Below are 57,288 nucleotides of genomic sequence, written 5' to 3' on the forward strand. Positions count from 1 at the left end.
AACCCACCCCCACCCCCCCGCCCCGGGCGGCGGCCGCCCCCGGGCGGCGCGTGCGGGGGGGGGGGCGGGGGGGGTTTGGGGGGCCCCCCCGCCGGGGGGGGCGGCGCGGCCCCGGAAGGAGCCACTCATCTGATCGTGATCGCGCCAGTTCTCCTCACTCGGCAACGGCGAAATCGCTCCCGGCGCAGGTCAGGCCACTCTCACGTGTATCGAGGATCGGTTGCGCGGCGCCGCCGAGGCAGCGCCGCGCCACGACACCACAACTCGAATCGTCCACAGCCGGTCAAGGCCCAGTGCCATGTCGCAATACAGGTACGAGGCCAACAGAGCGCATCGCGCGCAAAATCGCACCATGCGATCAGAACGGACGGTGGCGCTTGGAGCCGCGCCGCCAACGGCAGCGCGGCCCCAACAAGGACAGCCAGCTCGGACGCAACTCCCTTGTCGCGTACGCAAGGCTCTGTCGCGTACGCAAGGGCGAATACGCCCCCGCATCACGCGGGCGCGCGCAGACCAGACGACCTGCTGACGTCCGCCTCAGGAGCGCAGCTCTGCAGAGACCCAGCATCTACGTGGGCGGTACGGGATGTCCGCGGCGCTGTCGAGGCAGCGCCGCGGGACAAAGCCGAAGAACCTAGTCGTAGGTTCACAGAAATCGGCGCAGGCACCGGATTCACCGCCGCCCTGCTCAGGGACCGTGTGGGGCCGTCGGGGCGCGTAGTGAGCATCGAGGTGGACCCAAGCCTTGCTGCCACAGCCCGGAAGCGCCTCAAGGATGCCGGTGTCGACGCCGAAGTCATCGCTGCGGACGGTCTGAAGCCATCCGTGCTCGACGGTCCCTTCGATCGGATCCATGTCACCTGCGCCGTCCGCGGCGCGGTACCCGCCGCCTGGATCCGGCTGTGCCCCACCGGAAAGATCATGATGCCGTGGACTCCGACGTTCACCCACGCCGCCGATTACGTCACCACGCTCGACGTACACGACGGCATCGCCATGGGCAGGTTCCGCTATCCCGTGGCGTTCATGAAGGCCCGCTCACAGCGGCGTACGCCCTGGTCCGAGTGGCCGGAAGGGGGTGAAACACGCGCGTACGAGTCTCGGCTCTCGCCGGGCGAACTCGGGGCCCCGCTCGGGAACGCGGGAGAGTTCGTCGTCGGACTGCTCCTGCCGGGCATGGAGCACTACACGACCGGCGTCCACCCGTCCGACGGGGAACGGGTGTTGTGGCTGCGCCACGGCGACCGGTTCGCGTCACTGGGGTTCGGCGCCGGGATCAGTGTCAACGTGGCAGGCGACGACGGGCTTGTCGCGGACTACATCGCCGCGGTCGAGTGGTGGATGAACCACGGGTGGCCCGACCCGGAGGGCTTCGGCCTGATGGTGCGTGCACGGGACGACTGCTCGGACGCCACGGCGGTGTGGCACGCGACACCTGGGGTCCTGGTGTCCGCCAGGTCGCACTGACCTTTGGACTTTCGCCGGCCACCTGACTTGTGTTCAGGAGCACGAGAATCGACCGATCCAGGCCGTGCAGTTCTGGGCCGATATCGAGGACCTGCCAGGGGACTTCGTCCCGTCGACCCGGTACGCGCTCGACCGCTACCTGGCGGGTGAGCCGACAGAATTGACCGTAGAGGGTTGGGACGGTTCCGCATGAGTGTTCTGGGCTCACCGAGGCCGACTTCGCTCTTGCCGCGCATATCGACTGGATCGCCAAAGGGCACGGCGCAACTCCCGTGTGAGAGGGCTTTCTTCCGTGACCCGCTTGTGGACCGTCACGCGATATGTGGACGCTGCCGGTGTCGGGGGGCAGGTGGATGCGGTTGGGGGCCTCTACGCCGCGGTCTACTCCGAAGAGCCCTACGACGAAGGGCCTGACGACGTGGCGTAGTTCATGGCGCGTGACGTTGCCCCGGCATTCCACGGCCCTGGGCTTCGCGCTGGTTGTTGCGCGTTCGCTTGACGGGGCCGCGGTCGGGATGGCGTACGGGCTTCCGCCAGCGGCCGAGACACGCTGCTGGGCGGGGACGTTCGAGCCGCTGCCCCATACGTCACCGCGGAGGACGGGCACCGCACCTTCGTGGTCTTCGAGTTCGCCATCCTGCCCGCGTACCGACGGCTCGGTCTCGGGGGCGAGATGCACGCGGCGCTTGTCGGCCCCTGGACGGGCGAGCGGACGACGGTCACCGCGCGGCCGGAAGCGCAAGGAGCCATCGCGTTCTGGCGGGCCGAAGGGTACGAACCGCTGGGCCACACCCGCCCCTGGGACACCGCACCCGTCCATCTGATGATGGTCCGCAACCAGCCGAAGCAGGCCTAGTCTCCGTCGCCCGCGGTCGGGATGCGGGCGGCGATGCCGTTGACCAGAACATCCAGGGTGAAGACGAACTGGGCGTCCGGGGGCGTGGGTTCGAGTTCGCCGAGGCGGCCCAGGTATGGGAGTTCGAGGTCCGCTTCCGGCTGCAGCCAGGGCGGCGGGAACTGCTCCAAGACCGCCGGGTCGAGGTCGGGCGGCGGGCGGTCGTACGGCCCGTCCTGCAACTCCACGAACCCCACGACCGCCCGAATCGTCTCCATGCACGCGCGGTACGCGTCCCCGAGCGGCAACCCGACCCTCACAAAGAACCCGATCAGCGCGTCCACGTTCCGCAGCATCGTGGGGTGCCGGGCCATCGTGACGTTCTCGCGCAGCGCCAACGTGGTCATGCCCGGGTGGCGCCGGTAGTGCGCGCGGAGGTCGTCGCAGTACGCGCGCAAGCCGCCTCGCCAGGCCTCCGGTGCGGCGTCCAACTCCGGCGGACACCAGTCGGCCTCGAACAGCTCAACGGCCAGGGTGATCAGGTCGCGCCGATCCTCGACGTAGTTGTAGACCGCGCGGGGTGACACGCCCAGGTCGGCCGCGAGCGAGCGCATCGTCAGCTCGGCCGGCCCGCGGCGGCCCAGGAACTCCAGTGCGGCGCGCCCGACCGACTCGCGCGTGAGCGTGCTGCGGCCCTTGCGGTGGGTCGGCCGCCGCCGGGCCGGAGTGTCGCTGCTCATCGGGGCACGAGGCTAGCAGCGCTTGAACTTCACACATGTTGACTTTAAGCCGCGGCATCGCCACAGTTGCGCGGGTAAGGCTTGCCTCACCTCGTCAGGAGTCGCCCATGCCTCGGGGCCGTTTCGCCATGGACCTCTCCCCGCTGCGCGACAGCCGCGACTTCCGGCTGCTGTTCGCCGGGTTCCTCGGCGCGTTGATCGGCACGCTCATGACCAGCGTCGCCGTGGCATGGCAGGTGTACGACCTCACCGGATCCGCCGCACAGGTCGGCCTCGTCAGCCTCGCCCGCGCGCTCCCCCTGGTGGTCGGCGTCCTGGTCGGCGGCGTTCTCGCCGACCGCTTCGACCGGCGGCTGCTGATGCTCGCCACCCGCCTCCCGCTGACCCTCGTCGCGGTCGCGCTGATGGTCAACGCGCTGCTGCCCGAGCCGCACCTGTGGCCCATCTACGTGGCCACCGGCCTGACCGGCTTGTTCGCGGGCCTCGGCGGACCCGCCATGCTGGCGGCCATCCCCTCCCTCGTCGGCACCGAACGCCTCGCCGCCGCCGGCGCCCTGACCGCCTCCTCCGCCCAGTTCGCGGCCCTGCTCGGCCCGGCCCTCGGTGGCGTTCTGGTCGCGGGCCCGGGCCTGGCCGCCTGCTTCGCGATCGACGCGGCCGGCTTCCTGGTGTTCTCGCTGGCCCTGCTGTTCGTACGCCCACTGCCGCCCACCGCACCCGAGACCGCCAAAGGCGTCCGGCAGGCCTTCGCCGCCGTGGCGGTCGGCATGCGCTACGTACGGGGCCACCGCCTCATCGTCGGCCTGCTGCTCATCGACGCCGCCGCGATGGTCTTCACCATGCCGCAGGCGCTCTACCCGGTGCTCGCCGACCAGCAGTTCGACGGCGGCCCCGGCGTGGTCGGCCTGCTGTACGCCGCGCCCGCGCTCGGCGCCCTCGTCGGCGCGGCAACCAGCGGTTGGACGGGCCGCGCCGGCGGCCACGCCCTCATCGGCGCGGTCCTCCTGTGGGGCCTGTCGCTGACCGGCTTCGGCCTGACCTCTCTGCTGCCACTCGCGCTGGTCCTGCTGGCCCTCGCCGGGCTGGGCGACCTGATCTCCGAAACCCTGCGCTCGGCACTCCTCCAGCACGGCACACCCGACGAACTCCGCGGACGCGTCAGCAGCCTGTGGATGGTCCAGGCGTCCGTCTCGCCCGCCCTGGGCAACGCCGGACTCGGCTTCCTCGCCGAATTGACCAGTGCGCGCACGGCGGTGTTCACCGGCGGGCTGGTCTGCGTGGTGTCCACGCTCGCGGTCGCCGCCGCGTTCCCGGCGCTGCGCCGCGCGAGCCTGGCGGCGCCGGACGACCGGCTGCCCGGGCCTCGCCGCACTGACGACCAGGGCGTACCGGCTCGGCAGGCGGAGCGGAGCGGTCCGCCGCCGCGCTGAGGAGATCCGTACGTCAGCACCGAAGTCCGGCCGAAACTGCGTGGACTGCGCCCCGAACGGTGCCGGACAATAGGAGGCATGCCGACAGATCTCGATATCCGCGGCTCGGTTGTGCCCGCGGCCGAGCTGTCCTGGCGTTTCTCCCGGTCGTCCGGGCCCGGCGGGCAATCGGTCAACACGACGGACAGCCGTGCCGAGGTGTCGTTCGACCTGGCCGCGACGTCCGCGCTGCCCGAGCCGTTGAAGGCGCGGGCCCTGCGGAACCTCGCCGACCGGCTGGTCGACGGCGTGCTCACGGTGGCCGCGTCGGAGCAGCGGTCACAGTTGATGAACCGGCAGGCGGCGCGACGGCGGCTCGCCGAGCTGCTGGTCGAGGCCACCGCCCCGCCCCCGCCGCCGCGTCGGCCGACACGCCCGAGTCGCGGCTCAAAGGAACGCCGTCTCGCGGGCAAGGCTCATCGCAGCGAGGTCAAACGGCTGCGCCGCACGCCGGGCGGCGACTAGGCCGTGTCCGAGGGACGACCCGGCAGGCTCGCGTACGCCGACCGCCCCACTTCGTAACGTCGGCCGCACCCGTCCACCACAGTCCGCGGCTCCACCAAATGGACGGCCTGGCTGCGGTCTGACTGCGTGTTAAATGTCGCATTAGTCCAATTTCCTGGCGACAATCAGGCATGGCCAGCACCTCGGGTTCCTCGGACACGCCTGACACGCCTGACGCACCGAAAGCACCGAAAGCGCCCGACTCCCCCGCCGCGCCGAGTGCATCGAACGCGCCGGAGGCACCGCGCTCCCTTGATGCGCCCGGCACCCCGGACCCGGCAGCCGGCGAGCGGGAAGCCGCGGCAGGCACACCCAAGGCGCCCTCGGCCGAGAAGCCGCTCTCCGACGACGAGCGCGCCGAACTGGACCGACTGCGGAAGCGTACGTCCGGACGCGTGAAGCGCCGCGTCCGCACCGCCGGGTCGGTGGTCGCGCTCACGCTCGCGTGCCTGCTGGCACTGCTCTCCGTGGTCGCCGTCTGGGCCGACGACGTCATCGAGGACACCGACACCTACGTCGCGACGGTCGCCCCGCTCGCCCACGACCCGGCCGTCCAGAACGCCGTCACCAACCGCATCACCACCGCACTGAGCAGCCGCATCGACATGGACCAGGTCACCGACGCGCTCGCGGACACGCTGTCGGACAACGGCCTCCCGTCGGGCATCGCCGACCAGTTGCGCCGCCTGTCAGGGCCGCTGGAGAGCGGCGTGGAGAGTTTCGTACGCGACCAGGTCGAGGCCGTCGTGCAGAGCGACGCCTTCGCGGACCTGTGGACCACCGCGAACCGCGACGCGCACGCCGCGATGGTCAAGGCCCTCACCGGCCAGGGCAACGACGCGATCAACATCGACGGCGGCACCGTGACGCTGCAGCTCGGACCGATCATCGCGCAGGCCCAACAGCGCCTGGTGGACCGCGGGTTCAGCCTCGCCGAGGCCATCCCCGAGGTGGACAAGTCGATCGTGCTCGTGCAGTCCGACCAACTCGACGAGGTCCGGACGTACGTCCGCATCCTGCACGCCGTCGGCTGGTGGCTCCCCCTCATCGCCCTCGCCGTCGCCGCGCTCGGCCTGTGGATCGCCCCGAACAGCCGCCGCGCGTTCATCGGCCTCGGGTTCGGCGTGCTCGCCGCGATGCTGCTGCTCGTGCTGGCCCTGCTGATCGGCCGCCGCATCTACCTGGACCGGCTGCCCTCCAACGTCGAACAGGACGCCGCGAAGGCGGTGTTCGACGCGCTGGTCAAGTTCCTCCGCCACTCGGCCTGGACCCTGGCGGTCATCGGCGCCGTCACCGCCCTCACCGCGTTCCTGTTCGGTCCGTCCCGCCCCGCCCGGACGATCCGCCGCGGTCTCACCGCAGGCCTCGGCGCCGCCGGACGCACCGCCTCCGACGCGGGGGTACGCACCGGCGCGGCCGGGTCGTGGATCGCCGGCCACCGCCACCCGCTCTACCTCGGCGTCATCGCCCTCGGCGGCCTGTGGCTCTTCCTGTGGAACGACCCGACGGTGGGATCGGTCCTGCTGGTCGCGGTGCTGGTCGCGCTCGTGCTGGCCGTCCTGGAGACCGTCTCCGCCGCATCCGCCGCAGAGACCGCGGCGACGACAGCGACGGCAAAGGACGACGAGGACAAGGCTCCGCGCCCCGACGACGACGGCGGCGCGACCACCTGGGAAGCCGAAGACACCAAGTCGCGCACGCCCGGCGGCCGCACACCCTGACACCCTGACGCCCTGACGCCCTGACGCCCTGACGCCCTGACGCCCTGACGCCCGGCAGGCTCCCGCCCAAACTCCGCCCGAATCCCGCCCAAATCCCGTCTGCTTCTCGCCCGGGGGTCCCCCCTGAAGCCCGCCCGGTCCCCGCCGAACTCCCGTGGGCGAGCCCGGCCGCACGCCCGTCCGCACTCCCGCACATCCGCCTGCCCACCCGTCACGATGTGTTCACACCTGGACACGGCACGGCGTCGGCCATCAATATGCAGATACGGGCAAACCTGACCGGCAAAACATCATGTCCGATGTCATTCCGGATCACAGGCGGAAAACCATGGATGCTTCATCACGGGGCGCTCCACACTGGCCATCCAAGCCACTCCGCACATTTGAGGATCCAGGGATGCGCCATCCCTCAGTGGACGCGTGCCGCCCCCCGGCGTTGACTTCCCGTCAGCCCGCCGCCCGGCCGCGCACCATCCCCCGCCCCCTTCCGTCCACACCCCAGGGGAACCGCCACAGGCATCGCACCTCGTACGCCACGCACACACCCGGCAGCCTCGCCGCACCGCTCGCCCCCGCCTTGCGGCGCCCTCGGCCACCCGGTCCGAACCACGTCAGAGAGCACGACCACTGCCGACCACGGGGCCGCACATGACTGTGCCAGGACGGCCCGGCTCACGCCGGGCCGCACATCGTGAGAGCGCCGAGGCGCGCGTACGCCGGTCCCTGGAGACCGCCGTGGGCGGCGGCCCCGCGGATCTCGGCCCCACACCCGCGGACCCCGGCTCCGGGTACGGCTCCGGACACTCCCCCGGCCCCGTGCTGGTCCGCTGGACACTGCCGCCGGTGGTCGCCGCGGTACCCGAGGTACGGCACCGCCTGCGCGATGTCTTACGGGGTTGGCGTATTCACCACGACCTCGAGGACACCCTCTTACTCGTCGCGACCGAACTCGTGTCCAACGCCGTCCGACACGCTGCGGTTTTGACCGAGCGGGTACGTGTCACGCTGGCCCTCACCCAGGGCCGGATCAGACTCGACGTCACCGACGACCACCCCTTTCGGCCCCGCGCGCTCATGGACACCGACGAGGAGTCCGAGGACGGCCGCGGCCTGCTGATCGTGAAACTCACCGTCGCCGAGGCGCACGGCGTCATCGACGTCCTGCCGTCCGCCGGGGGCAAGACGATCCGGGTACGCGTCCCCCTGCTCAGAGCAACCCGCTGAACCCCGCCCCGCCGGTCAGGCGGCGGGCACCACGCGCAACGGTACGCTTTCCAGCGTCCGCGAGACATGGCCGAGCCGCCGCCGCGGTTCGCCCGCGAGTTCGATGCGCTCGACCTTCCCCACCAACGCCACCAGCAGCGCTTTCGCCTCCAACCGAGCGAGCGCCTGCCCCGCGCAGCTGTGCGTGCCCGAGCCGAATGCCAGGTGGTCCACGGGATTGCGCCCCACGTCGAAGCGGTCCGGGTCCGCCCACTTGCGCCCGTCGCGGTTCGCCGAGCCGAACAAGAGCATCGCCCGCGCGCCCTCCGGCACCTTGGCACCGTCGACCTCGGTGTCCCGGGTCACCGTGCGGAAGAACGCCTGAACCGGCGCGTCGTACCGGAGCACCTCCTCGAACGCCCCCGGGATCAGCGCGGGGTTCGCGCGCAACGCGGCCCACTGGTCCGGGTGTTCGGCGAGCAGGAGCAGCAGCTGCGCGAGCGCGTCCGAGGTCGTGCCCATCCCGGACACCAGGAACGTCATGACCACCGACAGCGCCTCGACGTCGTTGACCTCGCCGCGGTCCGCCGCCTCGTAGACCTTGGCGCCCATGCCGTCCGGGTCCAGGTTCTCGCGCGTCACCACCTCGCCGACGTAGCGCACGAGTTCGTCGAGCAGCGGCAGCGCCGCGTCGGCGCGCTCGCCGGTCGGGCCGAAGTTGTCGAAGACCGCGGCCGACCACTGCGGCAGCCGCTCGCGGCCCTGCACCGGCAGCCCGACCAGGTCCCCGAGGATCTCCACCGGAAAGGTGCGCCCCCAGTCGGCGACCGCGTCGAAGGACCCGCGCTCCACCAGGTCCTTGACCAGGTCCTCGGCCCGTACCCGGATCATGTCGCCGAGGCGCGGCAGGTGGCGCGGGCCCAACTGGGCGCCCATCAGCCGCCGGTAGCGGTCGTGGTCGGGCGGGTCGACGCTGCTGGGCAGCCCGGCCTCGACCGGGTCGTCCTGCACGCGCAGGCCGATGCCGCCGCGCGACGAGAAGGTGGCGGAGTCGCGCAGCGCCTCGCGCACATCCGCGTACCGGCCGATCGCCCACACGTCGTGGAGCGGTACGTGCACCGCGGCCCCCGCGTCGCGTACGCGCGACCACGCCGGATAGGGGTCCGCCAGCACCTCGTCCGCGAACGGGTCGAACCCGGGGTCGAGCGCGGGACCCGGGGTCGCCGGGACGGGCTGCGCACTCACACGTACCTTCTTCCTCGGCCCTGCACCGGCCGTCGACGCGCCGGCCGGTCCTCGGGACGGCGGGGCCGGAAACGCTGGGAGCAAGGTAGTGCCATTCGCCGGGCACCAGAAGACCCATACCGGACGTAATGCCCGGTTGGGCCAAGGGAGTCCGCAGGCACGGGTGCGGGCACGGGCGTGGTGGTCCGCGTGTCGGACCGCCCGTCCCGCGAGGTCAGCGGAAGGCGTCCAATCCCGTCAGCGCCTTGCCGATCACGAGCGTGTGCATCTCGGACGTGCCCTCGTAGGTCAGCACCGACTCCAGGTTCGTGACATGCCGCATGACCGGGTACTCCAGCGAAATGCCGTTGGCCCCAAGGATCGTGCGCGCGGTCCGGCAGATCTCGATCGCCTCGCGCACGTTGTTGAGCTTGCCGAAGCTGACCTGCTCGGGCCGCAGCGTGCCGGCGTCCTTGCGGCGGCCCAGGTGCAGGGCGAGCAGCAGTCCCTTGTGCAGTTCGAGGGCCATGTCGGCGAACTTGGCCTGGGTGAGCTGGAATCCGGCGATCGGCCTGCCGAACTGCTCGCGGCCGCCCGCGTACCCGAGGGCGGTCTCCAGGCAGGTCCGGGCCGCCCCGATCGAGCCCCACACGATCCCGTAGCGCGCCTCGCCCAGACAGGTCAGCGGCCCGCGCATGCCGACGACGCCCGGCAGCACCGCCGATTCGGGCAGCCGCACGTCGTCGAGCACCAGTTCGCTGGTGACCGAGGCGCGCAGCGACATCTTGTGGCGGATCTCCGGCGCCGAGAACCCCGGGGTGTCGGTCGGCACGACGAACCCGCGTACGCCCTCGTCCGTCTGCGCCCACACCACGGCGACCGCGGCGACCGAGCCGTTGGTGATCCACATCTTCCGGCCGTTCAGGACCCAGTCGCCGCCGTCGCGCTTGGCCCGGGTGCGCATCGACGCCGGATCGGACCCGATGTCCGGCTCGGTGAGCCCGAAGCAGCCGATCGCCTCGCCCGCGGCCATGCGCGGCAGCCACTCGTCCTTCTGCTCCTCGGAGCCGAACCGGTGGATCGCGAACATCGCGAGGGAGCCCTGCACCGACACGAGCGACCGCAGTCCCGAGTCGCAGGCCTCGAACTCCAGGCAGGCCAGCCCGTACTGGACGGCCGACGCACCCGCGCAGCCGTAGCCCTCCAGGTGCATGCCGAAGGCCCCGATGCGGCCCAGTTCGACGGCCAGCTCGCGGACGACCGGCAGCTCGCCGCTCTCGAACCACTCGGCGACATGCGGCGTCACGCGCTCGGCGCAGAACCGCCGCACGGTGTCGCGTACGGCCAACTCCTCGGCGTCGAACAAGTCGTCGATGCCCAGTGGGTCCCGCGGATCGAACGGCGCACGCGCCATGACTGCCTCCCGGTCGATGGACGAAGGCGCGACACGGCCGCGCTTCCTGCGCCTCCCTTGCTACCACTCAGTAAGCGCGTGTGTCTGCCCGCCGGGCCGCCCACGAATCCCCTGGCCCCGACGGGGTGCCCGCGCGGCGGCCTATCGGACCGCGCCCGCCTCCGGGACCGGGTCGTGGCCGCCCGGGTGGCTGCGGTTGCAGCGGGAGAGCCGGCGCAGCGTCATCCGGCCGCCGCGCCAGGCGCCGTGGCGCTGCAAGGAGGTCGCGGCGTACGTCGAGCAACTCGGCGTGTAGCGGCACACCGGCGCGGCCCGGCGCGGGCTGACGTTGAGGCGGTACCAGCGCACCGCACGGAACATCGTGCGGGCGGCCCGGCCGTTCGGCAGCACGCTGTCGACCGTCGACAGCGGCTTCGCGGGCGTGTCCGGGCGTACCGGGCGCTTCCCGACCAGGGCGCGCAGGACCGACCACAGCGCGACGAACGGCAGCGTGAGCACCATCACGATCAGGCAGCCGTCGCATCCGCAGCCGTCGCCCCCGCCTCCGCTGCCACCACCGCGACCGCCTCCGCCACCACCGCGTCCGCCACCGCCGCCCCCCGGCATGCAGCCGCAACCGTCCTTGCCCCCGCCGCCACCGCCCTGACCGCTGCCGCCGCTACCGGTGTTGGGCACCGGGTCACCCGAAGGCCCGTTGTCGTACGGCCGGTTGCCCCCGGCACCGTCGCGGCCCCCGCCACGACCGCCCCCGCTGCCGCCGCCACCGCCGGACATCTCACTGAACGCGTCGACGATCTCGCTGTCACCGTCGTCGTTGCACGGGTTCTGGCACGGATTCCGCAACGGCTCGCGGCAGTCCCGCCGGTGCTGCACCGGCTGCTGACCGCCCGGACCGAAGGGGTTGCCCCCCTGGGGTCCCCCGCCGTACGGGTTGTTCGGATTCGCGTGAGACACGCCTTGCCTCCCCGAGTGTGGTTCTCCGTGCAGATCGCGACCGGGCAGGTCCCATCCAACCCGGTAACCCACCAGAGTTCGCAAGTGGCCGTTCCGGTTCCCGCAGGCGGCCGGGCAGGCACGGCACCGCCGCGGACACGGTAGAGCGGCGGCGGACACGTCCGTCCGCCGCCGCTCACCCCGGCATTCCGCTACGCCGGGCCGACCGCCTCGCCGCCTACTTCTTCGGCGACGGGTTGCGGCGCATCTCCTTGTGGATCACCTTCCACTGCCGCGCCCGCTCCGCCCGCAGGCGGTAGTCGGTACGCGAGGCGATCCAGTCCGCCTCGCGCCGCAGCTTCTGGTAGCTCTCCAGACGGCGGTGCGGCAGCGCCCCGGTCTCCACGGCCTCCAGAACCGCGCACCCGGGCTCGGCGACGTGGCCGCAGTCCGCGAAGCGGCACTCCTCGGCGAACGCCTCCACGTCGGAGAACGCCATGTCGAGGCCGTCGTTGACGTCGAACAGGCCGATACCGCGCAGCCCGGGGGTGTCGACGAGAACGCCCCCGCCCGGCAACGGGATCAGCTCGCGCCACGTCGTGGTGTGCCGGCCCTTGCCGTCCTGGCGTACCTCGCCGGTCGCCAGTCCGGCGCCGGTGAGGGCGTTGGCGAGAGTGGACTTGCCCGCGCCCGAGGTGCCGATGAGCGCGAGCGTCTGCCCCGCCGCGATGGCACCGAGGACCTCGACGCCCTCGCCGGTGACGGCGCTGACCACGATCACGTCCGCGCCGGGCGCGGCCGCCTCGACGTCCGCCCGGACGTCGTCCGCGTCGTCGACCGTGTCGGCCTTGGTGAGGACCACGACCGGCTGGGCGCCGGAGTCCCACGCGACCGTCAGGAGGCGTTCGATGCGGCCCAGGTCGGGTTCGATGTCGAGCGGGACGACGATGAGCACGGCGTCGACGTTCACCGCCAGCACCTGGCCCTCGGAACGCCCCGACGCCGACGACCTGGTCAACGCGGTACGCCGGTCGAGCAGCGCCTCGATGACCGGCTCGTCGTTCGGGGTGCCGACGACGGCGACGGCCGCCCAGTCGCCTGTGCACGGCAGCGGCCCGGAACCGTGGGCGGCCCGCAGCGTGCCGTGGTCGGTGACGATGTCGCACGTCGAGCGGTCGACGCGCGAGACGCGCCCGGCCACCAGACCGCGGTCGGTGTACGGCGCGAACTCGGCCGCACGGTCGGCGTCCAGCCCGAGCGCGGCGAGGACGCCCGGCGTCTCCGGGGAGCCGGGGAACGGGTGGGAGGACTGGTCGGAGAATCGGTCGGAGAACTGGTCGAACTGCGAGAACCGGGAGAGCCCGGAAGGCTCGGAGAACTCGGAAGACAAGAGAGAAGGACCCTTCGATGCGGGTCCCTGATGAAGCCGACGCGGCTGGTTGGCAGCGCTAGGCGGCGGCCGGGACCCGGAGGAATGAGACGGATGCGGGAGGGCCGTCGACACCGACAGCCGTCATCCAGGTGACGTGTGCCATCACGGTCTCCACCTCCTCTTCGTCTCGTCCTCGACAGGTCCAGGGCCCGTGGGCCTCATCGAGTATACGACAGCCGCCCCCCACGAGGCAGTCCCGTTGCGCCGATGGCCGACCGGCCTCGCGGTTGCCCGCTGCTCACCGGGGGTCGTTGCGGAAGTGCTCGTCCGGCGGACCCGACGTGGGCCGTACCGGCGGCCACAGCTGCTCGTCCAGCGAAAGCCCCGGCGGGGTCTGCCCGGTCGGCATCTGCACCGGGGGGGAACCGGCGTCCAGCCGGCGTGTCCCGTTGCGGCCCTCGGGCCGGTTGCCGCGCGGGGGCGCGTAGTTGGCCCAGCGCTCCGGGAACTCCGCGGGCGGCTCGCCGTCGTCCGCGCCCGGATCGGGGGCGATCAGGTCCACGGTGTCGTCGTTGGCGGACGGGTCCCAGTCCTCCGGCAGACCGCGGTGTCGACCGGCCCGGCGTACGGTCGCCATCGCGCTGGCGATCTCCGCCGCCGCGCGCTCCTTCTCCGCCTCGGCACGCGCCTGCGCGGTCTCGTGGCTCGGCCAGACCTGGTCGATCGCGGCGTTCATGGCGGCGCCGATGAGGATCGCCATCGCCGCGAAGTACATCCACACCAGGACCGCGACGGGTGCGGCGAGCGAGCCGTAGACGCTGGGTCCGTCGACCGTGGTCGCCAGGTACACGCGCAGCAGGAAGCTGCCGAGGATGCACAGCAGCAGGGCGACGAGCGCACCCGGGATGTCCTCGCGCCACGGGGTCCGGACCGGGACGGACACGTGGTAGAGCGTGGTGAGGAAGCAGACCGACAGGATGACGAGCACCGGCCAGTACAGGATGTGGACCGTGCCCGCGAAGTGCGGGAACGCCTTGACCACCAGCTCCGGCCCGGCCAGCAGCAGCGGGATCAGGAACATGCCGAGCACCAGGCCGACGACGTACAGGCTGAAGGACAGCAGGCGGGTCTTGACGATGCCGCGCTTGCCGGACAGGCCGTACATGATCGTGATCGTGTCGACGTACACGTTGAGCGCGCGCGAGCCGGACCACAGGGCGATGACGAAGCCGACCGAGATGATGTCCGCGCGGCCCGACGAGAAGACGTCGTTGACGAGCGGGACGACGACTTGGTCGACGCTCTTCTGCGACAGCACGCTGCCGCTGCCGTCGATGATGTCCTCTTTGAGGCCGTCGATGGTGTCCTGGCCGATGGCGCCCTGCAGGTAGCCGATGGTCCCGGCGAGGCCGAGCAGCAACGGGGGCAGCGACAGCAGCATGAAGAAGCCGGCCTCCGCGGCCAGGCCGGTGACCCGGTTCTCGTAACACGAGATGAACGTCTCGCGGACTATCCGCCAGAGTGCGCTCCGCAACCGGATGCGGCCGGGACCGCGGACCGGCGACCGTTCTTTCTTGTCCGCTGCCACGGTTCTAAAGTATCGGGAATGGGCCGTCCTACCCACGTGGTCGCCAACCAGCCGCCCCCGCTGACCGGATATGACGTCTTCGGTTCGGATCGGGTACTGGTCGAGGCCGTACGCAGGCATGCACCGTCCGCCGATGTAGAACGCCTGCACGATTTGGGCGTTCTCGCAGGATCAGAGACCGCGCAGGAGTGGGGCCGGCAGGCCAACACGGTCACTCCCGTGCTGCACACCCACGACCGCTACGGGAACCGGGTCGACGAGGTGGAGTTCCACCCGGCCTGGCACTCGCTGATGCGCACCGCCGTCGGTTTCGGGCTGGCCGGCACCGCGTGGTCCGACCCCGGACCGGAGGCCCACGTGTGGCGGGCCGCCGGCTTCATGACGTGGAGCCAGGCGGAGGGCGGCCACGGCTGCCCGGTGTCGATGACGTACGCCGCCGTCCCGGCGCTGCGCACCGACCCCGCGCTGGCCGCCGAATGGGAGCCGCGCCTCACCTCGACCGTGTACGGGGACCAGCTCCTGCTGCCGCCCGGCACCAAGCCGGGCTGCCTGGCCGGCATGGGCATGACCGAGAAGCAGGGCGGGACCGACGTCCGGGCCAACACCACCGAGGCGGTGCCGCTGGCCGCCGCGGGCGAGTACGAGCTGACCGGGCACAAGTGGTTCTGCTCGGCGCCGATGTGCGACGTGTTCCTGGTGCTCGCGCAGGCCCCCGGCGGGCTGACGTGCTTCCTGGTGCCGCGCGTTCTGCCGGACGGCACCCGCAACGTGTTCCTGCTCCAGCGGCTCAAGGACAAGCTCGGCAACCGCTCGAACGCCTCGTCCGAGGTGGAGTTCGAGCGCACCTGGGCGCGGCGGCTGGGCGACGAGGGCCGCGGCGTGCGCACGATCATCGACATGGTCGCGGCGACGCGGCTGGACTGCACGATCGGCTCGGCGGCGCTGATGCGGCGCGCGGTCGCGGAGGCGACGCACCACGCCGCGTACCGGCACGTGGGCGGCCGGGCGCTGATCGACCAGCCGCTGATGACGAACGTGCTGGCCGACCTGGCGGTGGAGTCCGAGGCGACGACGCTGATGGCGATGCGGCTCGCGGCGGCGTACCGCGCGGAGGACGCGCAGCAGCAGGCGCTGTTCCGCATCGCGGTCGCGGTGTCCAAGTACTGGACGACCAAGCGCGGCATCGCGGTGGCGGCCGAGGCCATGGAGTGCCTGGGCGGCAACGGCTATGTCGAGGAAAGCGGCATGCCGCGCATATATAAGGAAGCGCCCGTCAACGCGATCTGGGAGGGCTCCGGGAACGTCCAGGCGCTGGACGTGCTGCGGGCACTGCGCCGGGCGCCCGAGTGCCTGGACGCCTTCCTGCGCGAGGTGGGCGAGGCGCGCGGCGCGGACCACCGGTTCGACGCGGCGGTCAAGGACTTCCTGGTCGAGCTGTCGGACCTGGACGACATGGAGGTGCGGGCGCGGCGGCTGATCGAGCGCATGGCGCTGTTGTTCTCGGGGTCGTTGGTGCTGCGCTGGTCGCCGCCTGAGGTGGCCGACGCGTTCTGTGCGGGGCGGTTGGGCGGTGAGGGCGGTCTGATGTTCGGGACGCTGCCGCGCGGTGTCGAGGTACGCCAGATCGTGGACCGGGCCCGGCCGCACCCGGTCGGCGGCTGATCCGGGAGGCCGGCCGGTTCCCGCGCGGCGTCAGCGTGCCGGGACGATGACGCCGGTCAGACGGCTGATCACGCGGGCCGCGGTGAGCAGGTCCGCGGCGGGCAGGTCGGCGACGGTGGCTTCCCAGTGCTTGCGGAAGCCGGTGTCGAGTTCGTCGAGGGCGCGCAGTCCGGCGGGGGTGAGGCGGGCGACGGTCCCGCCCCGCCCGCGCCCGGGGCGCACGCCCTCGACCAGGCCCTCGCGCCCGAGCGCCTCCAGGAGTCCGCTGACGTGGGCGAGCGGCATACCGACCACGCTCGCCAGGGTCGCGGGGTCCAGGTCCAGTTCGTCGGCCAGCGTGACGAGGATGCGGTGCCGCTGCACCTGCGGCGAGTCGGATCCGGCGGTACGCGCAAGGCGGTCGGCGCGGACCGCGGACAGGAAGCCGTTCAGGGCGTACCGCAGGGTCTCGACCGAGGTCTCGCGGTGGTCGCGCTCGTCGCCGCGCGCACTGTCATCGCGGTCGTCATGTCGACATTCAGGCCGGTCGAGCAGGTCTCCGGACACGTCAATCAGCTCCTTAGCACCTCCGGTACCGTAACCAAACACTCCGCATTGGCAACTCCGGGCACCTGTCAATCGTGGCAAATCGCCCATCGTCCCGAATAATGAGACTCACTGTCCATATTTTGGGATGAGCGCTCGAATCGCGGACGAAGATGGACGACATGACGACTCCATGCCAACCTTTCCGCATGTCTCGCGCCGGAATCGCCCTCGTTGGTCGACTGCATGTCGACCTCGGACGCATGTCCAGCGCGTTCTGTATGCCGGTCTGACGACCACCGCCCGCTCCACTCACTGCCGGGCGCGGTCGTACCGGCAGCCTGCGTCCATGCGCCGAAACGGTGCGGAGCGGGACCGCCGCGTGCGGCGCGCGTCCACCTGACACCCCGTCAAAGGACGCTGATGGCCACCTCCTCCTCGGCCGCCGGACCCCGCAAGACCTCCCGCCATCGCGGCGAGGGCCAGTGGGCGCTCGGCCACCGCGAGCCGCTCAACGCAAATGAGCAGTTCAAGAAGGACGACGACGGTCTGAACGTCCGCGCCCGGATCGAGAACGTCTACGCGCACCGCGGCTTCGACTCCATCGACGGCAGCGACCTGCGCGGCCGCATGCGCTGGTGGGGCCTGTACACGCAGCGCAAGCCCGGGATCGACGGCGGCAAGACCGGTGTGCTGGAGCCGCACGAGCTCGACGACGAGTACTTCATGCTGCGCGTGCGCATCGACGGCGGGCGCCTCAGCCTCGCTCAACTGCGCGCGGTCGCCGAGGTCTCCGAGCGGTACGCCCGGGGCACCGCCGACATCACCGACCGGCAAAACGTCCAATACCACTGGATCCGCATCGAGGACGTCCCGGCGATCTGGAACATCCTCGAAGGCGTCGGCCTGTCGACCACCGAGGCGTGCGGCGACACCCCGCGCGTCGTCCTCGGCTCCCCGGTCGCCGGCATCTCCGAGGAGGAGATCATCGACGGCACGTGGGCCGTCGACGAGATCAACCGCCGCTACATCGGCAAGCCCGAGTACTCCAACCTGCCGCGCAAGTTCAAGTCGGCGATCTCCGGATCGCCGCTGCTGGACGTGGCGCACGAGATCAACGACATCTCGTTCGTGGGCGTCGAACACCCCGAGCACGGCCCGGGCTTCGACCTGTGGGTCGGCGGCGGGCTGTCGACGAACCCCAAGCTCGCGGTACGCCTCGGCGCCTGGGTGCCGCTGGAGGAGGTCCCGGACGTCTGGGAAGGCGTCATCGGCATCTTCCGCGACTACGGTTACCGCCGCCTGCGCAACCGCGCGCGCCTGAAGTTCCTGGTCGCCGACTGGGGGCCGGAGAAGTTCCGCCAGGTCCTCGAGGACGAGTACCTCGAGCGCAAGCTGGTCGACGGCCCCGCGCCCGCCCAGCCCAGCGGCGTGTGGCGCGACCACGTCGGTGTGCACCGCCAGACCGACGGCAACTTCTACGTCGGCTTCGCCCCGCGCGTCGGCCGCGTCGACGGCGCCACGCTCGGCAAGATCGCCGACCTGGCCGAGGCGCACGGCTCGGACCGGGTACGCACCACCGTCGAGCAGAAGATGCTCGTCCTCGACGTCGCCGAGGACAAGGTCGCCTCGCTCGTCGACGGCCTGGAGGCCCTCGGCCTGCGCGTCAAGCCCAGCCCGTTCCGGCGCGGCACGATGGCCTGCACCGGCATCGAGTTCTGCAAGCTCGCGATCGTCGAGACCAAGGGCCGCGGCCAGACCCTCATCGAGGAACTGGAGCAGCGCCTCCCGGAGTTCGACCAGCCGCTCACCATCAACATCAACGGCTGCCCCAACGCCTGCGCGCGCATCCAGGTCGCCGACATCGGCCTCAAGGGCCAGCTGGTCCTGGACGACGACGGCAACCAGGTCGAGGGCTACCAGGTCCACCTTGGCGGCAGCCTCGGATTCGACCCCGGCTTCGGGCGCAAGGTCCGCGGCCTCAAGGTGACCGCGGCCGGACTGCCGGATTACGTCGAGCGCGTCGTCCGCAGGTTCGAGGAACAGCGCACCGACGGCGAGCGTTTCGCCCAGTGGGCCGCGCGCGCCACGGAGGCGGATCTCTCGTGACGGAACGCGCGGCGCCCTTCTACTGCCCGTACTGCGGCGACGAGGACCTGCGGCCCCACGAAGAGGGCCACGGAGCCTGGCTCTGCGGGGCGTGCCGCCGCGCGTTCACCCTGAAGTACCTCGGCCTGGTCTTCCAGGAGGCCCCGGCCTCCGTGGCCGCACCCGCCGACGGCACCGCCGCCGGCCCGATACCGAATTCAGCGAAGGAGGGGCAGTGACCGCGACCCACACGGACGAGGCGTTGGAGCAGCTCGCCCTGACCGCCGCACGCGAACTCGAGGACGCCACCGCCGAGGAGATCCTCGCCTGGGCCTCGGAGACCTTCGGTCACCGCTGGTGCGTCACCTCGTCCATGGAGGACGCGGTCCTCGCCCACCTCGCCTCGCGCGTGCAGCCGGGCATCGACGTCGTCTTCCTGGACACCGGCTACCACTTCGTCGAGACGATCGGCACACGCGACGCGGTCGCCGCCGTCTACCCCGTCAACGTCATCACCCTGACGCCGCGCCAGACCGTCGCGGAGCAGGACGCCGAGTACGGTCCCAAGCTGCACGATCGCGACCCCGACCGGTGCTGCGCACTGCGCAAGGTCGCGCCGCTGCAGACCAGCCTGGACGGCTACGACGCGTGGGCGACCGGCCTGCGCCGCGACGACTCCCCGGAGCGCGCGGACACGCCGGTCGTCGGCTGGGACGCCAAGAAGCGCAAGGTCAAGATCTCCCCGATCGCGCGCTGGAACCAGGACCAGGTCGACGCGTACATCCTCGAACACGGCGTCCTCACCAACCCGTTGCTGATGGACGGGTACGCCTCGATCGGCTGCGAGCCCTGCACGCGCCGCGTGGCACCCGGCGAGGACCCACGGGCGGGCCGCTGGGCCGGCCGCGCCAAGACCGAGTGCGGGATCCACTGATGCGCGGCCCCCGCACCGACCACCCGACGACCTGCCCTAACCCCTGCTCCACCCCCTGGAGGCGGAAGTGACAACCGCGGTCGAACTCTCCGCGCCCGGCGCGCTCAGCCACCTCGACGCCCTCGAAGCCGAGGCCGTGCACATCTTCCGCGAGGTCGCGGGCGAGTTCGAGCGGCCGGTGATCCTCTTCTCCGGCGGCAAGGACTCGATCGTCATGCTGCACCTGGCCCGCAAGGCGTTCTGGCCGGCGCAGATCCCGTTCGCGCTGCTGCACGTCGACACGGGCCACAACTTCCCCGAGGTCATCGAGTACCGCGACCGCACGGTGGCCGAGCACGGGCTGCGCCTGTACGTGGGCCACGTCCAGGAGTTCATCGACAACGGCCGCCTCAGCGAGCGCCCCGACGGGACGCGCAACCCGCTGCAGACGGTGCCGCTGCTCGACGCGATCGAGAAGAACCGCTTCGACGCCGTCTTCGGCGGCGGACGCCGCGACGAGGAGAAGGCGCGCGCCAAGGAGCGGGTGTTCTCGCTGCGCGACGAGTTCGGCCAGTGGGACCCGCGCCGCCAGCGCCCCGAGCTGTGGAACCTCTACAACGGCCGGCACCGCGTCGGCGAGCACGTCCGCGTCTTCCCGCTGTCCAACTGGACCGAGCTGGACGTGTGGCAGTACATCGAGCGCGAGGAGATCCCGCTCCCGGAGATCTACTTCTCCCACGAGCGCGACGTGTTCCTGCGCAACGGCATGTGGCTCGCCCCGGGCGAGTGGGGCGGCCCGAAGGACGGCGAGACGGTCGAGCGCCGCGTCGTGCGCTACCGCACCGTCGGCGACATGAGCTGTACCGGAGCCGTGGACTCCCCGGCCGCCACGGTGGCCGAGGTGATCGCCGAGATCGCGGTGAGCCGACTGACCGAACGGGGTGCCACGCGCGCGGACGACAAGCTGTCCGAGGCCGCGATGGAAGACCGCAAGCGCGAGGGATATTTCTAAGATGACCAGCCAGAACTCCGGTACGGCCGCCGCGGAGGACACCGTGGACGCGCCCGTCGGCCTGCTGCGCCTGGCCACCGCCGGGTCGGTCGACGACGGCAAGTCCACGCTGGTCGGCCGCCTGCTGCACGATTCCAAGTCGGTGCTCTCCGACCAGTTGGAGGCCGTCGAGCGGGTCAGCCGGGACCGCGGCATGGAGGAGGCCGACCTCGCCCTCCTCACCGACGGGCTGCGCGCCGAGCGCGAGCAGGGCATCACGATCGACGTGGCGTACCGCTACTTCGCCACCGCCAAGCGCCGGTTCATCCTCGCCGACACCCCGGGGCACGTGCAGTACACGCGCAACATGGTGACCGGCGCCTCAACGGCGGAACTCGCCGTCGTGCTGGTGGACGCCCGCAACGGCGTGGTGGAGCAGACGCGCCGGCACGCCGCGGTGGCGGCGCTGCTGCGCGTACCGCACGTGGTCCTCGCCGTGAACAAGATGGACCTGGTCGACTACGACGAGGCGGTCTTCGCCTCGGTCGCCAACGAATTCACCGCGTTCGCCCGCGAGTTGGGCGTGCCGGACGTCGCCACGATCCCGGTCTCGGCGCTGCGGGGCGACAACGTGGTGGACCCGTCGGCGCACATGGACTGGTACGGCGGCCCGACCCTCCTGGAGTTCCTGGAGACCGTCGGGACCGGCGGCCAGGAGGAGCAGGGACCGGCCCGCTTCCCGGTGCAGTTCGTGCTGCGCCCGCAGAGCGACGACGAGTTCCGTGACTACCGCGGCTACGCGGGCCAGGTCGCGTCCGGCGTGTTCCGCACCGGCGACCCCGTCGTCGTGCTGCCGTCCGGTTCGCGCTCCACGATCGAGGGCATCGACCGGCTCGGCGCGACCGTCGACCGCGCGCAGGCGGGCGAGTCGGTCACCATCCGCCTGTCGACGGACGTCGACGTCTCGCGCGGCGACCTGATCGCCCCGGCCGAGGACGCGCCGGTCGCCACGCAGGACATCGAGGCCACGGTGTGCCACGTCGCGGACAAGCCGCTGCGGCCCGGCGACCGCGTACTGCTCAAGCACACGACCCGCACGGTCAAGGCGATCGTGAAGGAGATCCCCTACCGCGTCGACATCCAGACGCTCGAACAGCAGCCCTCCCCGGGCGAGTTGCACCCGAACGACATCGCCCACGTGGTGCTGCGCACGGCTCAGCCGCTCGCGCTCGACCCGTACGCGGCCGGCCGCCGCACGGGTTCCTTCCTGCTCATCGACGAGGCGGACGGCTCGACCCTGACGGCCGGCATGGCCGGTCCGGCGTTCGTGGACTCCGGTCGGCGCGGCGACGCGGACCCCGCTGCGGAGCGATGTCTCTAGCCGATCCCGCCCCGGGATCCGGCAGACGTCCGTAGCTCACGTCCCCTTCACGCCCACCGACTTCCGTGCCCCTGCACGGTCACCCAGGGAAGGTCCCTCATGCCTGCTGCCCGTCTCCAACGCCGCAGATCGGTACGAACCGCGATAGCCGTCGCAATCGTCCCCATGTTCGCCCTGCTGTCCGCCTGCGGCTACGGCTCGGACGACGACAAGAAGACCGACCCCGCGGCCGCCCAGCAGTCCCCGGGCGCCTCCACCGCGGCCAAGTCCAACTCGGCCTCCGAGCTGCGCCTCGGCTTCTTCGCGAACGTCACGCACGCCACGCCGCTGGTCGGTCTCAAGGAGGGCTTCTACACCAAGGAGCTCGGCAACACCAAGATCACCCCGACGGTCTTCAACGCCGGCCCCGCGGCCATCGAGGCGCTGAAGGGCGGCTCGCTGGACGCCACGTACATCGGCCCGAACCCGTCGATCTCCGGCTTCACCTCGACCAACGGCGAGCTGCTGCGCATCGTCGCGGGCACCACGTCCGGCGGCGCCTCGCTGGTCGTGAAGGCGGGCATCAACGGCCCGGCCGACCTCAAGGGCAAGAAGATCGCCTCGCCGCAGCTCGGCGGCACGCAGGACGTCGCGGTCCGCGCCTGGCTCGCGTCCAACGGCCTCAAGACCGATACCCGGGGCGGCGGCGACGTGAGCATCGTGCCGACCGACAACGCCCAGACCCTCGCGCTGTTCAAGAGCGGCGAGCTGGACGGCGGCTGGCTGCCCGAGCCGTGGGCGACCCGCCTCGTGCAGGAGGCCGGCGGCAAGGTGCTGGTCGACGAGCGCACGCTGTGGCCGGAAGGCAAGTTCGTCACCACGAACCTGATCGTCCGCAAGGACTTCCTGGACAAGCACCCCGACACCGTCGAGGCGCTGCTGCGCGGCCAGCTGGCCACCACCGAGTGGATCAACGCGAACGCGGACAAGGCGAAGGCGTCCGTCAACGCGCAGCTCCTGGAGTACACCAAGAAGGAACTGCCGCAGGCCGTCATCGACGCCGCCTGGCCGAACATCGAGGTCACCAACGACCCGCTTGCCGCGTCGCTGCTGAAGCTCAAGGACGACGGCGTCAAGGTCGGCGTGACCAAGGATGCCGACATCAACGGCATCTACGACCTGGCGATCCTCAACAAGCTCCTGACGGCGAGCGGCAAGCCCGCTGTCGCCGACGCGGGCCTCGGCACCAAGAAGTAGCGGGCCGCGGGGACGGGCTCTGGCCGGCCCGTCCCCGCCCCGGGTTCCGAACAGCGGCGAAAACCACCGGGAAGGGTGGACGCGATGTCCCAGACAGTGCACGAGCAGCCGGTCACGGCCGACTCCCCCGCGCCCGGCGCGAGCGGCACCGGGGGCACCGACGCGTACGCCGTCCGCCTGTCCAAGGTGTCCAAGGTCTTCGGCCGCGCGGACGGTCCGCCGGTGCTCGACAACATCGATCTGACCGTGGCACCTGGGGAGTTCGTCTGCCTCCTCGGTGCCTCGGGCTGCGGCAAGTCGACGCTCCTCAACCTCGTCGCGGACCTGGACAAGCCCACGGCGGGCACCATCGACGTGCGCGGTGGCCGCCCGGCGCTGATGTTCCAGGAGCACGCGCTGTTCCCGTGGCTCAAGGCCGGGAAGAACGTCGAGCTCGCGCTGAAGCTGCGCGGCGTGCCGCGCGAGCAGCGGCGCGAGGAGGCGCAGAAGCTGCTGGCGCTGGTGCGCCTGGAGACGGCGTACGACAAGCGCGTGCACGAACTCTCCGGCGGCATGCGGCAGCGCGTCGCGCTGGCCCGCGCCCTTGCGCAGTCGGGCGACGTGCTGCTGATGGACGAGCCGTTCGCGGCGCTGGACGCCATCACGCGCGACGTGCTGCACGACGAGCTCACCCGCATCTGGGCCGCCGGGCAGTCGGGCGACTCCGTCGCGGGCGGCCGCTCCGTCATCTTCGTCACGCACAACGTGCGCGAGGCGGTACGCCTGGCGCAGCGCGTCGTCCTGATGTCCTCCCGCCCCGGGCGCATCGCCCGCGAGTGGACCATCGACATCCCGCAGCCCCGGCGCATCGAGTCGCCGGACGTCTCGGCGCTGTCGATCGAGATCACCGAAGAGCTCCGAGGGGAGATCCGCCGCCATGGCAAGCACTGACCTGACGAAGTCGGTCGGGGAGGAAGCGCGCCCCGGCCCCGCGACCTCGGACGACGTGGCCGGCCTGGAGGCGGGCCTCGACGCGCTGGAGACGTACGAGAAGGACCGCACCCCGCTGTGGCGCACCGCGCTCGGCAAGGTCGGCCCGCCGATCCTGGCCATCGCGTTCCTGCTGCTCGTGTGGCAGATCGCCTACTGGGCCGAGGTCAAGCCGCGCTACGCGCTGCCGAGTCCCAAGGACGTCTGGGACGCCTTCATGGTGCAGTGGAACGCCGGCGAGGTGCACTCGATCCTGTGGGTGAGCCTCAAGCGCGCGTTCCTCGGGTTCCTGATGGCCATCGCGATCGGCACGCCGCTCGGCCTGCTGGTGGCCCGGGTGCGCTGGATCCGGGCGGCGATCGGCCCGCTGCTGTCCGGCCTCCAGTCGCTGCCTTCGGTCGCCTGGGTCCCCCCGGCGGTCATCTGGTTCGGCCTCAACAACAGCGCGATCTACGCGGTCGTGCTGCTGGGCGCGGTGCCGTCGATCGCGCAGGGCATCATCTCGGGCGTCGACCAGGTGCCACCGCTGTTCATCCGGGCGGGCCGGGTGCTCGGCGCGACCGGGCTGCTGGGCGTGTGGCACGTGCTGCTCCCCGCGTCGCTGCCCGGCTACCTCGCGGGCCTCAAGCAGGGCTGGGCGTTCAGCTGGCGCTCGCTGATGGCCGCCGAGCTGATCGCGGCGTCCCCGGACCTCGGGTACGGCCTCGGGCAGTTGATGAACCAGGGCCGGGATCTGGGCGACATGCCGATGATGCTCACGGCCGTGTTCCTGATCCTGCTGGTCGGCATCGGCATCGAGTTGCTGTTCTTCTCTCCGCTGGAGAAGCTCGTGCTGCGTCAGCGGGGTCTGCTGGTCGGCAAGTAGGCCCGCTCCCCGGGACCGACGCCCGCACACCACGCACGCCAACCACGAATCACGGACCACGAATCACGAATCACCACCACCGACCACCGACCACGAACGAGACGCAGGACATGAACCGCACCACCGCCACCGCCGCACCGGCGCTGCTCGCGATCGCGCACGGCAGCCGGGACGCGCGCCACGCCGCGTCCGTCGAGGCTCTGGTGGCGCGCGTCCGGCGGGCGCGTCCCAAGGTGCGCGTGGCGGCGGCGTACCTGGACCACTGCGGTCCGCGGGTGCCGGAGGCGCTCGCGGACCTGGCGGCGGAGGGCGTACGCGAGGCGGTCGCGGTGCCGCTGCTGCTGTCGTCGGCGTACCACGCGAAGCACGATGTGCCGGCCATGCTCGCGGCGGGACGGCAACTGCGCCTCGACGTGCGGGCCGCGGCACCGCTGGGGCCGCACCCGCTGCTGGTCGCGGCGATGGAGCGGCGGTTGCGCGAGGCGGGCGTCCGGACCGGTGACGAGGCCTGCGGCGTGGTGCTCGCGTCGGCGGGGTCGACGGATGCGCAGGCCAACGCCGCGCTCACCGAACTCGCGCGCGGCTGGCGGCGTTCCGGGTGGGGTTCGGTGGTGACCGCGTTCGCGTCCGCGGTGAGCCCGGAGGTGGGCGAAGCGGTACGCGACCTGCGCCGTACCGGCTTCGACCGCATAGTGGTGGCCTCCTACATGCTGGCCCCCGGACACCTCCCCGACCGCATCGTCCGCCAGGCCCGCGAGGCCGGGGCCGACGTGGTCACCGGCACGGTCGGCGACACGCCCGAGGCCGGCGCGCTGGCGTTGGCGCGGTATGACGAGACCGTGCGGCCCGCCCTCGACCGCTCGGCGTAGCGGCTCCGGGCCGACCCACGATGCCCGCCCGCAGTCGCCCGGCGGCACGTCCCCATACGCAGGCGTACGGAATGGTCGGATGGCTCCCGAGTTGTCCCGGAACCGCGCGTTCCGGATGTTGCCGCCACGGCAAGTGCACTGGTCGGCCCCGGTGTTGCGGTCGCGTCACGGGCCCGCCGCCGGGGCAGCCAGAACCCGCAAGTGCGGCGGAGGACACCACGCACGGCAGTACCATCTTCCGGTGATCGACACAGCGGCGGTGGAGCGGACGGTTCTCGCGCGCGCCTGCAACACGGCCGGGATCGACCCCGGCGCGGCCGACGCGGCCGAGTTGCTGGCCTACGGCGAGAACGCGGTCTTCGCGCTGCCCTGCGTCGGCGTCGTGGCACGCATCGCGCGCGGTGCGCACCTTCTCGAACGCGCCCGGCGCGAGATGGCGGTGGCCCGCTGGCTCGCCGAGGAGGACTTCCCGACGGTGCGTCCCGCGGTCCAGGTGGCCGCGGAGCCGCTGGTGGTGTCGGAACGGCCGGTGACGTTCTGGGAGCTGCTGCCGCCGGCCGACCGGGAGCCGGACGTACGCGACCTCGCGAAGCTGCTCAAGCGCCTGCACGCGCTGCCGGAGCCGCCGTTCGCGCTGCCGCCGCGCGAGCCGCTCGCGCTCGTCGAGACCTGGCTCGACTCGGCCGACGCCGCGGTGCACCTGGACGACCGGCGGTTCCTGCTGTCCCGCCGGGACGAACTGGCCGAGGCGTACGCCCGCGTGGTGCCCGCCCTGCCGCCCGGCGTCATCCACGGCGACGCGCTGCTGCGCAACGTCGGCGTGCACGGCGGCCGGGCGATGCTGCTCGACCTCGAGAACGTCGCGCACGACCTGCGCGAACTCGACCTCATGCTGATCCCGATGGCGGCCGTGCGCTATGGCCTCCCGGAGAGCGAGGCGGAACGCTTCGCGAAGAAGTACGGCTTCGACGTGACCGGGTGGGACTGCTACCCGGTGCTGCGCGCCGTGCGCGAGCTGGCCGCCACGGCGTGGGTCGCGCAGCACGTGCCGGGCAATCCGTCCGCGGAGGAGGAGTTCGAGCACCGTGTGCGCTGCCTGCGCACCGGCGACACGACCTCCCGCTGGCACGCGTTCTGACCCGTCGCGCCCCGCGCCTTCGGGCGTCGCGGGATTTTCGCTGGACACGGGTGCGGGGCGGGCCGAGCATGAGCGGATGCTGACCACGCTGATCGCCTTCCTCGGCGCCTGCATCGTCGTCGCCGCCGCGCCGGGCCCGAGCACGATGCTCATCATCAAGGAGTCGCTGCGCTCCAAGCGGGCGGGCTTCCTCACCGTGCTCGGCAACGAGACGGGCGTGTTCGTGTGGGGCGTGGTGGCGGCATTCGGGCTGACCGCGCTGCTGGCGGCTTCCGAGGTGGCCTACGACGTCATGCGGATCGTCGGCGCGGGTGTGCTCATCCTGTTCGGCGTGCAGACGCTGCGGGCCGCGTGGCGGCGCAAGGGCGGGGCCGCGGAAGGGGACGGGGACGAGGCGGCGGCGCGGTCGGGCTGGGCGTCGTACCGCATGGGCCTGGTGGTCAACCTCGCGAACCCCAAGGCGGCGATCTTCGCGATGTCGTTCCTGCCGCAGTTCGTACCGTCCGACGCCCCACAACTGCCCACGATGGTCGCCCTCGCCGCGCTGTGGGCGGTCTTCGAAATCGGCTACTACGGCCTGTACGTGTGGTTCGTCGTGCGCATGAAGGGCGTCATCTCGCGCGCGGGCGTGCGCAAGCGCCTGGAGCAGGTCTCCGGCGGCGTACTGCTGTTGCTGGGCGTGCGCATGGCCGTGGAGAGCTGACCGGCGCCAGGCGGCCGACGGTCACGGGGCGGGGTGCCTGCCCTTGGGCATGAGCTTCGCTTCCCGCGCGGTGCGGTCGGCCAGTTCGGAGCCCGGTTCGTCGCCCAGGGTCTCCCGCATCACGGAGACAATCCACGTGGGCACGCCGGGCCTCGCGAGGACACCGCCGAACCGGGCGTCGCCCGCGAACCACAGGTGCTCGCCGTCGGCTCGGTCGCCGAAGACGTCGTCGCCGAGATCCGGCACGGCCATGCGTACGGTGCGGCCGTCGGTGCTCTCCAGGTCGGCGAACAGCGTGCCTTCCTCTGCGTCGACGGCCCAGCGCGCCGGCCACGCCTGCCAGGTGTACGCGTTCAGGACGCGGCTCAAGTGGCGGTCCTCCGCCCCGGACGCGGCAATGACCACGACCCCGGCCAGGACCACGATGACGAGCACGCCGCCGACGACGGCCATCACACCGGACCACAGCGCCGCGGCCACGAAGGCCCCGGCGGCCAGCGCGGCGAACACCGCCGTGCAGCCGAAGGAGAACGAACGTCCGGACCGGCGCGAGGAGTTGAGCTTCTCCCGCACACCCGGATGGCGGATGGCCGGCTCCGACGACACCTCGATGCCGTACGGGACACCTGTCATGACCGCACCCCCGGTTTCCGGCGCGGAGCCGGTGATCGACGCGCCGTGGTGCGCAGTACCTTACTGCCGACCGCCGCGTCGGTCTCACGACTCGGACCGGCTGATGCGTCGACACCACATGGTCGCCTAGGATGGTGCCCATGCATCGGAGGACCCTGACCCGGCGACGCGCGGTGGACTTCTGCCGCGTGTGCAGCTGCGTGTGTCCGGCTTGCTGACGTTCCGTCACCCCTGAGCCGTCCGACCCTCCGTTTCCCGAGCTTCCGCCTGTCGCCGCCGTACCGCGGCCGGGCTTCCGATCCACGCCGACCGAACCGCCGCACCGCGGAAGGTAGCGCGCCCTTACGCGCGCCGCCGCGACGTGCGCTCGAACGGCGTACCCGAAGGGACATCGACCCATGACGCACGCCGTCTCCGCCGCCCGGACCAGCTACCCGACCGCCGCCTACCCGGCCTCCGCCTATCCGGCCGCCGCGCACCCGGCCGTGCATCCGGCAGTCCACCCTGCCGCTCACCCGGCCGCTCGGCCCGCGGCTCACCTGTCCGCCGCGGCCCCGGTGGTCGCGCTCCCGACACGCACGCTGCACGCCGTACCCGACTACACCGAAGTCGCCGACATCGTCCTGGAGGACGACGGCCTCCGCCTCGACCTGTCGGGGCGGACCGCCACGGTCGACGACCGCGTGCTCCAGCTCACGTACCTCGAATTCGGGCTGCTGGCGCACCTGTTGGGCAACCCGCGGCGCGTGTTCACGCGGCGTCAGCTGATGGACGCGGTGTGGGGCTACCCGGACTCGGGTGAGGGGCGCACCGTCGACGTCCACGTCGCGCGCCTGCGGCGCAAGGTCGGCGGACGGCACAAGCGCCGCCTGTCCACCGTGCACCGCGTGGGGTACAAGTACCTGCCCTCCGTGTGACGTTCGCGCAACCGACGCGGGGAGGTCGGCGGGCGCGGCGTCACGCGGTGCGCTTGCCGGCCTCCCACAACTGGTCGAACTCCTCCTGGAACAAGGTGAACAGCCCGCGCCGGGGGTCGACCGCGTCGTTCCCCGAGCGCATCACGAAGGACGGCGACTCGACGCCGCGCGAGCGCCGCAGGTACGGCTGCACGACCGCGGCGTCCCCGTCGACCAGATAGGCGTTGAAGCGCGGCGTCTCCTCGTAGAGCCGGATTTCGATGCGGCCCGGCTCGGCGAGCTTCGCCCGGATCTTGCGGGCGTGCAGGATGTTGAGCGTGGTCAGCCGCGACAGTATCCCGCGCTTGACCCCTTCGTCCTTCTCGCGCTGGCGCATCGCGTCGCCCGCGGGGTTGAGGAACAGCAGCCGCATGTGGCATCCGGCCGCGGCCAGCCGGTGCAGTTCGCGGCCCGAGTAGTTCTGGCACAGCAGGTTGAGCGAGACGCCCATGGCGTCGATCGCAGTCGCCTCGCCCACCAGGTCGGCGAAGGGCAACTTCCGTTGTAGCGACGAACGGTCGGGGAAGACCGCGACCAAGTCGCCGTAGCGGCCCGAGAACAGCTCTTCTACCGCGTCGAGCGCGAGGCGTTCGCCGGCGTGGCGGCCGAGGCGGCCGTCGAGTTCGGCGAGCACGCGGGTGCAGGCGCGCTCGACCTGCCGCAGCACGTCCGGTGACAGGACGCGGTTGCGGGCCACGATGTGGCGGCCGATCTCGACCTCCTCCAGGGCCCGTTCGAGCGAGCGGCGGTCCGTGAGGTAGGGCGCGAAGCACCACCAGTTGCGCACCAGCAGCTCGCGCAGCTGCGGCAGCGTCAGGAACGCCACGAGGTCGTCGTCGGCGGGGTCCACGATGTAGCCCCGGCGGCGGCTCATCTCGCGTACCGCCTCGGCGCGTTCGACCCATTCGCTCTGTGTGGGGCCGGCCGCGGCGACGACCCACGCGCCGTCGTCGTACGCGGCGGTCTCGACGGTCCCGTAGACCGGTTGCAGGACCTCCCGGACCACCGCGCGCAGGCGCTGCTCGACGAGGTTGAGGTAGACGTACGCCCGGCCCGCCCGACGGGCCCGCATCAGCGCGTCGCTCCAGTCGTCCTCGGCCCATGACAGGTCGCCGGGGTCGGCGGGGTCGGGGACGGCCGGACCGGGGCCCTCGGGCGGCGGCGGGCCGCTGCCGTCCAGCAGCGGGAGCAGGCCGTCGTCCGCGGCGCTGCGCGGCGACGGGAAGGGCACGCGCGAACCGTTGCCCTGGCCGGGGCGGCTGCCGCCCGGGTCGCCGGCGCCGCCGCCCGTCGCGGCCCCGGGGCCCACGTCGACCGCCCGGGCCGTGCGGCCGGTGCCGCCGGCCGGTTTGCCGGGGCCCTCCGGGGTGTTCTCGCCGGTTTTGGCGCCGCTGTCGAACCCGCCGCCGGGCACGGGGTCCTCGGGCGCCGTCGGGTCCGGCAGGTCGTCCGCCGGGCCGTGCGGCCTGTCCGCTCCCTCCCGCCCGGAGTCCGGCAGGTCGTCCGGCTCCGGGGCAGGCGGGTTCGGGCCCAGGTCGGTCATCAGCGTCCCCAATCGCATGGTCGGTCCAGCCCACCCGCCGCGCCGCGCCCGAGCCGGCGCGGACCTCGCGGCAAGGCGATCACCCGGAACCGGTCGAGCGTACTTCAGGCGCACGGGCCGACCCGCCGTATACGCGCGTCAACGGTACGCGCAGTTACGGCAGTCCGGGCTGCGCCCAGTGGACTTAATCCGCGCGACACGGCCTTGCCACAGCGCATCAAAACAATGATTGTTGGTCTCCCTCGGCAATCATTGCCAACAGTCCACGGACCGGTAGGAAACCGGCGAGGGTGCTCCCTCAACTCGCGTCTTCGGCACGCCCGGACAGAACCAAGGGCGGCCTGCGTGCGTATGTAAGTTCAGGAAACCGTGGCACCAGGAGGTCGCCATGATCGCCACACCCAGCGGGACTGCCCACATGACGGGCATCGACGAAGAGTTCGACAGGTACCGGCACGTTGTCGCCGAGATCTTCGACTGCCACCACCGCACCAACGATCCGGCCGGCGGTCCGGACACCTGCACCTGTGGTTCGGCCTGGCCGTGCCCCCAGGAGATGCTGGCCGCCGAACTGCTCGACTGGATCTGACGACCGTTCGACCGGGGCCGGGAACCGCCGGCAGCCACCCATCCGGGGGAAGGCTGCCCGCCATGCGCGCGCCGACCGGGCAAGGTACGCGAGGATACCTCTGCCCACGCTCGCGCGGCGGTGGTCCACCCGCCCCCGGTCCACCGACGTCCGCTCGAGCCCTCCGACTCGACACGACAGGTTCCCCATGCAGGTCTGGCCTGGACGCTCATATCCGCTGGGCGCCACCTACGACGGCGCCGGCACGAACTTCGCGGTCTTCTCGGAGGCCGCCGAGCGCGTGTGGTTGTGCCTGATCGACGAGGACGGCACCGAGAACCGGGTCGAACTGCGAGAGGCCGACGCCTTCGTCCGGCACGCGTACCTGCCCGGCGTACAGCCCGGACAGCGGTACGGCTACCGCGTGGAAGGCCCCTTCTCGCCCGTCGACGGCAACCGCTGCAACCCCCACAAATTCCTGCTGGACCCCTACGCCAAAGCGGTGTCCGGCGAGGTGAAGTGGCACGAGGCCGTGTACGGCTACTCGTTCGACCATCCGGACCTGCCCAACGAGGGCGATTCCGGCCCGTACATGATGACCTCGGTCGTCGTGAACCCCTACTTCGACTGGGGCAACGACCGGCCGCCGCGCATCGAGTACCACGACACGGTGATCTACGAGGCGCACGTCAAGGGCCTCACGCAACTGCACCCGGGGCTGCCCGAGGAGATCCGCGGGACGTACGCGGCACTGGGCCATCCGGTGATCATCGACCATCTGCAGGACCTGGGCGTCACCGCCATCGAGCTGATGCCGGTGCACCAGTTCGTGCACGACCACCGCCTCACCCGTCTGGGGATGCGGAACTACTGGGGTTACAACACCATCGGCTTCTTCGCGCCGCACAACGCGTACTCCTCGACGGGAGAGCGCGGGCAGCAGGTGCAGGAGTTCCGGTCGATGGTCAAGGCCCTGCACGCCGCGGGCATCGAGGTCATCCTCGACGTCGTCTACAACCACACGGCCGAGGGCAACCACCTGGGCCCGACGATGTCCTTCCGGGGCCTGGACAACCAGTCCTACTACCGGCTCGCCGACGACAAGCGCTACTACCTCGACACCACGGGCACCGGCAACTCGCTGCTGATGCGCAGCCCGCACGTGCTGCAGCTCATCATGGACTCGCTGCGCTACTGGGTCACCGACATGCACGTCGACGGCTTCCGCTTCGACCTGGCCGCCACACTCGCGCGGCAGTTCCACGAGGTCGACCGGCTGTCGTCGTTCTTCGACGTCGTGCAGCAGGACCCCGTCGTGTCGCAGGTCAAGCTGATCGCCGAGCCCTGGGACCTGGGCGAGGGCGGCTACCAGATCGGCAACTTCCCGCCGCTGTGGACCGAGTGGAACGGCAAGTACCGCGACACGGTGCGGGACTTCTGGCGCGGCGAGGAGCGCACCCTCGCCGAACTGGGCTCGCGGCTGACCGGCTCGTCCGACCTGTACCAGGACGACGGCCGCCGGCCGATCGCCTCCATCAACTTCGTGACGTGCCACGACGGCTTCACGATGCGCGACCTGGTGTCGTACAACGACAAGCACAACGAGGCGAACGCCGAGGACAACCGGGACGGCGAGAGCTACAACCGGTCGTGGAACTGCGGCGTCGAGGGCGAGACGGACGACGCTGCGGTGCTGTCGCTGCGGGCTCGGCAGCAGCGCAACATGATGGCGACGCTGCTGCTGTCGCAGGGCGTGCCGATGATCTCGCACGGCGACGAGTTCGGGCGCACCCAGGGCGGCAACAACAACGCGTACTGCCAGGACAGCGAACTGGCGTGGGTGCACTGGCCGGACAAGGGCGACCGCGACGAGCCGCCGGGCGACATGCACGCGTTCACCCGGATGCTGACCCGGCTGCGGCACGAGCACCCGGTGTTCCGGCGCCGCCGCTTCTTCCACGGACGCCCGGTGCAGGGCACACACGACGACCTGTCGGACATCGCGTGGTTCACCCCTTCGGGTGATGAGATGACGGACGCCGACTGGCGCGACGCGACCGCCAAGTCGCTGGCGGTCTTCTTGAACGGCCAGGCCATCAGCGAGCCCGACCCGCGCGGCCAGCCGATCTCCGACGACTCGTTCCTGCTGCTGCTCAACGCGTCGCACGAGGACCTGTCGTTCCACATCCCGCTGAACCACGGGACCGAGTGGAAGGTGCTCATCGACACCGCCGACGCGGGCTGCGCACAGCGCGACCCCAAGGACCTGCCGACGGTGCGCGCGGGCGAGCAGTGGCCCGTTCCGGCACGCACCATGGCGGTACTCCAGCGCCCGCAGTCGTAGCGGAGGCGGTCGCTCTCGGGGCGGTCGGCCACGGAGGTGGCCGACCGCAGACGTCCGGGCGGCCGCGGACGTCGGGCGGCCGCGGTAGGGGCGGCCGTGGAGGCGGACTACTCCGCCAGTGGCGCGGGCCGCCTTCTCCTCGGGCGCCTCTACCGCCTCCGTCCAGGCACGGAAGACGTGGTCCCGACGCACCCTCTCGCGCTCCCGTCGCCGCGCTTGCCAGGAGGCCCGGAGGGACATGAGGAATCCGATCACTTCGCAATCGTGCGGAATGCCGCGGAAAGATCACAACCCCTCGTGATCACCGGCTACTTCGCGCCGTCGAGGATCTCCTCGAAGCCGTACTGCGTGTGCGGCCCGAAGATGATCTGCTCCAGGAACCCGACGCCCTCGCGGTCGCCGATACGGGCCTTCACGATGTGGTGCACGTGCTGCGCGGTCGGGTCGCGGGGATCGGCCTCGTCGAGCTTCCACGTCTCGCGGCCGACCGTGCCCTCGCCCTTCCACGTGCCGTGCGCCCATTCGGGCGAGGTGTAGCCGAGCCCCTTCATCATGATGTGGCGCAGCGGCTCCAGCACCAGGGTCTCGGTGCTCCCGTCCGGCATGCGTACGTCGAACTCGGCGTGCGAGATCCGGCGCGTGCCGGATGTGAACGTCAGGCGGTCGCCCAGCGGTTCGGCGCGGACGACGTCGTCGTGGCCGACGATCTGCGGCACCGGGTCGGCGACCGGGATCACGAAGGCGTCGCCTCGCCAGATCTCGCCGCCCGGCCGCTGGAAGTAGCCGAGTGTGCGGCAGGAGTCCTCGAAGTGGATCGGGGCCCAGAGCCACGCGTTGGGCGTGCCGGGGGCGGGCTTGCCCTGCGGCTGCTGCCCGACGGGGCGTACGCCCCACGAGCGGTCGCGTACGCCGATGACGTCGTCGTGCGCCAGCTCGGTGGTCTCGCCGTCCACGGTGACCTGCCCGGCCCACGTGCCGAACTGCAGGAAACGGCACATGTCGACCATCACGCGGCCCACCCCGTCGTGCATGACGGTGTGGTCCTCCTCCAGCGCACCGACCCGGGCCCGCCACTCCAGGTCTGCGGTGATGCCGGTCTCGTTGTCGGCCACGGTGATCGCCAGCCGGCGCATCGGCTCGACGACGCGCAGGCGGAACGGGCCGACCGAGGTCACCGCGGGGTCGGCGGGGGCGCTGCCGGAGACGTGGAAGGCGTCCTGGACGCCGCCGCGCGAGATGGAGAGGTGGGCGTCGGCCACGCCGAGGTTGGCGTACCGGCCGAAGGCGGCCTCGACCATGAACCGCCCGCCGCGGTCGGCCGCGCCGAACCAGTAGCGCCCGTATGCGTTGCGGTCGCTGGTGACCGGGACCGCGACGGGCAGCGGCGTCTGGTGGACGGGGTAGTCGTCGAAGCTGGTGAGCACGGTCGGACCTCCGGTTCTCGGCGCGGAACACGGAGATTGTTAACTGGGGCAAACAAAAAGAACAGGCTCAGAGGAGTCCTGTCGTCACCAGTTTCCCGAACGGGGGCGGCAAATCAACCAGGTCACCGTAGGAGTAGCGACGGACGTGCTTGTAGGCCCGTTCCGCAGGATCCGGACCATGGTGCAGGAAGATCGCGCTCCCGCAGCGTCGGCCATGACGTCGAACAGGCGTACCACTTCCGGCTCCGCAATCATCATGGGCCCCTTCCCGGCGGCTACCTCCTGCCTACGAGGCCACCTTTCGTGGGATTGGGCCATGTGGGTGACGAGGGGGATAGTCAGGCAGATGGGCTAATGCGGCGTGTCGTTGCCGGTGTCGGGGCACTCGGTCTGCATGACGCCTCCTGTGGTCCCCACCGGGACGTACCGCCTCCAACTCCAGCCCGGATTCGGCTTCGCCGAGGCCGCCGACGCGGTGCCTTACCTGGCCTCGCTGGGCGTGTCCCACCTCTATCTGTCGCCGATCCTGCGTGCGGTCCCCGGCTCCGGGCACGGGTACGACGTGATCGACCACGGCCGGGTCTCCCCCGAACTGGGCGGCGAGCGGGGCTTCCGGGTGCTGGCCGCCGAGGCGCGGGAGCACGGGCTCGGGATCGTGGTCGACATCGTGCCCAACCACATGGCGGTGCCCGCGCCCGAGTCGCTGAACCGGCAGTTCTGGTCGGTCCTGGAGCGCGGGCGCGAGTCGGCGTACGCGGACTGGTTCGACATCGACTGGGACGCGGGCGGCGGGCGGATACTGCTGCCGGTACTGGGCGCCCCGCTTGACCGAGCGCTCACCGACATAAGGGTCGAGGACGGTGTGGTCCGCTACCACGACCACGCCTTCCCGCTGCGGCACGGCACCGAGGACCTGTCGCTGCGCGAGGCCCTGGACGCCCAGCACTACCGGCTCGCCGACTGGCACGAGGGCGATCTGCGCGGCAACTACCGGCGCTTCTTCACAGTCACGTCGCTGATAGGGCTCCGCCAGGAGGACGAGGCGGTGTTCGCCGCGACCCACGCGGTGATTCTGCGCCTGGTCCGCGAGGGACTGGTGCAGGGACTGCGCGTCGACCACCCCGACGGGCTCGCGGACCCGCGCGGCTACCTGCGGCGGCTGCGTGAGGCGACCTCGCCCGACACGTGGATCGTGGTCGAGAAGATCCTGAACGGCGAGGAACGGCTGCCGGACGACTGGGACTGCGCGGGCACGACCGGGTACGACGCGCTGCGCCGCGTCGACGGGGTGTTCACCGACACCGGCGGGGCGGAGGCGCTGCGCGCGCTGCACCACGACATGACGGGCGCCTCGGAGCCGGGGTTCGCCCCTGTGGCGCGGGCCGGGAAGCTGGAGGTGCTGCGCAGCGGCCTCGCCACCGAAGTGGCGCGCCTCGAACGCGTCTTGGAGCACATCGGCGTACGCGACCCGGATCGGGGCGACGCGCTGCGCGAGTTGCTGGCGTCGGTGCCGGCCTACCGGCCGTACGTCGTGGCCGGAGAGCCCGCGCCGGCGGAGGCCGCGAGCCTGCTCGGGGAGGCGCTGACCGGCGTGCCGGGCCGGCTCGCGGCGACGGCGCGGCGGATCGCGGACGCGGCGCTCGGGCACGACCCGGAGTTCGCCGTACGTTTCGCCCAGGTGGCCTCGGCGGTCGCCGCGAAGGGGGTCGAGGACCGCGCGTTCTACCGCTGGTACGTGCTGAGTTCGTGCAACGAGGTGGGCGGCGAGCCGGACGAGGTGGGCCTCGGGACCGACGGCTTCCACGCCTACGCGCGGTCGATGCACGCCTCGCGGCCGGACACCATGACCGCGCTGTCGACGCACGACACCAAGCGCAGCGAGGACGTGCGGGCCCGGCTCGCGGTGCTGGCGGAGATCCCGGACGAGTGGGGGGCGGCCGTACGCGGGTGGGAGAAGGCGGCGCAGCGGCACCGCTCGGGTCCCGGGCCGGATCGGTACGACACGTACCTGTTCTGGCAGACGCTGGTGGGAGCGTGGCCGATCGACCCCGATCGGATGAAGGCGTACCTGCGCAAGGCGATGCGCGAGGCGGACCGCTCGACGTCGTGGACGACCCCCGACACGCCGTATGAGCAGGCCACGGACGCTTTCGTGGACGGGGTTCTGAACGACCGGGAACTTCGGTCTTCCGTACAGGAGTTCGTCGAACGTCTGGCCGATTCCGCCCGCACGGTCGCGCTGGGGGTGAAACTGGTGCAGCTGACGATGCCGGGTGTGCCGGACGTGTACCAGGGAGGTGAGGCGGTGTTGCGTACCCTCGTGGATCCGGACAACCGTGCGCCGGTGGACTTCGGGGCGGCGGCGACGCGGCTGGCCCATCTGGACACCGGCGGCACACCGCGCGACCTCGACGACGAGAAGGCGCTCGTGACCTCGGCGGCGCTGCGGTGGCGGCGGCGCGATCCGGCGGCGTTCGGCGGCGAGGGCAGGTACGCGGCGGTGCACGTGCGCGGCGAGGCGGCCGCGCACGTGCTGGGCATGCGCCGCGGCTTCACGGTCGCGCTCGCGACGAGGCTCCCGGTCGGCCTCGCGGCGCGCGGCGGGTGGGGCGACACCTGCCTCGACCTGTGGAAGGGCACGTGGACGGACCTGCTGACCGGGCGCCGGGTCGCACGCGACGCGCCACTGGCCGAGGTGTTCGCACGCCTGCCGGTGGCGCTACTGGAGGACGGGGCACATTGACTCAGCCGTACACACACGGGAACACACGCCGAGGCGCGTGTCGCCGCACACCCTGCGAGGGGCACTCCGATGCGCAGTGCGGTACGCAGTGGGGTGCGCGTCGCCAAGGGCGGAGCGACACGGCCTGGAACACGCGGGATTCGGGTGGGGGTGAAGGGCGATGACGCAGTTCTCGGTGTGGGCGCCGGCCGCGTCCAGTGTGGAGCTGGTGGCCGGCGGAGCCCGCCGTGCGATGCGGCACGGGGGCGGTCCGGGTTGGTGGCGTGTCGACGTCCCCGCTCTCGGGCACGGCGACGACTACGCCTTCTCGGTCGACGGCGGACAGGCGCTGCCGGACCCGCGTTCGGCGTGGCAGCCGGGCGGCCCCGACGAGCCGTCGCGGGTCTACGACCACGACCGGTTCGAGTGGACGGACCAGGCGTGGCGCGGCCGGGCGCTGCCGGGCGGCGTCGTCTACGAGCTGCACATCGGGACGTTCACGGACGCGGGGACGTTCGACGCCGCCGCGGACCGCCTGGGCCACCTCGTCGACCTCGGCGTCACGCACGTCGAGGTGATGCCGGTCGCGGCGTTCCCGGGCCGGCACGGGTGGGGCTACGACGGCGTGTGCCTGTGGGCGGCGCACGAGCCGTACGGCGGCCCGGACGGGCTCAAACGCTTCGTCGACGCCGCCCACGCGCACGGCCTCGCGGTGATCCTGGACGTCGTGCACAACCACCTCGGGCCGTCCGGCAACTACCTGCCGCGCTTCGGCCCCTACTTCACCGACCGCTACCACACGCCGTGGGGCAGCGCGGTCAACCTCGACGGCCCGGGGTCGGACGAGGTACGCGCCTTCCTGCGGTCGAGTGCGCTCGCCTGGCTGCGCGACTTCCACATCGACGGCCTGCGGCTGGACGCGGTGCACGAGCTGGAGGACCGTCGCGCGGTGCCGTTCCTGGAGGAACTCTCGGATGCCGTCGACCGGTTGGGGGTCGCCCTGGGCAAGCCGCTGTTCCTGGTCGCCGAGTCGGACCTCAACGATCCGCGCATGGTCACGCCGCGTGAGAACGGCGGGCTCGGCGTCCACGCGCAGTGGAGCGACGACTTCCATCACGCGCTGCACGCCCTGCTGACCGGCGAACGCCAGGGCTATTACGTGGACTTCGGCTCGATGGGCACGCTGGCCAAGACGTTGCGCCGGGTGTGGCTGCACGACGGCGGATGGTCGACGTTCCGGGAGCGGCACCACGGCCGTCCGCTCGACCCCTCGCGCATGCCGGGGCACCGGTTCATGGGGTACCTCCAGGACCACGACCAGGTGGGCAACAGGGCGGTCGGTGAACGAATTTCGGCCCTGCTGCCGCCGGGGCTGCTGGCCGCCGCGGCGGCGCTGGTGCTCACGTCGCCGTTCACGCCCATGCTCTTCATGGGCGAGGAGTGGGGCGCGTCGACGCCGTGGCAGTACTTCACCGACCACACCGACCCGGTGCTCGCCGAGGCGGTGCGCCGGGGCCGCCGCGCCGAGTTCGCCGCGCACGGGTGGGACGCCGGGCAGGTGCCCGACCCGCAGTCGCCGGACACCGTGCGCGACTCGCGGCTCGACTGGTCGGAGCCGTACCGAGAGCCGCACTCGGCACTGCTCGCGTGGTATCGCGACCTGATCCGGCTGCGCCGCACGCATGCGGAGCTCGCGGATCCCGATCTGCGGGCCGTGCACCTGACGTACGACGAGGCGGCGGGCTGGATGATGCTGCACCGCGGCGCGTTCCGGACCGCGGTGAACCTGGCCGAGGAGGAGGCGACGCTGCCGGTGGGGACCGGCGGCGCCGAGGTGGCGGCGGCGTGGGACGGTGCCCGGGTCGAGCGCGGCCTGGCCGGCACGACGCTGACCCTCGCCCCGCGTTCGGCAGCCGTGGTGCGGCTGACGGACTGACCGTCGTGGCCCGCCGACCGGACTGACGGGGTCGTCGGGCTCGTCGGGCTCATCAGCCCTGTCGGACCCGTCGAGCCCGTCAGGCCGTCGGGACGACGGCCGTGCGGTGGCCCGGTGCCGGGGGGACCGGGCCACCGCCTGTCCTCGGCGGCGGCCGGACCGCGGGTGCGGTCAGACCAGCAGCGAGTTGAGGAAGCCGTTCGAGAAGACCTTGTGCGGGTCGTACTGGTTGAGCAGCGAGACCGCGCTGTCCCAGTTGTTGCCGGCCGGCACACCGGTCCGGTACTGGTTCGGCACGGTGGTCGTCAGCATCGTGGCGTCGGCCCAGGCCGCCGTCCCGCTGTAGCCCCAGCCCTTGGACCACTCAGGGCGCACCTGCGCGTATGTGCCCGAGTAGTTCGCGAAGACCCACTGCTCGGTCTCGCGGTAGAACTGCTGGCTGTACGGCGTGCCGGGCACCGTAAGGATGTCGAGCCACACCGCGACGTCCCACTCGGGGTGGTCCGCCCGGTTGCGGATCGCGGACAGCGTCGGGTGCACGGCACCGGCGAACTGCGCGTCGGCGGGGTTGTCGAGCCCGGTGACGCGGATCTCCAGGGGGCCGTTCATGGGGTACCGGCCCTGGTTGGCGTACGTGTTCAGCGAGTTCTTGTAGTACGTGTAGAACTCGCTGACGACCTTCTGGATGTCGGCGCGCTTGGTGAGGATCGCGTAGCCGTTCGCGGTGACGCGCATCGTGGTCGGCTTGATGTAGAGCATGGTGTTCTTAGACCAGCCCCACAGATCCCACGAGCCGGTCACGATGAGGCCCGAACCGACCACGCCCATCTGGGTGTTGCAGAAGGTCGGGGTCAGGTTCGCGGCGCCCGCGGTGATCTGGCCGAGGAGGTCCGCGGCGTCCTCGGACAGGAAGTCGCTGAAGGGGTAGTTGTAGGGCCCGTTGGCGGTCTTCGCGAAGAACGGCTTGCTCGGCGAGACCGACCACACCTTGAGCCACGGGACGAGGGTGAAGGGGAACCAGATGGCCTCGACGCGGCCGGTCTGGTTGACGAAGCTCGCGAACGAGTTGCCCGTCGCCGAGGCCGGCGGCGCGAACATCTCGTCGACGTTGATGTTGAACCAACTCTGGCAGCGCAGGCGCTTGTTGGCGCCCACCCGCAGGGTCACCTCGGTGACGAAAGCGCGTCCGAGGTTGACCAGGAGCGGCCCGATGGCCAGGTCGTTGCGCTGGAACGTCCGCAGTTTGTACTGGCTGGTGCCGGGGTCCCACACGACCGCGGTCAGGGACAGGATCAGGTTGCTGAGCGACCCGAACGTGTGGCCGGGGGTCAGGGTTTCACCGGTCTTGGGAACCGCCGTGCCGTGTCCGTCGATGGCCAGGACGCCGCCGAGACTGAGGTCGCCGGGTGCGGGCGTGGCGGTGACGCCGTAGCCGGCGTTCTCCAGCGCGGTGAGCAGCGTCAGCATCGACACGCCGGTCTGCGCGGTGACGCTGGCGGGCGAGCCGGAGTTGACGGTCACCGCGGTCAGGTGCTTGGTGGTGTCGACGAGCAGGATGTTCGTCGGCGTACCCGGCTGGATCATCAGCGGCGACCAGTTGTGGCTGTAGCCCTTGGCCCGGAGCTTCCAGCCTTGCGCGCGGGCCCAGTTGGCGAGGGAGACGACCTGGGCGGGCGTCGTGGGCGCGCAGGTCCAGACCTCGTCGACACGGATCTCGCCGGACCAGTTGCGGTACGCCTGGAGATACGCCGAGATCCCGGCCGGCAGGCCCGGCGGAGCGGGGACGGCGGCGTCTGCGGACTCGACGCGGAACGCGGGGGTCCACTGCAGTGCGGTCAACGCGGCGGCACCCGCCAGGCCGCCGATGACCGCCCTGCGGTTGGGCTCCGATGCGGCGGTCCCACTGGTCTGTTCGGACATGGGGTTCCCTTCCCGTGCTCGTGACCGGACCGGACCGTCGCGGCGGCTCGACGATCAAGCGGAACGACAAGATCCGGTTCCGGTTCGTACGGCAGGACGGACCGCCCCGCGGCGCGGGGTCGGGCGGTACTCAGGAACGCAGAACGGAGTACACGGAGCGGAAATACGCGAAACTGACGTACGCAAAAACGGCGGTGCGCGAACAGCGGTGCGCGGAACGGCAGAACGCGGAACGGCAGAGCGCGGTACGGCGGAACAGCCGTGCGGGCGTGCGGCATTGCGGGTGCGCAGGTGCGTCATGCCGCTTGCGATCGCCGCGGAGGGACCGAGGAGCTTCGTGCGCGGCGGCGCGAAGCCGCCGGTGGGCACGTGTCGATCAGTGTGCGGTAGCCCCGGCCGGGAGATCACCTCGGAACCGTGTGCTCCGGATCGCCAGGGTGGAACGGCCCCCCGGGCAAGTCAACCGGGCGGGCCGGCATTCTTTGGTGACACGTGTCGAGATTTCGTCCGGAACGGCAAATGCGGACCGGTTTCCTTACCGATCCGCACAAGCCCTGGGGCCCCTGTGGCGCCTGCTGTTCGAGGTGTCCCGAGTTACGTATCTGACGGAGCGTCAGTTCAGGTCTCCAGGAGGCGCTTCCGCTCCGCCTCGACGTCGAAGTGGCCCTGCGGGTAGTGCGGATCCATCTCCTCCAGATGCTCCAGGAGGAGTCGGCTGATCGCCCAATTGCGGTACCACTTGCGGTCGGCCGGCACGACGTACCAAGGGGCGGTGTCGGTCGTGCACTTCTGCAGCACGGACTCGTACGCGTCCTGGTACGCCGGCCACAGCGCGCGCTCGTCGATGTCGCCCGGGTTGAACTTCCAGTGCTTGTCCGGGTTGTCGAGGCGTTCCAGAAGGCGTTCGCGCTGCTCGTCGTACGAGATGTGCAGGAACACCTTGACGACCGTGACGTCGTCGTCGTGCAGCGACTGCTCGAAGCGGTTGATGGTCGCGTACCGGCGGGACCACACGCTGCGCGGAACCAGGTCGCGCACCCGCACGATCAGGACGTCCTCGTAGTGCGACCGGTCGAAGATACCGATCAGGCCCGGCGCCGGGACCTGTTGGCGGATCCGCCACAGGAACGGGTGCGCCGACTCGTCGCGCGTGGGGGACTTGAACGCGTGGATGTGGCAGCCGGACGGGTTGAACTGCCCGATGACGTGCTTGACCACGCCGCCCTTGCCGGACGTGTCCATGCCCTGGAGCACCAGGAGCAACCGCTTGCGGGAGCCGCCCGCGACGGCCTGGGCGTACAGCCGTTCCTGGAGTTCGGCGAGCCGCGGCTCCATGGCCGCGATGTCGGCCAGGGCCTCCGCCTTGCCGCCGGGAGCGTGCGGTGTCGCGCGGGCGTCGGCGCTGGCGAGGTCGACCGTGCCGCCGTGCAGGCGCAGGACGTCGCGGACCGACGGGACGTTCGCGGGCGCGGGCGGCACCGAGCCGTGGACCACGCGCAGCAGCGGCGAGGCAGGCCGCGCCGCCCGGCCGTCCTTCCCGCCGTCCTTGTCGTGGTCCTTCTTCTTGGCCTTCTTTCCGGCCTTGTCCGGCTTGGCGCTCTTCTCTGCCTTCTCCGCCTTCCCGGTCTTTCCCGCCTTCTCCGTCTTGCCGGCCTTCGCCGACTTCCCGGGCTTCCCGGCCTTGCCTGCGCCGACTTCGGAGGCCAGCGGGCGGGCGGGCCGCTCCACCGCGGATCCGGCGCGCCGCTTCCCGCCCGGCGTGCCCGACTTCGATGCGCCCGACTTCGATGCGCCCGACTTCGATGGGCCCGACGCCCCGGACGCCTTGGCCCCCTCGCCGGCCGCGCCGCCGTCGGCCTTGCCGCCCGGCACAGCCCGGAGGCTTGCCCTCACGAGCGCGTCGTCCGCCGCCTTGTCCGCCTTCTTCGCCACGCGTCGGCCCTCCACGGGAGTCGGGTACGTCGAACCGCAGTCCTCCAGTGATCCTCCCCGAGGAACGCGCCTGCCGCAGTTCAGCCGCACCGATGGAGGGACGCGGAACGGAACCGCGCCGAATCGCACGGTCCACTCACGCCGACGCTGCGAGGACGCCCGGCGTGAGGCGGCCGACGATCGCCGGGGCCTCGCGCACGAGCGTGTCGTCGGTGAGCGCCTCCACCATGAACAACGCGAAATCCACGCGCCGGGTCAGGTTGCCGGACAGCACGGGGTCGCCCACGTGCCGGCGCCACACCGGCAGCCCCTGGCTCTCCCCCTCCTCCAGGTCGCTGCCCCGCACCACGGTCCAGCGGGTGTCGCTCGCGAACACCCGGCGGCAGGCCTCGACCTGGTCGTCGATCTCGACCGCGCGGACGGCCTTGCCCACCCAGGCGGCAATGCGAAGCAGGGTGGTGAACGTACGCGAGTACTTGTCCTTGCCGTCGCGCGTGATGTGCCAGCCGCACGAGAACACCAGGCGCGCGCCGGGCTTCGCGTAGTCGAGGACGGCCTGCGCCGTACCCGACGAGTACTGGCGTACGCCCCACGGGACCAGGACCGTCAGCACCCCGTCGCACCCGTCGACGGCCCGCCGGATCACCTCCCGGTCGTTCGTCTGCCCCGGGACGACGGTTATCCGGCCGGCGAACGCGGCCAGCTTCGGCACGCTGCGCTCCCGGCAGACGCCGACCACCTCGTAGCCGCGGTCCAGCGCGTGCCGGACCATGTACTGCCCGAGCTTCCCCGAGGCACCCACGATGCAGACCTTCTTCACCCGGTCGTGCGCAGCATCCGCATCCATCGCGCAGCCCTCCGCCGACGTGTCAGCCTTATGATGTAAGGCACGCTAACCTTATGCCGTAAGGCAGTCAAGAACAGCAGGCCAGGGCACTGACACCACAAGCAGTGGGAACGAAGGAGGAGCGGATGCGCGAGGGAGCAAAGAGCCCCCGCAAAGCCGCGGCGCGCACTCCGCTCAGCCGCGAGCGGGTGATCCGTACGGCGATGCAGGTGGCCGACGAGAAGGGCTCGGCGGCACTCACCATGCGGGCCGTCGCCCAGCCGCTAGGCGTCGAGGCGATGTCGCTCTACCACCACGTCGACGGCCGCGACGACATCCTCGACGGCATGGTGGACGCGGTGTTCGACGAGATCGACCTGCCGCCGCGCGACACGGACTGGAAGAGCGCGATGTGGCAGCGCACGGCGTCGGCGCGCGCCGCGCTGCGGCGCCACCCGTGGGCCGTCGGGCTCATGGACTCGCGCTCCCGGCCGGGGCCCGCGACGCTGCGCCACCACGACGCCGTCCTCGGCGCGCTGCGCGCCGCGGGGTTCTCGGTCCCGATGGCGGCACACGCGTTCTCGCTGATCGACAGCTACCTGTACGGGTTCGTGATCCAGGAACTGAGCCTGCCGTTCAGCGGCTCGGACGAGTTGGCGGAGGTCGCGGGCGCGATCTTCGACGACATGGCCGCCGACGCGTACCCGCACCTGACCGAACTCGCCACCCAGCACGCGCTCAAGCCCGGGTACGACTACGGCGACGAGTTCGCGTTCGGCCTCACGCTCATCCTGGACGCGCTGCGCCCGGACGAGACCGCGGGCGGGACCGCAGACGGGCCGGCGGGGGAGGCCACGGACCAAGCGGCCGACCAAAGCACTGACACGACGGCGGGCGAACCCGGCTGAGGCCGCGTCAGGCTGGGCTCAGCCGACGGACGGCACCCGCTCGGCACCGTCGCGCGCCATGGCCACCAGGCGCGACACCGCACGCAGGTACTTCTTCTTGTAGCCGCCCGCGAGCATCTCCTCGGAGAACAGCGCGTCGAAGGGGACACCGGAGGCCACCACCGGAATCTCGCGGTCGTACATGCGGTCCGCCAGCACCACCAGGCGCAGCGCGGTGGACTGGTCGTGAACCGGCACGACCCCGCGCCAGAAGACCGCGTGCACGCCTTCGAGGAGCGCCCCGTACCGGCTCGGATGCACGGAGGCGAGGTGCCGCAGCAGTTCGGGGAAGTCGTCGAGCGCCGCGCCCGTGACCCCGGGGGCCACGGCGGTCTTGCCGACCACGTCGTCGTCCGCCGCGGGCGAGGGCGCCTCTGGCAGGCCGCGGTGGCGGTAGTCATCGCCGTCGATGCGCAGCGACCGGAAATGCGCGGACAACCCCTGGATCTCGCGCATGAAGTCGACGGCGGCGAAGCGGCCCTCGCCGAGCTTGTCGGGCAGCGTGTTGGAGGTGGCCGCGAGCTTGACGCCCGCGTCGACCAGCTTGCCCAGCAGGGTCGACACGAGGACCGTGTCGCCCGGGTCGTCCAACTCGAACTCGTCGATGCACAGGAGCCGGTGGCCGGAAAGCGCGCGTACCGTCTCCTGGAAGCCCAGCGCGCCGACGAGGTTGGTGAGCTCGACGAACGTGCACAGCGACTTCGGACCGGGGGCCGCGTGCCACAGCGAGGCCAGCAGGTGCGTCTTGCCGACGCCGTAGCCGCCGTCCAGGTAGACGCCGCTGTACGCGGGTGCCGCGGCCCCCTTGTCGCGCCGGAACCAGCGCCGCCGGGAGCCGCCGTCGCCGCCGCCCGCGGCGTTCAGCGAGGCCGCGAACTCCTCGAGCCGGGTCACCGCGGCGGCCTGGCTCGGCTGCGTCGGGTCCGGTATGTACGTGCTGAAGCGCACCCCGTCGAAGCGGGGCGGTGGGACCATTTCGGCCACCATGCGGTCGGCGGGGACCACAGGGTGGCGCGATGCGAGGGACACCGGCTCGGCGGCCGGACTCGCCGGGGACACGTTGGGCACGATCATCAAGCCTACGGTGCGTGCAAGACTCGACCGCATGCGACGTCTGCTTCCCGCGACCGACGCCCCGGGCTCCGCGCCTTCGGGGGCACCCCCCGAGACCGCCGCCGAGGTCGACCTCGACCTCGTGTACGCCTATCCGTCCGACGTGGTCGACGCGGGCCGCCCGTGGCTGCGCGCCAACATGGTCTCCAGCCTCGACGGCGCCGCGCAGGCCGGCGACGGCCTCTCCGCGGGCCTGTCCTCCCCCGGCGACAAGCGCATCTTCGGTGTGCTGCGCGCGCTCGCCGACGTCGTGCTGGTCGGGGCGTCGACGGTCCGCGCCGAGGGGTACCGGCCGCCGAAGCCGCAGCCCGCGTACGCCCCCGCCCGCACCGCCGCCGGGCGGCCCCCGGTCCCGGTCATCGCGATCGTCACGCGCAGCCTGGAGCTGGACTTCACGACGCCGCTGTTCACCGAGGCCGAAGTGCCGACCGTGGTGCTGACCGGCCCCGAGTGCGACCCCGACCGCCTGGCCGAGGCCCGCAAATACGCCGACGTGGTGATCGCGGGCGAGCCCGGATCGACCGGCGTCGACATAGGCGCCGCGGTCGACGCGCTGGCGGCGCGCGGCTGGACGCGGCTGCTGACCGAGGGCGGTCCGCACCTGCTGGGCCAGTTGGTCATGGCGGGCCGCCTCGACGAGCTGTGCCTCGCGCTCGGGCCGCTCCTGCTCGGCGGCGCGGCGCCGCGGATCACCAACGGGCCCGCGCCCGAGGTGCCGCAGGCGATGGAATTGCACACTCTTCTGGAAGAGGACGGGTTCCTCTTCGCCCGATACGTCCGCAACCCCACCGGTTGAGCGGCAATCAACCCCAACCGCCCGTCCGGGTGGCATGGTATTGCGGTACGGCGCTGCAGCGAGGACCCGAGGGAGACAACGCGTGTACACGATCGTGCTGCTCATCGAGAAGGTCATGGACGAGGGGGACGTACACCTGGTCACCGGCCTGCACGAGGACGTCGAGACCTCGTTCGTCGTGGTGCTGCCGGGTAAGACGGACCACCACCGGCTTGTGCGTGCGCTGGACGACGTGGCGCTGGGCCACCTCGAGGAGGCCGCCGAGGAGGTCGAGCGTCCCAAGGACGAGCCGACCGACGAGGCCGCGGACGCGACCCGGCGTACGCTCAACGCCTCCGTGGCGGCGCTGGAGGCCGCCGGCGTGCGGGCCGTGGGCGAGACGGCCCCCGGCGACGACCCGCTGGAGATCCTCAAGGACGTCGTCGAGCGGCACTCCGCCGACGAGGTCATCGTGCTCACCGATCCGCACCTGATCGAGGAGTTCTTCCACCGCGACTGGGCCTCGCGCGCCCGGCACAAGGTGGGCGTCCCGGTGCTCAAGCTGTTCGCGCACAACACGGCGTAGGCGCCGCGTGGTGCACAATCGTCCCCGGTCCACCCCGTCCCGGGTCGACCGGTCCGGGACTACCCGGTGCCGGACCACCTGGTGCCGGACGACCCGGTGCCGAGCCCGGTCCCGATCCACCCGGTCCCGACCCACCCGTTTCCGGTTCACGCGTTCTTGAAGGAGCCTGCATGGCATCGCCCGCCTCGCCCGCGGAGCAGTCCGCGACCGCCCCCACGGTCGACCTCGGCGCTCCGCACTTCATCGGCATCGGCGGGGCAGGGATGTCCGGGCTCGCGAAGATTCTCGCGATCCGCGGCGCCAAGGTCGCCGGCAGCGACGCGAAGGACTCCACCGCGCTGCTCGCGCTGCGGCAGCTCGGCTGCCAGGTGCACGTGGGCCACGCGACGGAGAACCTGGGCGACGCGACGTGTGTCGTGGTCTCCAGCGCGATCCGCGCCGACAACCCCGAGTTGGTCGCGGCGCGCGAGCGCGGCATCCCGGTGGTGCACCGCGCCGACGCGCTGGCCCGCCTCATGGACGGCCGCCGGTCGGTGGCCGTGGCCGGCACGCACGGCAAGACGACCACGACCAGCATGCTGGCGGTGAGCCTGACGTCGCTCGGCATGGACCCGTCGTTCGCGATCGGCGCGGACCTCAACGAGGCCGGCAGCAACGCACACCACGGAGACGGCGACGTCTTCGTGGCGGAGGCGGACGAGAGCGACCGCAGCTTCCACAAGTACGCCCCCGAGGTCGCGGTCGTCCTCAACGTGGAGCTGGACCACCACGCCAACTACGCCTCGCTCGACGAGGTGCTGGACGCGTTCGAGCAGTTCGCGCACCGCATCGTCGCGGGCGGGACGCTCGTGCTGTCCGCCGACGACTCCGGGGCGCGCGCGCTGCGCGAGCGCCTCGCCAAGTCGGCGCCCGAACTGCGGATCGTCGCGGTCGGCGAGGACGCCGCCGCGGACCTCCAGATCGTCAAGGTCGAGCCGCAGGGCCTCGCGAGCAAGGTGACGGTACGCGGCAAGGCCGCCGCCGAGCACGTGTTCGCGGTCGCGGTCCCCGGCCGGGTCAACGCGTCCAACGCGGTCATGGCCCTGGCCGTCGGCCTGGCGCTCGGCATCGACCCGGCCGAGATGGGCGGCGCGCTCGGCAAGTACCAGGGTGTCCGGCGGCGCTTCCAGCTGAAGGGCGAGGCGGGCGGGGTACGCGTCGTCGACTCGTACGCGCACCACCCCACCGAGATCGCCGCCGACCTGGAGACCGCGCGCGGCGCGGTGGGCGCGGGCCGCGTGATCGCGGTCTTCCAGCCCCACCTGTTCAGCCGCACCCAGCAGCTCGGCACCGAGATGGGCCGTGCCCTGGCCGCCGCCGACATCGCCCTGGTGATGGACATCTACGCGGCCCGCGAGGACCCGCAGCCCGGCATCACGAGCCATATCATCGCGCACAGCGCGCTGGACCACGGCGGCCTCGTGCGCATGGAGCACAGCTGGTCGGAGGTGCCCGCGGTGGTCGCCGAGCTGGCGCGTCCGCTGGACCTGGTGCTGACGATGGGTGCGGGCGACGTGACGCTGCTCGGCCCGGAGATCCTCGAGGCGATCAACCGCCGCTGAGGCGCGCGGCCGCCGCCGTACGTCCGGGCCCGTAGCCGCGTCCGCCCCCGTCCCGGCCGGTGCCCGTGCCCGCCCGGCGCGCGGCCGTCACCGGCCGGTAATGCCTGTACGACCCCGCCCCGGGAACGGACGCGGGGTCGTACGTGTTGGATGTCGGTATGGCTGACACCCCGAAGTACAACGTGGTCAGGTCCGTGGACGAGTGGCTGGCGAAGCTGTCGCCGGAGGAGTACCACGTCCTGCGCGAGGCCGGCACCGAGCGCGCCTTCACGGGCGAGTACACCGACACCAAGACGGTCGGTGTGTACCGGTGCCGCGCGTGCGACGCGGAGCTGTTCCGGTCCCAGGACAAGTTCGACTCGCACTGCGGCTGGCCCTCCTTCGACTACGTCGAGGAGGAGCGCGTCGAGCTGCGCGAGGACAAGTCGTACGGCATGGTTCGCGTCGAGGTCCGCTGCCGCAACTGCGGCTCGCACCTGGGACACGTCTTCGACGGCGAGGGCTACACGCCGCGCAACCAGCGGTACTGCATCAACTCGATCAGCATGACGCTGGAACCCGCAGACGGCGCTTGATCGTTCGTGCCCGCCGGGGACCGGTTCGTGAGGGAATCCCATCGAATTGGGTCCCGGGTGGGTGGGAGTGTGCCCGGGGCAGGTACATACGGGATATGAACCGGAACATGAACCCGAACGCCCCTCCCGACGTATCGCGGATCGACCTCTACACGGCCGCGTTCCTCACCGGGGGCCCCGCGCGCGTGGCGGACGTCGCCATTCTCGCGATGCGCGCCACCGGCGTCCTGCATATCGGCCGGGACGGCACGGTCACCGCCACCGGGCGCGGGCCGGCCGACGCGGTGACCGCGGGCGTGCTGCGCGCGGTCCAGGCCGCCGGCGGGACCGCGTCCCTGGCCGTCGTGCGCCATCAGGGCGCACGTTGCCCCGAGATCCAGGGCATCGGCCACCAGTTGTTCTACTGGGGTCTGATGCGCCCGCCCGGCGAGATCGCACGGGCGAGGTCCGGCATGAGGGTGCTGTTCGCCTGCTTCGGCGGCGCCTTCGTCCTTCTGGTGATCCTCGGAATCGCGCTGCGCAACGCCGTGTTCCTTGTCGGCCTCCCCTTCGTCTTCATCGCCTTCGTGATCGTGCTGGCCACCCAGGCGGGCAAGCTGCTGATCCGCAGCGGGCATACGCAGGCCGGCATGCGGTACGTCGTGCAACTGCGCAGGCAGGCCGCGCTGCGCCACCGCCTCGACGGGACGGTGGCCGGCGGCGTCGGGCTCGGTGAGATCGCGGTTCTGGGGCTGGCCCGGCTCACCGACTACGAGCTGCTGGACATCTTCCGGCAGCAGCAGATCGCGGCCTTCGCCCAGCCCCAGTACGCGCCGCCGACGACGACCACGAGTTCCTCGGGTTCGACGTGTGCGGGTGTGTACGACCCGGGGACGCCGTCGTGGTGCGGCTCCACCTCGTGTGCGGACAACGGGTTCCGGGGGACCTCGTGCGCGGGGCCCGGATCGAGCTCGTGGTCGTGCTCGCTGGTGGGCGGCGGGTCGAGCTGCGGCGGGGGCGGCGGCGGGGGATCCTCCTGCGGCGGAAGCTCGGGCGGATCGTCCTGCGGCGGCGGCGGTGGAGGCGGCGGCTGCGGAGGAGGCAGCTCATGAGCACAGGGAACGGGCTCTTCGGTGGGAAGTCGGGGGCCGTCGGCATCGGCTGGCGGCCCGAGATCGACCTCACCGTGGAACGCCTTGCCGGCGTCGACTTCGTCGAGGTGATCGCCGAGAACGTGTGCGCCGACCACCCCGACCACCTGCCCGCCTCGCTGCGCGTGCTGCGCGCCCGCGGCACGGCGGTCGTGCCGCACGGCGTCTCGCTCGGCCTCGGCGGCGCGGACCGGCCCGATCCCGAGCGGCTGGCGCGACTGGCCGAGGTGGCCGCGGCGGTCGAAGCTCCGCTGGTCAGCGAGCACCTGGCGTTCGTACGCGCGGGCGGCATGGAGGCGGGCCACCTGCTGCCGGTCCCGCGTACGCGCGCGGCTCTGCGGGTGATCGCGGAGAACGTACGCGTCGCCCAGGACTCGCTGCCGGTGCCGCTCGCCCTGGAGAACCCGGCGACGTTGTTCGCGTGGCCCGACAACGAGATGACCGAGGGGCAGTTCCTCGCCGAACTGGTGGCGATGACGGGTGTGTCCCTGCTGGTCGACGTCGCCAACCTGCACACCGAACGGGTCAACCACGGCATGGATGTCGCCGCGGCGCTGGACACGCTGCCGCTGGAGGCCGTCGCGTACGTCCACGTCGCGGGCGGCGTCCTCACCGACGGGATCTGGCACGACACGCACGCGCACCCGGTGAGCGACGAAGTCCTCGACATCCTGGGCATGTTGTGCGAGCGGCACCGTCCGCCCGGCGTGCTGCTGGAGCGTGACGCGGCCTTCCCGCCCGCGGACGAATTGCAGGGCGAGCTGACGGCCATCCGGTCGCGCCTCGACGGCACGGCAGCCGCGGCGGCGGTGGAGGCAGGGTCAATCCGCGGAATTCCGGGGCCGCTTGGCGAGCTTACGGGATCCCGCACCGAAGTTCCCGGAGCCCTGGGCGGAGTGCCTGCGGGAGGCGGGCGGTGAGCCCGGTCGCGGGCCCCGGCGCCGCCCCGGGCGTGCATCCGGTTGTGGATCCCGTTGTGGATCCCGTTGTGGATCCCGTCGCTGCTCGCGCCGAACTTGCCCGCAGGCAGGCTGACTTGCTCGCCGCATTGGTCGCGGGAGGGCCGGTCCCGGAGGGGTTCGACGCAGAACGCATCCGCGTGCAATCGGTGGCGTTGGCCGCCAAGCGGCGTGAGGGCGTGCTGCGTGCCCTTCCTGTGCTCGCGACAGCGCTCGGCGACCGCTGGCCACGTACGTTCATGGAGTGGGCACGCACCCATCCCAAGCCCGCGGTCGGCGGCAGCCGTGCCGACGCGGTGGCGTTTGCCAAGTACTTGAAGGCCCGGGGCGAACTCCCCGAGGCGGTGGAAGCAGCGCTGTCCCCCGCGCCGCCGGATCCGCCGCAGCCGCCGCGCAGGCCCGGATTCGTCCAGCGCGTACGTTCCCGCCTGCGCCGCAACCCCGTGGGCTGGGACCCGGAAGCGCGGTACTGCTCCGACTGACTTCGGGGCAGCGGTGTGACGTACTCCGCCCGTGCTATCCAGGCGCGGCGATCCGCCGCGCGAGGGCGTCGGGCACCGGATAGACCTTCTCCACCGGCAACAACGCCTTTGCGCGGTCCGCGCGCCCGGACCTGACCAGGTCGGCGATCCGGTGGGCGGTCGGGGTCAGGTCGGTGATGCCGACGACCCATTGCTCGGCGAACTCGCGTACCAGCGCCCGGCCGACGCCGACCTGGATGCTGTAGTGGTTGAGCGGCGCCCCGCGCAGGGAGCGCTCGGGATCCCACTGCACATGCACCTCGGCGCGTGCCACCGCGTCCGGTTCCGATGTCGTCAACACCGCGCGCCCCAGCGCCTTTTCCCAGCCGTCGCGGGTGATCCGGACGGCGAGGATCCGCTCCTGGCCGGACTTGCGGCCCCAGTTGCTGCGGTGCATCAGCCACCGGAACGACGGCTTGATCCACGTCATGCGCCCGAACGAGAAGGGCGGGACGAAGCGTTGCGCGTCCAACGCGGGACCGGCGATCGCCGCGGAGTACGCCTGGTAGACGACGATCGAGTGGGCATCGAAGTCGGCGCGGATCTCGTACGGCGTGTGCCGGGTCTGCGCGTGGCTGCGCGCCTGCTCGCCGTGCCGGGGCTGCGGCTGCCGGGTCTGCCGGCCGTGCCGGGTGCGCTGGGCGGACATGCCCGCACCCTCGCACCGGCCGCGGCCGGAGCGCGAGCGGATTTCCCGCCCGGCCGCCCTGCGCGGTCGCGGCGCGGACCGACGCGGCCGGCCCGGCGTGACGCGGCCCGGTCGAGTCGCGCCCGGCTCCGGTCAGGCAGCGCGCGAACCGCGCTCCAGCGCCAGCAGTTGCTGCTTCTTGTCGAGGCCGCCCGCGTACCCGGTCAGCGCGCCGGTGGACGCGATGACGCGGTGGCACGGCACGATGATCGAGATGGGGTTGCGCCCGTTGGCGGCGCCCACGGCCCGGGACGCGGTGGGCGAGCCGAGCGCGTCGGCCATCGCGCCGTACGACGTCGTGCGCCCGTACGGAATCGTGGTCAGCTCGCGCCACACCCGCCGCTGGAAGTCCGTGCCGCGCGGCGCGAGCCGCAGGTCGAACTCCCGGCGCTCACCGCCGAAATACTCCTCCAGCTGGCGCGTGACCTCGTCGAACACGGCGTCGTCGCGCACCCAGTCGCCGCCGATCTCCGGGACGTACTTGGCGTCGGGCAGCATGAACAGCCCGCTCAGCGCCTCGCCGTCGCCGACGAGAAGCAGCTCGCCGACCGGCGAACCGACGACGGTGTGGCGCGGCGGGCCGTCGAGCGGGGGTACGAACTCCATCGGGTCCCACGCACGGTCGCCGCCGCCGTCCACGGTCATCGGCAGGGCGTCCTGCACGAGGGCGGTGGCGGCACCGGCAGTGGCTGCGCCGGTCGCGGTCTCGGTGACGGTGTCGGTCACAGTTGCGGTGGCGGTGCTCATGGCGGCGGACCTTCCTGTGGTGCTCGCGGCGGGCGTCTGGTGGTTCGGGGTGTTTCCCACCCGACCATGCTGCCGCCGCCGCGACCGGATGACCGGCGGGTTTCGGACATCGCGGTGGGCCGCCCCGGACGCGGAACGGCCCACCGACGTGTCAGGCCAGACCTGCCAGCAGCTCGCCGACCGGGCGGCGGCGGCCCGTGTAGAACGGGACCTCCTCGCGCACGTGCCGACGCGTCTCCGAGCCGCGCAGGTGCCGCATCAGGTCGACGATGCGGTGCAGCTCGTCGGCCTCGAAGGCGAGGATCCACTCGTAGTCGCCCAGGGCGAAGGACGGCACCGTGTTGGCCCGCACGTCGGGGTAGCCGCGGGCCATCTGGCCGTGCTCGGCGAGCAGGCGGCGGCGTTCGGCGTCCTCCAGCAGGTACCACTCGTACGACCGCACGAAGGGGTACACGGCCACGTAGTCGCGCGGCGTCTCCTCGGCGAGGAACGCCGGGATGTGGCTCTTGTTGAACTCGGCGGGGCGGTGCAGCGCCATGTTCGACCACACCGGGTCGAGCTCACGGCCCAGGCCCGTGCGGCGGAAGAGGTTGTACGCCTCCTGCAGTTCGTCCGACGACTCCGCGTGCCACCAGATCATCACGTCCGCGTCGGCGCGCAGCCCGGACACGTCGTAGGTGCCGCGCACCACGACGTCCTTGTCGAGCAGCTGCTCGAACAGCGCCTCGACCTCGACGGCCAGCCGGGCCCGGTTCTCGGGCAGCGGTCCGCGCAGCCGGAAGACCGACCACATCGTGTAGCGGATGACCTCGTTGAGGTCGCGGGCCTTGCGGCGCGGCGGCACCGTCTCCACGGCCGTCTCGGGGGTGTCGGGGTCCTGCGTGGTGGCGTCAGTCATACGCCGATTGTCCCTCGCCCCGACCGGTCCCCCGCACCCTGGTGGGGGTGAAGGGCTCGCACTGCCCGAACAGGCGTACGGCGCCCCGCTCCACCGCGCACGGTCACCGTCCGAAGCCGAAGCCGAAGCCGACAAGCCGCCGAGCGGCCGAGCCCCGTCAGCCCCGTGAATCCGACGAGCCCCGTGATCCCCGCGATCCCGACGCACCCCAGACGCCCACAGTCGCCAGCACCGATGCCGCCGCCCGCTGCCCGCTCGCGATGCAGGCCGGGATCCCGACGCCGTCGTACGCCGCCCCGCACACCGCCAGCCCCGGCAGCCGCTCGACGGCGTCCTCGACGCACGCCACGCGCCCGCGGTGCCCGACCGCGTACTGCGGCAGCCCGCCGCCCCAGCGCGTCACGCGCGTCTCGACCGGCACCGCCCCGAGCCCGACCGCGTCGTGCAGGTCGGCGAGCGAGTCGGCGATCAGACCGGCGTCGTCGCGTTGCAGCACGGCCTGCTCGCCCGCCCGGCCCAGCGACGTGCGCAGCACGAACATGTCCGGGTCCGCCTCGGCGATCCAGCCCCACTTGTTGCTCGCGAACGTGCTCGCCTTGATGCGGCGGCCGTCGACGGGCGGCACGAGGAAGCCGCTGCCGGGCAGTTCCGTTCCCAGGTCGGCACGGCGGAACGCGAGCGTCACGATGGCCATCCCGGCGTACTCGATCGATCCGAGTTCGACGGCGGCGACGTGCGAGTGCGGGGCGAGCAGGCGCGACGCGGGGGCGGCCGGCAGCGCGATCACCACCGCGTCGGCGTCGATGCTCTCGGGGGTGCGGGTGTCGCCGACGACGAGTTGCCAGCCGTCGGGGGTGCGGTGGAGCGCGCGTACGGTCGCATTCGTGCGTACCGTGCCGCGCCCGCTCGCGGTGATCGCGTCGGCGACCGCGTGCGGGAGCCGTCCGATGCCGCCGCGGATGCCCGCGAAGACCGGTCCGGCGCCGGCGGGGTCGGGGGCGCGGTCGAGCAGGTCGCGTACCGCGGTCAGCAGCGAGCCGCCGGCGCGGGCCGCGGGGAGCAGCTGCGGCATCGCGGACTCCAGCGAGATCGCGTACGCGTCACCCGCGTACACCCCGCCGAGCAGCGGTTCGACGAGCCGGTCCACGACCTCGTGGCCGAGGCGCGCGGCGACGAACTTGCCGACGGTCACGTCGTCTTCGTACGGGTGCGGTGGCAGGGCATGGTCCACCGGGAGGCGCGCGAGGCCTGCGGGCGACAGGACTCCGGAGGCCGCCAGCGAGGACAGGTCGCCCGGTACGCCCATGATGTGACCGCGAGGCATGGGCCGCAGCGCGCCGCGCGTCCACAAGGTCGCACTGGCGGTCGCGGGCGGTTGGAGGTCTTCGGCGAGTCCGACCTCACGGGCGAGGCCGGTGCCCTCGGGGCGACGGGCGAGCATCGATTCAGCGCCCTCGTCGACGGGTACGCCCGCGATCTCGACCGCGGACAACTTCCCGCCGATGCGCGGTGATCCCTCCAGCACGGTGACGTGTGTGCCCGGCCCGGCGTCGCGGCACAGCGCGTGTGCGGCGGCGAGCCCGGCGATCCCTCCCCCGACGACGACGATGTGCCGGCCTGCGGGCGGTTCGGCCCGGTCGGCCGCCGCGGAGGTAGTCGAACTCATGCGGCCACTTTCTCACGCGCGGCCGGACATACCCGCCGGTCACGGGCTGCGGTCGGTACGGACACGTTTCTGTCGCGGGACTCCCGAAGGCGGAACCCGCGGCGGATGGTCGCCGTCACAGGGCCGTCAGCAGGCCGCGCCAGGCCGTCTACGCCGCAACATCCTTTGGGGGGAACCGTGTTGAGACGACGAACCACGGCAGTCGGGGCGATCTTGGGGGCGGTGCTGCTCCTCGGCGCATGTTCCTCCTCCAGCGACAGCGGCAGCGACAAAAGCGGCAAGGCCGAAGCTCCCGGCGCCGCGGCGCCGACTGCGGGAGCCGCTTTTCCCACCTCTGGGACTCAGGTCGCGCCCTCACCGGCCGGAACCGGCCAGGCAGGCGCAGGCTCAGGCGCCTCAGGCGCCTCAGGCGCCTCGGGCACCAGGGCCCCGGCGAGTGCGCCGAGCGGCGCTCCGGCCGCCGACAAC

Annotated in this window: 51 protein-coding genes; 33 read left to right on the forward strand and 18 right to left on the reverse strand. The window is 71.8% G+C overall.

Translation table 11 applies throughout. The features are described 5' to 3' along the window. Positions 1–204: 204 nt before the first annotated feature. From ACWD12_RS30305 to ACWD12_RS30315, 3 genes are all read left to right on the forward strand, one after another. Positions 205–1,467, forward strand: a complete 1,263-nt coding sequence (locus tag ACWD12_RS30305) for a methyltransferase domain-containing protein (RefSeq protein WP_450102217.1) — start codon at positions 205–207, stop codon at positions 1,465–1,467. 64 nt (positions 1,468–1,531) lie between these two features. Then, a complete protein-coding gene (locus tag ACWD12_RS30310; protein ID WP_450102218.1) occupies positions 1,532–1,660 on the forward strand; it encodes a hypothetical protein in 129 nt (42 codons plus the stop codon). A gap of 423 nt (positions 1,661–2,083) precedes the next feature. Further along, entirely contained in the window at positions 2,084–2,323 is a 240-nt protein-coding gene (locus ACWD12_RS30315; protein ID WP_450102219.1) for a hypothetical protein, read from the forward strand. Here ACWD12_RS30315 and ACWD12_RS30320 read toward each other — a convergent pair. Further along, positions 2,320–3,042, reverse strand: a complete 723-nt coding sequence (locus ACWD12_RS30320; protein WP_450102220.1) for a TetR/AcrR family transcriptional regulator — start codon at positions 3,040–3,042, stop codon at positions 2,320–2,322. The two genes, ACWD12_RS30315 and ACWD12_RS30320, sit on opposite strands and share 4 nt — an antisense overlap. A 107-nt stretch (positions 3,043–3,149) precedes the next feature. Here ACWD12_RS30320 and ACWD12_RS30325 point away from each other — a divergent pair, with 107 nt between their 5' ends. The 4 genes from ACWD12_RS30325 to ACWD12_RS30340 all read left to right on the forward strand — a co-directional run bounded on the left by ACWD12_RS30325 (position 3,150) and on the right by ACWD12_RS30340 (position 7,960). Beyond that, entirely contained in the window at positions 3,150–4,472 is a 1,323-nt protein-coding gene (locus ACWD12_RS30325; RefSeq protein ID WP_450102221.1) for an MFS transporter, read from the forward strand. 78 nt (positions 4,473–4,550) lie between these two features. Further along, entirely contained in the window at positions 4,551–4,976 is a 426-nt protein-coding gene (arfB, locus tag ACWD12_RS30330) for an alternative ribosome rescue aminoacyl-tRNA hydrolase ArfB (RefSeq protein WP_358358669.1), read from the forward strand. Between the two features lie 170 nt (positions 4,977–5,146). Then, positions 5,147–6,736 carry a hypothetical protein gene (locus ACWD12_RS30335; protein ID WP_450102222.1) on the forward strand — a complete coding sequence of 530 codons (1,590 nt, stop codon included), beginning with the start codon at positions 5,147–5,149 and terminating at the stop codon, positions 6,734–6,736. 648 nt (positions 6,737–7,384) lie between these two features. Continuing rightward, entirely contained in the window at positions 7,385–7,960 is a 576-nt protein-coding gene (locus ACWD12_RS30340) for an ATP-binding protein (RefSeq protein ID WP_358358673.1), read from the forward strand. Positions 7,961–7,975: 15 nt separating this feature from the next. On the opposite strand, the gene ACWD12_RS30345 is transcribed toward ACWD12_RS30340, so the two are convergent. The 5 genes from ACWD12_RS30345 to ACWD12_RS30365 form a co-directional block, all read right to left on the reverse strand. Beyond that, the gene (locus tag ACWD12_RS30345) at positions 7,976–9,184 is read right to left on the reverse strand and encodes a cytochrome P450 (RefSeq protein WP_450102223.1); all 1,209 of its coding nucleotides are present in this window, start codon (positions 9,182–9,184) and stop codon (positions 7,976–7,978) included. A 214-nt stretch (positions 9,185–9,398) separates the two neighbouring features. Then, positions 9,399–10,577: an acyl-CoA dehydrogenase family protein gene (locus tag ACWD12_RS30350; protein ID WP_450102224.1), complete on the reverse strand. Its 1,179-nt coding sequence runs from the start codon at positions 10,575–10,577 to the stop codon at positions 9,399–9,401. 141 nt (positions 10,578–10,718) lie between these two features. Next, complete coding sequence (gene yidD, locus ACWD12_RS30355; RefSeq protein WP_450102225.1) at positions 10,719–11,531, reverse strand: membrane protein insertion efficiency factor YidD; 813 nt, start codon at positions 11,529–11,531, stop codon at positions 10,719–10,721. A 217-nt stretch (positions 11,532–11,748) separates the two neighbouring features. Then, positions 11,749–12,900: a ribosome small subunit-dependent GTPase A gene (gene rsgA, locus ACWD12_RS30360; RefSeq protein WP_450102226.1), complete on the reverse strand. Its 1,152-nt coding sequence runs from the start codon at positions 12,898–12,900 to the stop codon at positions 11,749–11,751. A gap of 280 nt (positions 12,901–13,180) precedes the next feature. Beyond that, a complete protein-coding gene (locus ACWD12_RS30365; protein WP_358358682.1) occupies positions 13,181–14,470 on the reverse strand; it encodes a YihY/virulence factor BrkB family protein in 1,290 nt (429 codons plus the stop codon). An 18-nt stretch (positions 14,471–14,488) separates the two neighbouring features. Here ACWD12_RS30365 and ACWD12_RS30370 point away from each other — a divergent pair, with 18 nt between their 5' ends. Then, positions 14,489–16,132 (forward strand): acyl-CoA dehydrogenase family protein, encoded by a 1,644-nt coding sequence (locus ACWD12_RS30370; protein ID WP_450102227.1) that lies wholly within the window; start codon positions 14,489–14,491, stop codon positions 16,130–16,132. Between the two features lie 30 nt (positions 16,133–16,162). On the opposite strand, the gene ACWD12_RS30375 is transcribed toward ACWD12_RS30370, so the two are convergent. Then, positions 16,163–16,678 (reverse strand): MarR family winged helix-turn-helix transcriptional regulator, encoded by a 516-nt coding sequence (locus ACWD12_RS30375; protein WP_358358687.1) that lies wholly within the window; start codon positions 16,676–16,678, stop codon positions 16,163–16,165. A gap of 188 nt (positions 16,679–16,866) precedes the next feature. Here ACWD12_RS30375 and ACWD12_RS30380 point away from each other — a divergent pair, with 188 nt between their 5' ends. From ACWD12_RS30380 to ACWD12_RS30435, 12 genes are all read left to right on the forward strand, one after another. After that, complete coding sequence (locus tag ACWD12_RS30380; RefSeq protein ID WP_358358745.1) at positions 16,867–16,950, forward strand: putative leader peptide; 84 nt, start codon at positions 16,867–16,869, stop codon at positions 16,948–16,950. 130 nt (positions 16,951–17,080) lie between these two features. Further along, entirely contained in the window at positions 17,081–18,766 is a 1,686-nt protein-coding gene (locus ACWD12_RS30385) for a nitrite/sulfite reductase (RefSeq protein ID WP_450102228.1), read from the forward strand. Beyond that, on the forward strand, positions 18,763–18,984 hold the full coding sequence (locus ACWD12_RS30390) for a hypothetical protein (RefSeq protein WP_450102229.1): 222 nt from the start codon (positions 18,763–18,765) through the stop codon (positions 18,982–18,984). The genes ACWD12_RS30385 and ACWD12_RS30390 overlap by 4 nt, the downstream gene beginning before the upstream one ends. Then, a complete protein-coding gene (locus ACWD12_RS30395) occupies positions 18,981–19,679 on the forward strand; it encodes a phosphoadenylyl-sulfate reductase (RefSeq protein ID WP_450102230.1) in 699 nt (232 codons plus the stop codon). The genes ACWD12_RS30390 and ACWD12_RS30395 overlap by 4 nt, the downstream gene beginning before the upstream one ends. A gap of 67 nt (positions 19,680–19,746) precedes the next feature. Then, entirely contained in the window at positions 19,747–20,670 is a 924-nt protein-coding gene (gene cysD / locus ACWD12_RS30400) for a sulfate adenylyltransferase subunit CysD (protein ID WP_358358698.1), read from the forward strand. Position 20,671: 1 nt separating this feature from the next. Further along, a complete protein-coding gene (locus ACWD12_RS30405; RefSeq protein ID WP_450102231.1) occupies positions 20,672–22,030 on the forward strand; it encodes a sulfate adenylyltransferase subunit 1 in 1,359 nt (452 codons plus the stop codon). 99 nt (positions 22,031–22,129) lie between these two features. Continuing rightward, positions 22,130–23,266 (forward strand): ABC transporter substrate-binding protein, encoded by a 1,137-nt coding sequence (locus ACWD12_RS30410; RefSeq protein WP_450102232.1) that lies wholly within the window; start codon positions 22,130–22,132, stop codon positions 23,264–23,266. An 84-nt stretch (positions 23,267–23,350) separates the two neighbouring features. Further along, positions 23,351–24,196 carry an ABC transporter ATP-binding protein gene (locus ACWD12_RS30415; protein WP_358358705.1) on the forward strand — a complete coding sequence of 282 codons (846 nt, stop codon included), beginning with the start codon at positions 23,351–23,353 and terminating at the stop codon, positions 24,194–24,196. Continuing rightward, positions 24,183–25,100, forward strand: coding sequence for an ABC transporter permease (locus tag ACWD12_RS30420; RefSeq protein WP_358358707.1), 918 nt, complete (start codon positions 24,183–24,185; stop codon positions 25,098–25,100). Before ACWD12_RS30415 ends, ACWD12_RS30420 begins: the two co-directional genes overlap by 14 nt. A 110-nt stretch (positions 25,101–25,210) precedes the next feature. After that, positions 25,211–25,969: a sirohydrochlorin chelatase gene (locus ACWD12_RS30425; protein ID WP_450102233.1), complete on the forward strand. Its 759-nt coding sequence runs from the start codon at positions 25,211–25,213 to the stop codon at positions 25,967–25,969. A 241-nt stretch (positions 25,970–26,210) separates the two neighbouring features. Further along, positions 26,211–27,107, forward strand: a complete 897-nt coding sequence (locus tag ACWD12_RS30430) for a phosphotransferase enzyme family protein (RefSeq protein ID WP_450102234.1) — start codon at positions 26,211–26,213, stop codon at positions 27,105–27,107. Between the two features lie 76 nt (positions 27,108–27,183). Further along, a complete protein-coding gene (locus tag ACWD12_RS30435) occupies positions 27,184–27,810 on the forward strand; it encodes a LysE family translocator (protein ID WP_358358714.1) in 627 nt (208 codons plus the stop codon). Between the two features lie 21 nt (positions 27,811–27,831). Here the strand turns inward: ACWD12_RS30435 and ACWD12_RS30440 are convergent, their stop codons facing one another. Next, complete coding sequence (locus ACWD12_RS30440; RefSeq protein WP_450102235.1) at positions 27,832–28,443, reverse strand: hypothetical protein; 612 nt, start codon at positions 28,441–28,443, stop codon at positions 27,832–27,834. Between the two features lie 398 nt (positions 28,444–28,841). On the opposite strand from ACWD12_RS30440, the gene ACWD12_RS30445 reads away from it, so the two are divergent. Beyond that, positions 28,842–29,360: a winged helix-turn-helix domain-containing protein gene (locus tag ACWD12_RS30445; protein WP_450102236.1), complete on the forward strand. Its 519-nt coding sequence runs from the start codon at positions 28,842–28,844 to the stop codon at positions 29,358–29,360. Positions 29,361–29,400: 40 nt separating this feature from the next. Here the strand turns inward: ACWD12_RS30445 and ACWD12_RS30450 are convergent, their stop codons facing one another. After that, positions 29,401–30,960: an SAV2148 family HEPN domain-containing protein gene (locus tag ACWD12_RS30450; protein ID WP_450102237.1), complete on the reverse strand. Its 1,560-nt coding sequence runs from the start codon at positions 30,958–30,960 to the stop codon at positions 29,401–29,403. 370 nt (positions 30,961–31,330) lie between these two features. Between ACWD12_RS30450 and ACWD12_RS30455 the strand changes: the two genes are divergently transcribed. After that, positions 31,331–31,531: a hypothetical protein gene (locus tag ACWD12_RS30455; RefSeq protein ID WP_358358726.1), complete on the forward strand. Its 201-nt coding sequence runs from the start codon at positions 31,331–31,333 to the stop codon at positions 31,529–31,531. A 187-nt stretch (positions 31,532–31,718) separates the two neighbouring features. Further along, positions 31,719–33,854, forward strand: coding sequence for a glycogen debranching protein GlgX (gene glgX / locus ACWD12_RS30460; RefSeq protein WP_358358729.1), 2,136 nt, complete (start codon positions 31,719–31,721; stop codon positions 33,852–33,854). 308 nt (positions 33,855–34,162) lie between these two features. Here the strand turns inward: glgX and ACWD12_RS30465 are convergent, their stop codons facing one another. Beyond that, positions 34,163–35,278: a hypothetical protein gene (locus ACWD12_RS30465; protein WP_450102238.1), complete on the reverse strand. Its 1,116-nt coding sequence runs from the start codon at positions 35,276–35,278 to the stop codon at positions 34,163–34,165. Between the two features lie 394 nt (positions 35,279–35,672). On the opposite strand from ACWD12_RS30465, the gene treY reads away from it, so the two are divergent. Next, entirely contained in the window at positions 35,673–38,021 is a 2,349-nt protein-coding gene (gene treY / locus ACWD12_RS30470; RefSeq protein ID WP_450102239.1) for a malto-oligosyltrehalose synthase, read from the forward strand. A gap of 160 nt (positions 38,022–38,181) precedes the next feature. Further along, complete coding sequence (gene treZ, locus ACWD12_RS30475; RefSeq protein WP_450102240.1) at positions 38,182–39,936, forward strand: malto-oligosyltrehalose trehalohydrolase; 1,755 nt, start codon at positions 38,182–38,184, stop codon at positions 39,934–39,936. Positions 39,937–40,107: 171 nt separating this feature from the next. Here treZ and ACWD12_RS30480 read toward each other — a convergent pair whose 3' ends face one another. The 3 genes from ACWD12_RS30480 to ACWD12_RS30490 all read right to left on the reverse strand — a co-directional run bounded on the left by ACWD12_RS30480 (position 40,108) and on the right by ACWD12_RS30490 (position 44,635). Beyond that, on the reverse strand, positions 40,108–41,856 hold the full coding sequence (locus tag ACWD12_RS30480) for a cholesterol oxidase substrate-binding domain-containing protein (protein WP_450102241.1): 1,749 nt from the start codon (positions 41,854–41,856) through the stop codon (positions 40,108–40,110). Between the two features lie 618 nt (positions 41,857–42,474). After that, positions 42,475–43,356 (reverse strand): PPK2 family polyphosphate kinase, encoded by an 882-nt coding sequence (locus ACWD12_RS30485; RefSeq protein WP_450102341.1) that lies wholly within the window; start codon positions 43,354–43,356, stop codon positions 42,475–42,477. Between the two features lie 568 nt (positions 43,357–43,924). Then, positions 43,925–44,635: an NAD(P)-dependent oxidoreductase gene (locus ACWD12_RS30490; RefSeq protein WP_450102242.1), complete on the reverse strand. Its 711-nt coding sequence runs from the start codon at positions 44,633–44,635 to the stop codon at positions 43,925–43,927. A gap of 125 nt (positions 44,636–44,760) precedes the next feature. On the opposite strand from ACWD12_RS30490, the gene ACWD12_RS30495 reads away from it, so the two are divergent. Then, a complete protein-coding gene (locus tag ACWD12_RS30495) occupies positions 44,761–45,522 on the forward strand; it encodes a TetR/AcrR family transcriptional regulator (RefSeq protein ID WP_450102243.1) in 762 nt (253 codons plus the stop codon). 18 nt (positions 45,523–45,540) lie between these two features. Here the strand turns inward: ACWD12_RS30495 and zapE are convergent, their stop codons facing one another. Continuing rightward, positions 45,541–46,635 carry a cell division protein ZapE gene (gene zapE, locus ACWD12_RS30500; RefSeq protein WP_450102244.1) on the reverse strand — a complete coding sequence of 365 codons (1,095 nt, stop codon included), beginning with the start codon at positions 46,633–46,635 and terminating at the stop codon, positions 45,541–45,543. Between the two features lie 31 nt (positions 46,636–46,666). Here zapE and ACWD12_RS30505 point away from each other — a divergent pair, with 31 nt between their 5' ends. The 7 genes from ACWD12_RS30505 to ACWD12_RS30535 all read left to right on the forward strand — a co-directional run bounded on the left by ACWD12_RS30505 (position 46,667) and on the right by ACWD12_RS30535 (position 52,782). After that, the gene (locus tag ACWD12_RS30505) at positions 46,667–47,470 is read left to right on the forward strand and encodes a pyrimidine reductase family protein (RefSeq protein ID WP_450102245.1); all 804 of its coding nucleotides are present in this window, start codon (positions 46,667–46,669) and stop codon (positions 47,468–47,470) included. Positions 47,471–47,552: 82 nt separating this feature from the next. Further along, positions 47,553–48,035, forward strand: a complete 483-nt coding sequence (locus ACWD12_RS30510; protein WP_358363051.1) for a type 1 periplasmic-binding domain-containing protein — start codon at positions 47,553–47,555, stop codon at positions 48,033–48,035. Between the two features lie 170 nt (positions 48,036–48,205). Beyond that, a complete protein-coding gene (gene murC, locus ACWD12_RS30515) occupies positions 48,206–49,636 on the forward strand; it encodes a UDP-N-acetylmuramate--L-alanine ligase (RefSeq protein WP_450102246.1) in 1,431 nt (476 codons plus the stop codon). 158 nt (positions 49,637–49,794) lie between these two features. Next, complete coding sequence (msrB, locus tag ACWD12_RS30520) at positions 49,795–50,211, forward strand: peptide-methionine (R)-S-oxide reductase MsrB (protein ID WP_450102247.1); 417 nt, start codon at positions 49,795–49,797, stop codon at positions 50,209–50,211. Positions 50,212–50,306: 95 nt separating this feature from the next. Then, on the forward strand, positions 50,307–51,302 hold the full coding sequence (locus ACWD12_RS30525; RefSeq protein ID WP_450102248.1) for a TIGR04222 domain-containing membrane protein: 996 nt from the start codon (positions 50,307–50,309) through the stop codon (positions 51,300–51,302). After that, positions 51,299–52,261 (forward strand): DUF692 domain-containing protein, encoded by a 963-nt coding sequence (locus ACWD12_RS30530; protein WP_450102249.1) that lies wholly within the window; start codon positions 51,299–51,301, stop codon positions 52,259–52,261. Before ACWD12_RS30525 ends, ACWD12_RS30530 begins: the two co-directional genes overlap by 4 nt. 116 nt (positions 52,262–52,377) lie before the next feature. Continuing rightward, complete coding sequence (locus ACWD12_RS30535) at positions 52,378–52,782, forward strand: hypothetical protein (RefSeq protein ID WP_450102250.1); 405 nt, start codon at positions 52,378–52,380, stop codon at positions 52,780–52,782. A gap of 34 nt (positions 52,783–52,816) precedes the next feature. Here ACWD12_RS30535 and ACWD12_RS30540 read toward each other — a convergent pair whose 3' ends face one another. From ACWD12_RS30540 to hemG, 4 genes are all read right to left on the reverse strand, one after another. Further along, entirely contained in the window at positions 52,817–53,470 is a 654-nt protein-coding gene (locus tag ACWD12_RS30540; RefSeq protein ID WP_450102251.1) for a DUF4291 domain-containing protein, read from the reverse strand. A gap of 132 nt (positions 53,471–53,602) precedes the next feature. Further along, the gene (locus ACWD12_RS30545; RefSeq protein ID WP_450102252.1) at positions 53,603–54,256 is read right to left on the reverse strand and encodes a methylated-DNA--[protein]-cysteine S-methyltransferase; all 654 of its coding nucleotides are present in this window, start codon (positions 54,254–54,256) and stop codon (positions 53,603–53,605) included. A gap of 151 nt (positions 54,257–54,407) precedes the next feature. Then, complete coding sequence (gene hemQ / locus ACWD12_RS30550; RefSeq protein ID WP_450102253.1) at positions 54,408–55,154, reverse strand: hydrogen peroxide-dependent heme synthase; 747 nt, start codon at positions 55,152–55,154, stop codon at positions 54,408–54,410. Between the two features lie 157 nt (positions 55,155–55,311). Beyond that, positions 55,312–56,820 (reverse strand): protoporphyrinogen oxidase, encoded by a 1,509-nt coding sequence (gene hemG, locus ACWD12_RS30555; protein ID WP_450102254.1) that lies wholly within the window; start codon positions 56,818–56,820, stop codon positions 55,312–55,314. Positions 56,821–57,288: the final 468 nt, after the last annotated feature.

The sequence above is a fragment of the Streptodolium elevatio genome, from assembly GCF_053592165.1.

Coding starts and splice junctions, on each gene's coding strand:
- ACWD12_RS30320 (WP_450102220.1), bottom strand. CDS start 3,042: ATGAGCAGCGACACTCCGGCCCGGCGGCGGCCGACCCACCGCAAGGGC.
- ACWD12_RS30325 (WP_450102221.1), top strand. CDS start 3,150: ATGCCTCGGGGCCGTTTCGCCATGGACCTCTCCCCGCTGCGCGACAGC.
- arfB (WP_358358669.1), top strand. CDS start 4,551: ATGCCGACAGATCTCGATATCCGCGGCTCGGTTGTGCCCGCGGCCGAG.
- ACWD12_RS30335 (WP_450102222.1), top strand. CDS start 5,147: ATGGCCAGCACCTCGGGTTCCTCGGACACGCCTGACACGCCTGACGCA.
- ACWD12_RS30340 (WP_358358673.1), top strand. CDS start 7,385: ATGACTGTGCCAGGACGGCCCGGCTCACGCCGGGCCGCACATCGTGAG.
- ACWD12_RS30350 (WP_450102224.1), bottom strand. CDS start 10,577: ATGGCGCGTGCGCCGTTCGATCCGCGGGACCCACTGGGCATCGACGAC.
- ACWD12_RS30370 (WP_450102227.1), top strand. CDS start 14,489: ATGGGCCGTCCTACCCACGTGGTCGCCAACCAGCCGCCCCCGCTGACC.
- ACWD12_RS30380 (WP_358358745.1), top strand. CDS start 16,867: ATGTCTCGCGCCGGAATCGCCCTCGTTGGTCGACTGCATGTCGACCTC.
- ACWD12_RS30385 (WP_450102228.1), top strand. CDS start 17,081: ATGGCCACCTCCTCCTCGGCCGCCGGACCCCGCAAGACCTCCCGCCAT.
- ACWD12_RS30405 (WP_450102231.1), top strand. CDS start 20,672: ATGACCAGCCAGAACTCCGGTACGGCCGCCGCGGAGGACACCGTGGAC.
- ACWD12_RS30410 (WP_450102232.1), top strand. CDS start 22,130: ATGCCTGCTGCCCGTCTCCAACGCCGCAGATCGGTACGAACCGCGATA.
- ACWD12_RS30415 (WP_358358705.1), top strand. CDS start 23,351: ATGTCCCAGACAGTGCACGAGCAGCCGGTCACGGCCGACTCCCCCGCG.
- ACWD12_RS30420 (WP_358358707.1), top strand. CDS start 24,183: ATGGCAAGCACTGACCTGACGAAGTCGGTCGGGGAGGAAGCGCGCCCC.
- ACWD12_RS30425 (WP_450102233.1), top strand. CDS start 25,211: ATGAACCGCACCACCGCCACCGCCGCACCGGCGCTGCTCGCGATCGCG.
- ACWD12_RS30435 (WP_358358714.1), top strand. CDS start 27,184: ATGCTGACCACGCTGATCGCCTTCCTCGGCGCCTGCATCGTCGTCGCC.
- ACWD12_RS30440 (WP_450102235.1), bottom strand. CDS start 28,443: ATGACAGGTGTCCCGTACGGCATCGAGGTGTCGTCGGAGCCGGCCATC.
- ACWD12_RS30445 (WP_450102236.1), top strand. CDS start 28,842: ATGACGCACGCCGTCTCCGCCGCCCGGACCAGCTACCCGACCGCCGCC.
- ACWD12_RS30450 (WP_450102237.1), bottom strand. CDS start 30,960: ATGCGATTGGGGACGCTGATGACCGACCTGGGCCCGAACCCGCCTGCC.
- ACWD12_RS30455 (WP_358358726.1), top strand. CDS start 31,331: ATGATCGCCACACCCAGCGGGACTGCCCACATGACGGGCATCGACGAA.
- glgX (WP_358358729.1), top strand. CDS start 31,719: ATGCAGGTCTGGCCTGGACGCTCATATCCGCTGGGCGCCACCTACGAC.
- treY (WP_450102239.1), top strand. CDS start 35,673: ATGACGCCTCCTGTGGTCCCCACCGGGACGTACCGCCTCCAACTCCAG.
- treZ (WP_450102240.1), top strand. CDS start 38,182: ATGACGCAGTTCTCGGTGTGGGCGCCGGCCGCGTCCAGTGTGGAGCTG.
- ACWD12_RS30480 (WP_450102241.1), bottom strand. CDS start 41,856: ATGTCCGAACAGACCAGTGGGACCGCCGCATCGGAGCCCAACCGCAGG.
- ACWD12_RS30490 (WP_450102242.1), bottom strand. CDS start 44,635: ATGGATGCGGATGCTGCGCACGACCGGGTGAAGAAGGTCTGCATCGTG.
- ACWD12_RS30495 (WP_450102243.1), top strand. CDS start 44,761: ATGCGCGAGGGAGCAAAGAGCCCCCGCAAAGCCGCGGCGCGCACTCCG.
- zapE (WP_450102244.1), bottom strand. CDS start 46,635: ATGATCGTGCCCAACGTGTCCCCGGCGAGTCCGGCCGCCGAGCCGGTG.
- ACWD12_RS30505 (WP_450102245.1), top strand. CDS start 46,667: ATGCGACGTCTGCTTCCCGCGACCGACGCCCCGGGCTCCGCGCCTTCG.
- murC (WP_450102246.1), top strand. CDS start 48,206: ATGGCATCGCCCGCCTCGCCCGCGGAGCAGTCCGCGACCGCCCCCACG.
- msrB (WP_450102247.1), top strand. CDS start 49,795: ATGGCTGACACCCCGAAGTACAACGTGGTCAGGTCCGTGGACGAGTGG.
- ACWD12_RS30525 (WP_450102248.1), top strand. CDS start 50,307: ATGAACCGGAACATGAACCCGAACGCCCCTCCCGACGTATCGCGGATC.
- ACWD12_RS30530 (WP_450102249.1), top strand. CDS start 51,299: ATGAGCACAGGGAACGGGCTCTTCGGTGGGAAGTCGGGGGCCGTCGGC.
- ACWD12_RS30540 (WP_450102251.1), bottom strand. CDS start 53,470: ATGTCCGCCCAGCGCACCCGGCACGGCCGGCAGACCCGGCAGCCGCAG.
- ACWD12_RS30545 (WP_450102252.1), bottom strand. CDS start 54,256: ATGAGCACCGCCACCGCAACTGTGACCGACACCGTCACCGAGACCGCG.
- hemQ (WP_450102253.1), bottom strand. CDS start 55,154: ATGACTGACGCCACCACGCAGGACCCCGACACCCCCGAGACGGCCGTG.
- hemG (WP_450102254.1), bottom strand. CDS start 56,820: ATGAGTTCGACTACCTCCGCGGCGGCCGACCGGGCCGAACCGCCCGCA.